Origin of the sequence: Jatrophihabitans sp., assembly GCF_046262535.1 — a bacterium.
GTDB lineage: Bacteria > Actinomycetota > Actinomycetes > Mycobacteriales > Jatrophihabitantaceae > Jatrophihabitans.
This window is the reverse complement of sequence record NZ_JBHEMO010000003.1, coordinates 1-57671: the sequence shown is the minus strand read 5'-3', so window position 1 is coordinate 57671 and position 57671 is coordinate 1. Positions and strand designations below refer to the sequence as shown.

The following is a 57671-nucleotide window of genomic DNA, read 5'->3' as shown; positions in this document are numbered from 1 at the left end:
GCGCTCGACGATCGTCGTGCACTGGTCGATGCGCGACTGCGGCACCGCCGGGTTGGACAGCCCGCGCGCCGACTGCGCGGCGTAGGACAGCGCCATCACCGCGGCGCGGGCCAGTTGGTCGCGGGCCTCTTCGTCGCTGATGTCGAGCAGCGCCCGGTAGCCCCAGACGGGGGAGAGCATGGCCAGCGCGGCCTGGACGTCGACCCGCACGTCGCCGGTGTGCACCGGGATCGGGAACGGCTCAGCGGGGGGCAGACCCGGGCCGAACTTCCCGTCCACGAGCAGGGCCCAGACGTTGCCGAAGGTGACGTGCCCGGCGAGGTCCTCGATGTCGACGCCGCGGTAGCGCAGGGCGCCGCCGTCCTTGTCCGGCTCGGCGATCTCGGTCTCGAACGCAATGACGCCTTCCAGGCCGGGGCTGTAGTCGGTAGTCATGAGCCCATTCTGCTCATATGCCCGGCCGGCGACTGTAGGGAGGTGCGAAGATTGTGAGGATGACGGATCCGGCCGGGCTGCGCGCGATGTACACGCGCGGAACCCTCGACGAAGCTGATGTCGCTGATACCTGGGTCGCCCAGTTGCGGCTGTGGTTCGACACCGCCGCCGCCGATCCGGCCGTGCTCGAGCCGAACGCCATCCAGCTCGCCACGGCGGGCGCGGACGGGCAACCCACGGTGCGGACCGTCCTGGCCAAAGGCATCGACGAGCGCGGCATCGTCTTCTACACGAACTACGAGTCGGCCAAGGCCCGCGATCTGGGCGAGAACCCGCGCGCCTCGGCCGTCTTCGTCTGGCTGGCGCATCAGCGGCAGGTACGGCTGACCGGGCCCGTGAGCAAGGTCGACCGGGCCGCCACCGAGGCCTACTTCGCCGGCCGGCCGCGCGAGTCGCAGCTCGGCGCCTGGGCGTCGCCCCAGTCTCGCGTGGTGGCATCCCGGGCCGCGCTCGACGAGCTCGCCGCCGCGGTCGAGGCCCGGTTCACAACTGGCGACATCCCGGCCCCGCCGAACTGGGGTGGCTACCGGCTGGCGCCCGTCGAGGTCGAGTTCTGGCAGGGGCGCCCGGGCCGGCTGCACGACCGCATCCGCTACCGGCCGGTCGGCGACGCGTGGGTCCGCGAGCGGCTCGCCCCGTGACGGAGACACCGCCGCCGCCAGAGGTCGACCGCGCCCCCGTTCCCGAAGTTGTCCGTGCTTCGCCACCTGATGACGTGGCCAAGCGCGGACAAGTCGGGAGGGCGGGAACCTTTCTGCGCCGGCACGCGGTGGACACCCGGCCGGTCGCCATTCCGGCCTACAAGCGGCTGCTGATCGGCCAGGGCACCTCGTTCGTCGGCTCGATGCTCACCCAGGTCGCCGTCCCGGTGCAGATCTACGCCATCTCGCAGTCGTCCCTCTACGTCGGCCTCGTCGGACTCGCCGGCCTGGTGCCCATCGTGGTCTTCGGTCTCTACGGCGGCGCGATCGCCGACGCAATGGACCGCCGCACGCTGTACATGTGGTCGTCGACGGGGACGTGGGCGGTGACGCTCGCGCTGCTGTTCCAGACGCTTGCCGGCCTCAACAGCATCGGTTTGATCCTGGCGCTGGTGTCCGTCCAGTCGGCGTTCTTCGCGATCGCATCGTCGGCGCGGGGCGCGATCATCCCGCGCATCGTCGACGCCGAACTCGTCCCGGCGGCGAACACCCTCAACTTCACCGTCGGCAACATCGGCCAGGTGATCGGCCCGCTGTTCGCCGGCTTCCTCGTCACCCGGCACAACGGCTTCGCCTACGCGTACTCCCTGGACGCCGTGCTGTTCACGGCCGCGCTGTACTCGGCCTTCCGGCTGCCGTCGATCGCGCCGGACGGCAGCGCGCCGAAGCTCGGGCTGCGGTCGGTCGGCGAGGGGTTGCGGTTCATCGCGACAAGCCCGGTGCTGGTCATGTCGTTCCTCGTCGACATCGCGGCGATGGTGCTCGCGATGCCGCGCGCGCTGTTCCCGGCGGTGGCCGACGCGCACTTCCACGGGGCGGTCGGGCCGCTCTACGCCGCGATCGCGATCGGTTCGGTCGTCGCCGGCTTGACCAGCGGCTGGATCGGCCGCGTCCACCGCCAGGGCGTCGCGCTGGTGGTGGCGATCGTCTGCTGGGGCGGCGCGGTGGCTCTGTCCGGAATGGCGCGCCAGCTGTGGCTGGTGGTCGGCCTGCTGGCCCTGGCGGGCGCCGCCGACCTCGTCAGTGCCGTCTACCGGCAGACGATCCTGCAGACCTACGCTCCGGACGAGATGCGCGGACGCATGCAGGGTGTGTTCATCGCGGTCGTCGCCGGCGGCCCGCGGCTGGGCGATCTGCGCGCCGGTGCCACCGCGTCGGCGACGACCACCACCATCTCGTGGGTCGGCGGCGGTCTCGCCTGCATGGTGGTCGTCGCGGTGGCCGGCGTGCTCGTCCGCCCCTTCTGGCGCTACGACACCCGCACCGCGCACGCGGTGGCGATCGCCGAGGCCTAGCGTCAACGCCATGACGTTCAGCGGGCGGGAGTACACGATCGAAGCCGGGGTCCATCGCGCGACGGTGACCGAGGTCGGCGCCGGATTGCAGCGCTTCACCGCCGGCGGCGTCGACGTCACCTGCACCTACGACGTCCACGGGCTGCCGCCGAAGGGGTGTGGCGCGACGTTGCTGCCGTGGCCCAATCGCATCCGCGACGGTCGCTACACGTTCGAGGGCACCGCGCAGCAGCTCGCGCTGACCGAGCCCAAAGCAGGTAACGCCATTCACGGACTCGCGCGCTGGGCCAGATGGACCGAGGTCTCGCACACCGCCGACCGGGTCACCCTGCGCCACGACATCGTGCCGCAGACCGGCTACCCCTTCGAGGTGCGGGTGGAGGCGACCTTCGCCGTCTCGGCCGAGCACGGGCTGACGGTCACGCTCGGCGCCCGCAATCTAGGCCGGACCCGCGCGCCGTTCGGTGCCGGCTCGCACCCCTACCTGTCGACGCGCGGTCACGCGCTCGCCGACACCACCGTGCGGGTGCCGGCCCGGGAACGGCTGATCACCGACGACAAGCAGGTACCGGTCGGCGCCCGGTCGGTGGACAACACCGAGCACGACCTGCGGCGCGGCAAGCGGCTGCGCACCACCCGCTTCGACGACGGCTTCACCGGCCTCAGCCTCGACGGCGGGCGGGGAGCGGCCGAGGTCGAGACACCGTCGGGCGGAGCGCGGCTGTGGTTCGACGAGACCTACAAGTTCCTGCAGGTGTTCACCGTCGAGAACCTCACGCCGGGACAGTCCGGCGTGGCCATCGAGCCGATGACCTGCGCGCCGGACGCATTCAACTCAGGCGCCGGGCTGATCGTCCTCGAGCTGGACGGCGCCTGGACCGGCAGCTGGGGGATCGTGCCTATCTGACGTGCTGATAGCGCTCGAGTGACACCCGGCGTTCCGTCGCGTGGTCGACGATGCGGTCCGGATAGGTCGCCGGCGGCTCGTCGAGCGTCCACGGTTCGTGCACGGCCTTGCCGGGGATCGCGCGCAGCTCCGCAACCCAGCGGCGGACGTAGTCACCGGCCGGATCGAACTTGGTGCCCTGGGTGATCGGGTTGAACACCCGGTAGTAGGGCGACGGGTCGGTGCCGGTACCGGCGGTCCACTGCCAGCCGTGCTGGTTGCTGGCCAGGTCGGCGTCGACGAGGTGCTGCATGAAATGTCGGGCGCCGTGCGTCCACTCGATGTGCAGGTCCTTGACCAGGAAGGACGCGACGATCATCCGCACCCGGTTGTGCATCCAGCCCTGCCCGATCAGCTGGCGCATGCCGGCGTCGACGATGGGAAAGCCCGTGCGCCCTTCGCGCCATGCGTCGAACGCCTTCGACGTCGGTGATGCGTAGGTCATCCTGGCCAGCTGCGGTTGGAAGTACTGGCGGGCCGAGTCCGGCCACGCGTACAAGACGGCGGCGTAGAAGTCGCGCCAGGCGAGCTCCTTGCGGAAGACCTCGTCGGCCGGCCCGAGGTCCGCGAGCAATGTCCGCGGATGGATGGCGCCCCACTTGAGGTGCACGGACATGTGTGAGGTGCTGTCGAGATCGGGGCGGTTGCGCTCGTCGGCATACCGGGTCAGCGCCCCGCGGCGGTACGCGTCCCACGCGCTCCGAGCGGCTGCCTCACCCGCTTCGGGCAACTCGAGCCCGTCGGGCAGTGGCGGGTCGGTCGGAATGTCGTCGCCGTCCACGCCGGGATGCCAGTCGACCTGGCCGGCGATGTCGGCCGCCGGCGCCCGCCACCCGTGCTGCGTCCACACCCGGTGGAACGGCGAGAACACCTTGAACGGCTGACCGTCGCCCTTGGTCACCCGACCGGGCGCGACCGCGTAGGGCGAGCTCGTGCGCACCAGTGCGACACCGCCGAGCGCACGCTCGACGGCGTCGTCGCGTCGGCGGCCGTAAGGATTGAAGTCGGCCGTGACGTGGACCGACGCAGCGTCGACCTCGCGCGCCAACCGCGGCACCTCGGTGGCCGGATCCCCGGAACGGATGGTCAACCGGCCCCCGTGTTCGCGCAGGGCAGCGTCCAGCGAGCGCAGTGTCCGGTAGAGGAAGGCGACGCGCGGCGCCCCCGCTGGCGCCAGCAGTGCCGGGTCGAGCACGAAGAGCGCCAGCACCGGGCCGACCTTCGCCGCTTCGTGCAGGGCGGGGTGGTCGGCGAGTCGCAGATCGCGGCGGAACCAGAGGACGGACGTCACGTCCGGCAGTCTGCCCGTGACTCTCCCAAGTGAAGCGGGCACGATGGCCGCATGAGTGAAAGCGACAATGATCTGTACGGCGACAGCGTCTACGAGTCCGGCGACCCGGTGGGCGACACCGACGACCTCGATCCGATCGAGGCGTTGACCGGGGACGACCCGGACGAGGTCATGCAGACCAGTTACGACCCACCCGACCGCGAGCCGTACAACTTCAAGCGCATCCCCACTCCGTTCGAGGAACGCGAGGGCGAGTCCCTCGACCAGAAGCTGAGCGAAGAGGAACCCGACATCACCGAGGCCGACATCGACGCCGGTGACGAGGACCCGCGGGCCGGTCGGCTCGTCGCCCCCGACGAGGGCGCACACGCCGACCTCGAGAAGGACGAGATCGCCGAGGACGTCGGCCCCGCCGGGTACGCGTCCAGCGCCGAAGAAGCGGCGATGCACATCGTCGAGGAATAGCCCGGTGCAGCTGACCAAGCACAAGCACTCCTGCGTCCGCTTCGACCACGGCGAGCGGACCCTGGTCATAGACCCGGGCGGGTTCAGTGATGTCGCGGCGGCGCTCGACGGTGCTGACGCGGTGTTGATCACTCATGAGCACATGGATCACATCGCGCTCGAACCGGTGCGCGCGGCGCTGAGTGCGGATTCCCGGCTTCAGCTGTGGGCGCCGGCGTCGGTCGCGGCGGTTCTCGCGGAGCTCGGGGAGCAGGTTGTCGCCGTCGGCGCGCAGGAGTCGTTCGAGGCGGCCGGTTTCGCTGTGCAGACGTTCGGTGGCCAGCACGCCCTCATCCATCCGCTGATCCCGATCGTCGCCAACGTCGCGTACCTGGTCGACGGCGCGGTCTACCACCCGGGCGATTCGTTCGTCGTTCCGCCCGTCCCCGTCTCGACGCTGTTGCTGCCGGCGAACGCACCGTGGTCGAAGATGTCGGAGATCATCGACTTCACCGTCGCGATGCGCGCATCCCGGGCGTATCCGATCCACGACGCGCTGGTCAACGACGCGTACGGCGCGATCCTGCAGCGCAACCTGGTGCCGATAGCCGAGCGGTTCGGCGTCGAGTTCAGCTCATGGGAGGCGTCGGTCACCGTGTGAGTGCCCGCGCGGACGGTGGCGCGGGGGTTCGGCCGGCAAGGACGACGCCCAGCGTCTCGGCGTCGATGTTGCCGCCGGTCTGGACAACGGCGACCGATTTCGATGACTCGCGATCGGGGTCGCTCATCAGAGCGGCGAGGGCAAGGGCGCCGGCCGGCTCGGGCACGTTGTGCGTCGTGCGGAACAGCAGGCGCATCGCCTCGGCCGCGGCGTCCTCGCTGACGGTCAGGATTCGCTCCGCACCGGCGACGATGCGCCGGATTGCCTCAGGATCGGGCGAACGCGTGGCGACGCCGTCGACGAAGGTGTCGGCCGACTCGGTGGCGACGACTGTCCCGGCAGCGAACGAGCGTGCGGTGGCGTCGGCGCGTTCCGCGACCACCCCGACAATCCGGGTCGGCAGCCCGAGCAGGTCACGCACGCCGATCAGCGCAGAGCACCCCGAGCCCATCCCGATGGGCACGTAGACCGTGTCGAGCGGCGGCGCGCTCTCGAACAGCTCGAGAGCGTAGGTTGCGACCCCGAGCACGAGGTCGGGGTGGAACGGCGGCACCATCTCCAGTCCCGGGTCGGCGCCGGCCAGCTCGCCGGCGTGCTCCCGGGCGACCTGGAAGTCCGAGCCGTGCTCGACCACCTCGGCCCCGAGGGATCGCATCGCCGCGTTCTTGTCCGGGCTGTTCCCGTGCGGCACGACGATGACGACGCGCAGGCCCGCCGCCCGTCCGGCGAAGGCGAGGCTCTGGCCGTGGTTGCCGGTGGTCGCCGACACGACTCCGGTGACCTCGGGCCGCCGGGCGAGCAACCGGTCGACGAAGACGAGGCCGCCCCGCACCTTGAACGCTCCGACCGGCGTGTGGTTCTCGTGTTTCACCCAGACGTCCACGCCGGTCGCATCGGCGAGAAGGGGCCACTGGTAGGTGGGCGTAGCCGGCATCGTGCGGCGGACGAGCGTGGTGGCGGCCTCGAGTTCAGCCCGGGTGAAGGACATGCTCCGAGTCTCGCCCCCCGCGTCGAGTGCGCCCAACGATTTGGGCGGGCCAAACCCGAAGAACCGGTCTGATGAACGGGGCCGCAACGACTTGCAGTGCAACTAGTTGCATAGGTAGGGTCTGGCTCGTGGCGCTGGAGCACGCGATCCTGGTGTCGCTCGCCGAGCGGGCGAGCACCGGATACGACCTGGCCCGCCGCTTCGACAAGTCCATCGGCCAGTTCTGGACGGCCACCCACCAGCAGGTCTACAAGGTGCTGGCCCGGATGGAGTCGGCCGGATGGATAGCGTCCACCCACGTCGCGCAGGACGGCCGTCCCGACAAGAAGGTGTACGACCTCACCGCCGCCGGGCGCGACGAGCTGCGCGACTGGATCGCGCAGCCGGCCGAGCCGGAAGCCGCACGATCCGACCTCGCCGTGAAGATCCGCGGTGCGTCCTACGGCGACGCGAAGGCCGTGGCCGACGAGGTGCGCCGCCACCGGGCGGCGCACGCCGAGCGGCTCGAGTTCTATCTCAACAACGAGAAGCGCGAGTTCCCCGACCCGTCCGCACTGCGCGGCCACCGGCTGCACCAGTGGCTCGTGCTGCGCGGCGGCATCTCTCTCGAACGCGGCCTCATCGACTGGTACGACGAGGTCGCGGCCGCCTTGAGCCCGAAGGGCAGACGATGACCGAGACAAGCCGCTATCCGCATCTGCTCGCGCCACTCGATCTCGGCTTCACCACGCTGCCGAACCGGGTGCTGATGGGCTCGATGCACGTCGGCCTCGAGGACCGGCCCAAGAACCTGTCGCGGCTGGCCGAGTTCTACGCCGAGCGGGCCCGCGGCGGCGTCGGCCTCATCGTCACCGGCGGCTTCGCGCCGAACCGCACGGGCTGGCTGCTGCCCATGGCCGGCAAGCTCACGAGCGGGCGCGAGGTCGGCCGTCACCGCGAGATCACCGCCGCGGTACACGACAACGGCGGCCGGATCGCCCTGCAGGTCCTGCACGCCGGCCGCTACGCCTACCACCCGTTCAGCGCCAGCGCGTCGCGCAGCAAGTCGCCGATCACCCCCTTCGGCGCCCGGGCGATGAGCAGCCGCGAGATCCGCACGACCGTCGACGACTTCGCGCGCTCGGCCGTGCTTGCCCGCGAAGCCGGCTACGACGGCGTCGAGATCATGGGCTCCGAGGGATACCTGATCAATCAGTTCCTCACCGCGCGGGTGAACAAGCGCCGCGACGAGTGGGGTGGCACGCCGGAGAAGCGGCGCCGGTTCGCCGTCGAGATCGTCCGCAAGACCCGCGAGGCCGTGGGTCCGGACTTCATCGTCGTCTATCGCATGTCTCTGCTCGACCTGGTCGACAAGGGGCAGAGCTGGGACGAGGTCGTCGCGCTCGGCAAGGACGTCGAGGCGGCCGGCGCCACGCTGATCAACACCGGCATCGGCTGGCACGAGGCGCGGGTGCCCACGATCGTCACGTCCGTCCCGCGCGCCGCCTTCAGCTGGGTCACCGGCAAGCTGCGCCCCGAGGTGGGCATCCCGGTCATCGCGTCCAACCGCATCAACATGCCGGAGACGGCCGAGGAGATCCTGGCCCGCGGCGACGCCGACATGGTGTCGATGGCCCGCCCGTTCCTCGCTGACCCCGAGTGGGTGCGCAAGGCGGCCGACGACCGCAGCGACGAGATCAACACCTGCATCGCCTGCAACCAGGCCTGCCTCGACCACACCTTCCAGCACAAGATCGCGAGCTGCCTGGTCAATCCCCGCGCGGCGCACGAGACCGAGCTCAAGCTGCTGCCCACGCGCCGGGCGAAGCGCATCGCCGTGGTCGGCGCCGGTCCGGCCGGGCTGGCCGCGGCCACCGCCGCGGCCGAGTGCGGACACGACGTCGAGCTGTTCGAGGCCGATGCCGAGATCGGTGGCCAGTTCCAACTCGCCCGGCGCATCCCCGGTAAGGAGGAGTTCGCCGAGACGCTGCGCTACTTCACCCGGCGCCTCGAGCTGACCGGCGTGAAGGTCCACCTCGGCTCGGCCGTCACTGCGGCCGAGCTGGTCGAGGGCGGGTGGGACGAGATCGTGCTCGCCACGGGCGTCACGCCGCGAACCGTCGCCCTTCCCGGCGCCGACCGTCGCAACGTCCACAGCTACGCCGACGTCATCCTCGGCAAGGTCCGGTTGGGCGCGCGGGTTGCGGTCATCGGCGCCGGCGGTATCGGTTTCGACGTCAGCGAGTTCCTCACCTCGACCAGCGAGCGCGGGGTGGCCCAGGATCGCGATGAGTGGCTCGCCGAGTGGGGCGTGGCCGACCCCGCCACCGCCCGCGGCGGCCTCGTGCCCGCGACACCGGTGCGGCCACCGCGTCAGGTCTACCTGTTGCAGCGCAAGTCGACGAAGGTTGGCGCCGGGCTCGGCAAGACGAGCGGGTGGGTTCACCGCAGCGCGCTGCAGGCCCGCGACGTCGAGTTCATCCGCGGAGTCACCTACGACCAGATCGACGACGACGGCCTGCACATCACCATCGGCGAGAAGAACCCGCGGCTGCGCGTCCTCCCCGTCGATGACGTGGTCATCTGCGCCGGCCAGGAACCGCGCCGCGAGCTCGTGACCGAGCTCGCGGCGGCTGGGGTCAAACCGCATCTGATCGGTGGCGCCGACGTCGCGACCGAGCTCGACGCCAAGCGGGCGATCGACCAGGGCACTCGGCTCGCTGCTCGCCTCTGATCCGTCCACAACTGGGGACAAGACCTGTGGACGAGCGGTGCAAAACCCTCGCCTTCGGGGGATAACCCGGCTCGAACTGTGGACGACGCAAAGAAGTTCGACGGACTTCGGAACAGCTCTTGTGCGGCGTTGGGGAAGGCAGTAGACATAGCCCATCGCAGCGCAGAGAACCTGATTCGAGGGAGACCTCGGAAGCCGGATCGGCCGGGAAACCGGAAGGTTCGGTAGGGGGATCGAAGCGGGCGAGACGGTTCGGCAAGCCGGTCGGTCTTCGGATTCGGCGGGGCGGTCGGGTCGGGTCGGACAGGCCAGTCGGTCCTCGGATCGACCAGGCGGGAAGACGAACGTGGGGCCCTGTCATCTCATACATGACAGGGCCCCACACCTATGTTCAGCGTTGTGCCTCCCCAGTGTGCCGGGTGACAGCGCCGGAGCCGGTAGCGACACGGACCGAATGCCGCCTGCGTCACACCCGCCGAGACGACCCGTCAGGCGGCCAAGGCCCGGTCGGCCAGGCGTTGCACCTGCGCCTTGCCGTTCTGCGCCTGCTCGACCAGACGCGCCATCTGCCCGAGCTGCGAATCGGAGCCGATCCGGGTGGCCCGCACCACGAGCCGACCGCCGACGTTCACCGTCGCGCCGATCACCGGATCGCCCGGCGACACCTCGACCGGCACGGACTCGCCGGTGACCAACGAGGTGTCGACCGCCGAGCTCCCGTCGACCACCTCGCCGTCGGTCGCGACCTTCTCGCCGGGACGGACGACGAACCGATCACCCACGCCCAGCTGACCGACGGGAATTCGTACCTCGCGGCCGTCGCGGAGGACGCCGACGTCCTTCGCGCCGAGGTCGAGCAGCGCGCGTAGCGCCGCACCCGACCGGCGCTTGGCGCGGGCCTCGGCATAGCGACCGGCCAGCAGGAACACGGTGACCGCGGATGCCACCTCGAGGTACAGCGCGTCGCCGTCGGATGCCGTGAAGCTGAACCGCATCCGCATGCCGGTCTCACCGGCGGTTCCGGCGAACAAGGCCCACGGCGACCAGAGGTAGGCCGCGCGAGCACGCCGAGCGAGATGAGGGTGTCCATCGTCGTCGCTCGATGGCGCAGGTTCGTCCACGCCGCCCGGTGGAACAGCAGGGCGCCCCACACGACGACGGGCGTCGCCAGCACCAGCGCGACCCACTGCCAGTAGCGGAACTGCAGCGACGGCGTCATGGAGACGACGAGGACCGGCAGCGCCAGCCCGGCGCTGACCAGCAGCCGGGTGCGCAGGGACCCGGTGTCGTCGGTGCTCGCCGGCGCGTCGACGGACGCGGTGTAGCCCACCTTCTCGACCGTCCCGAGAAGTTGCTCGACGGTCACCGAGTCGGGGTGCGTGACGCGGGCCTTCTCCGTCGCGTAGTTGACGGTCGCGGTCACGCCCGCCAATCGGTTGAGCTTCTTCTCGATCCGGGCGGCACAGGACGCGCACGTCATCCCGCCGATGGCGAGCTCCACGACGTGCGCGGCCGGGTCGGCGGTCTTCTCGGTCATGCCAACCGGTAGTCCCCGGCCTCGTCCAGAGCGGAGGCCACCCGTTCGTCGCTGACGGGCATGGTGCTCGTCACGCGGACGGTGGACGTGCCGCCGGCGTCGAGGTCGACTACCACATCGCTGACGCCGTCAAGGGCGCCGATCTCCTGGCGCACCGCGTTCACGCAGTGCTCGCATGTCATACCGGTGACCGAATAGGTGTGCACGCTCATCGGATCTCCTTGCCTGACGGATACCTATGGGGGGTATGCGGACAGCATACCCCGATTCGAGACTCCGCCTCGGGGGTAGGCCCTGTCGGGAACGACATCGGCAACGAAGGAGCAGGCATGAGCAGCGAGGGCAAGATCACCGAAGCCGGCGAGGGCCTGTCGGACGAAGAGATGGTCGAACAGGTCGCCGAGCAGACCTCGAGCGACATTCGCGAGGCGGATGTGTTCAAGCGCGAGGCCGACGGCACCACGACTGACACCGAGGCGGCCAAAGCGTCGGGCGACGAGTGGTCTGACGGCTGACCGGCGCGGTGGGCGGTTCTCGGGGCAACGCGTGGACGAGCGCGTTGCTCGGTGGCGTCGCCGGCACCGCGGTCATGAGCGCGGCGCTGGCCGCCGAGACGGCTGTGCGCGCCGACTCCGACGGTCCCGTCGACTATGACGCCAGTGATCACGTCGTCATCGCGGCCTGCCGGGCCGTCGGGCGGCGACCACCGCGAAGCCGTCGCGCGAAGTGGGCCGTCTTCACCGCCGTGCATTGGGGATACGGCAGTGCAGTGGCGCTGGCCTACGAGCCGGTGCGCCGGGCTGCGGGCAACGAACTCGTCGCCGGGGCGGTGTTCTACGCCGGCTGCCAGACCATGGCGCTCGTCCTCTTCCCGACCCTCGGCGGCACACCGCCACCGTGGCGGTGGAAGCGCGAATTGCTCGTTTCGTCCTTCTCCGTGCATGCGCTCTACGCCGCGACGGTCGTCGTGGTGTCCCGCGCCGGGCGCCGCGTCTCGTAGGCTCCTCCGATGCTGACCTACCCGCAGGGTGCGCGCGCCCGCGTGCACGCGGCCGCGAACCCGATGCGCCTGGTCCGCATCCCGCGCGACCTGGAACCGATCACCGGTCGCAGCGATCGGGAGGTCGACCCGACCTCGGCCGGCATGACCGCGGACGGCGTCGAACGGATCTGGACGGCGGCCGAGCGGCTGTTCCGCCGCGGCATGAACCCGGCGATCACGCTGTGCGTGCGCCGCAACGGCCAGGTCGTGCTCGACCGTTCGCTCGGCTGGGCTCGTGGGGCCGGCCCGGGCGAGGGGCCGCACGCCGAGCGGGTGCTCGCCACTCCCGACACCCCGTTCTGCACCTTCAGCTCGTCCAAGGCCGTCACCGCCACCGTGGTCCATCAGCTCGCCGAGCGCGGCATCATCCATCTCGGTGACCGGATCACCGACTACCTCCCGGAGTTCGCCGGAGGTGGCCGTGACGCGATCACCATCGCCCAGGTGCTTTCGCATCGCGCCGGAATCCCGCAGCTGCCGCGCGACATGATGGACCTCGAACGGCTCGAGGACCCCGAGCGCATCCTCGAGGCGATCCCCAAGCTGCGCACTGTCCACCGGCCCGGCGCGGCGGTGGCCTATCACACGATCTCGGGTGGCTTCGTCCTCGGCGAGGTCGTCCGGCGCGCCACTGGCGACGACATCCGGACCGTGCTCGCCCACGGAATCCTCGGCCCGCTCGGCTTCCGCTGGACGAACTTCGGCGTCGCGCCGGAGGACGTCGCGCAGGTCGGGCTCGCGTACCCGACCGGCCCGCGCATGGTGGCGCCGGTCTCGGGACTGCTCACCCGCGCGCTCGGGATGCCGTTCGACGAGCTGACCGAGCTGTCGAACGACCCGCGCCTGCTCACCGGCATCGTCCCGGCCGGCAACGTCGTGTCGACCGCCTTCGAGATGTCGCGGTTCATGGACCTGCTGCGCGCCGGCGGCACGCTGGACGGGGTGTCGGTGCTCAAGCCGCGCACGATCCGGCGGGCGACGGCCGAGACGTCCTACCACGAGTTCGACCGCACCCTCGGCTTCCCGATCCGCTACTCGCAGGGCTACATGCTCGGTGCCAAGACGCTGAGCCTGTACGGCCCGGACACCGATGAGGCGTTCGGGCACCTCGGGTTCACGAACGTGTCCATGTGGGCGGACCCGCGTCGTGAGCTCGCGGTCGGGCTGATCACCAGCGGCAAGCCCGTCGTCGGTCCCCACCTGGACGCGCTGTGGCGGCTGTTTCGGCGGATCGGCGTCGAGTCGCCGAAGGTGAAGCAGCCCGCGCTCTACCAAGCGTGATCAAGAGATCGGAACGGTCGATATTCGACGAATCCGATCTGTTGATCAGGTGCATCACGCGGGGTCGATCACGCGGGGTTGATCAGGAGGGGTCGGGGAGGGTGAACTCGGTGCCGGTCATGACCGCGCCGAGATGCCGGCCGGGACGCAGCCACGACGCCAGGTTGCCGTTGGAGCGCACCTCGACGGTCACCAGTGCCGGGCGGGAGCGGGCCTTGCCGGTCAGCACGGCCGAGCGCACGGAACCGTCCGGCCACGCCTGAACGACCCGCCCGGTCGTCTTGACCGGCAGCTTCGGCGCGATGGGCCGGGCCGTCACCCGCACCGTCCACCCGTCGCCTTCGGCCGTCATGGCGAGTTCGGTCGGTTCGCCGGTGAAGCGGGCCAGAACCTTCGGCAGTGACCAGTTCTGCCGGCCGCCCACGACGCTGTCGCGGGAGTCGACCGCCATGAACGGGATCGTCACCGCCACGTCGCGCCCGGTGCGAAGAGCGACGCCGCCGAACACCTCGTGATAGGTCCCCACCGGCGTGCTCGCATAGGAGATCAGCCCTCCGATGACGACGGGCGCCTTCGCGCCGCGCGCCACCTCGCGACCGGCGACGGCCAGCGCACGTGGACCGCCGCGCGCCAGCCAGACGATCCCGGTGCTCGTGCAGTTCCACGGCGCCGGTGGCGCAACGGCCGGCAGGTCGGGCGACGTCGCCGGCGCGAAGGTGGACTCGGGCACGCCGGGCACGGCGAGCAGGTCGGCCGGCGTCATCGGACCACGATCGGCAGCCGCAGGGCGCCCGGCGCCGCTTCCGGCACCGCCGGCCGTGTGGGCGCCACAGGCGTCAGCCGCTCGTAGCCTGCCCCGAGAGCCGGACGCGGGTCGGGGTCAGCCCTGTTCGGCCAGAACGCCATGGCCCGCTCAGCCTGCGCGGTGATGGTCAGCGAAGGATTGACGCCGAGGTTGGCCGACACTGCCGACCCGTCGGCCACGTGCAGGCCGGGATGACCGTAGACGCGCTGGTACGGATCGATGACGCCCTCCTCGGGGGTGGCGCCGATGACGGCGCCGCCGATGTAGTGCGCAGTGGACGGAATGTTGAACGCGTCGGCGTACATGCCGAACGCATCGCCGTCGATCTTCTTCGCGAAGCTGCGCGCGACATCGTGCGCGAGCGGGATCCAGTCGGGGTTCGGTTCACCGGTGCCCTGCTTGGTCTTGAGCCGGTAGCCGAACAGACCACGCTTGCCGAACGAGGTCAGCGAGTTGTCCAGTGACTGCATCACGAGCAGGATCACCGAGCGCTCGGACGCGCGGTGGACGCGCAGGCTGCGCAGGAACCGCATCGGGTGGAACAGCACGATGAGCAGGAAGCGCAGCAGCCGCATCCGGCCGCCGTCGACGAGCGGCGCGGTCAGCGGGAACAGCGCGTTCTGCCCCTTGCCGTACCGGCAGACCTCGATGTGCGTGTTGGGTTCCGGATGGATGGACGACGTGATGGCGACGCCCTGGGCGAAGTCGTAGCGGCTGCGGCTCGACATCGACAGGACGGCCTCGGAGTTCGTCCGGCTCAGCTCACCGAGCCGGTCGGAGATGTTGGGCAGCGAACCGCTGTCCTTGAGCTGGTGCAGCAGCTTCTGCGTGCCGAGGGCGGCGGCCGCGAACACGACCTGCTCGGCAGTGAAGCGCCGCGGCTTCTTGCGCAGCCAGCGGTCGGACCGGACCGTCGACACCTCGTAGCCGCCGCCGGCGAGCGGACGGACGTCGGTCACCGTCGTCAGCGCGTGGACCTGGGCGCCGCCCTGCTCGGCCAGGTAGAGGTAGTTCGTCGTGGTCGAGTTCTTCGCGTTGTGCGGGCAGCCGACGAAACACCCGGCGCAGTGGATGCACCCGGTGCGGCGCGGGCCGGAGCCACCGAAGTACGGGTCCTCGACCTCGACCCCGGGCTCGCCGAAGAAAACGCCGACGTTCGTGGTGTGGAACGTGTCGCGCACGCCGAGCTCGTCGGCGACCTGGCGCAGGACGTCGTCGGCCGGCGTCATCCGCGGGTTCTCCGCCACCCCGAGCATCCGCTTCGCCTGGTCGTAGTAGGGCGCCAGCTCGCTTCGCCAATCAGTGATGTGCGACCAGTGCGGGTCGTCCCAGAAGTTGTCGAGCGGCTCGTAGAGCGTATTGCCGTAGATCAGCGAGCCGCCTCCGACGCCGGCCGCGCTGAAGAGCGTCACGTTGCCCAGCAGGCTGATCCGCTGCGTCCCGGTCAGCCCGAGGCGAGGTGCCCAGATCGAGTCCCGCAGTTTCCAATTCGTCTTCGGGAAGTCGTCCGAGTGCCACCGGCGGCCGGCCTCGAGGACGCCGACGCGGTAGCCCTTCTCGGTGAGGCGCAGGGCGCTGACACTGCCGCCGAATCCCGAGCCGATGACGATGACGTCGTAGTCGAAATCGGACACCAATGCTCCTGCCAGTGGACGGAGCGCTAGCCTAACGGACTGTTGACAGCGCGCCAATAAGGAGCAGGGACGTGACGGCACCGACGCAGCGCATCCCGGCCGAGTTCCGGTACTGGGACCGGCTGCAGGAGCCCGTGGTGCAGCGCGCGCGTAAGGCCTGGCGCGCCGTCTGGCGGTTCGACCCGCAGCCCGACGACGCCTACGTCCAGAGATTCGCTGCCGCGTACTACGACACCGACCCGGTGGCCGAGGCCTTCGTTGCCGACGTCTACGACGCCCGAGGAGCGAAGGCCGGCCGGGAGATGCTCGACCGGGCGATCGAGCACGGCATCGACTCGGTTCCCGACGCACCGGATTCCATGCGCCGCCTCTTCGCCGAGTTCGAGATGCCGCCGCCCTGGCTCGACCGCGACCTCGCCGACCGCGGCGCCCGCGTGTTCCGCAGATGGGGCACATCCGTGTTCAAGTTCGCCACAGCGTCGACGCTGGAGATGTACACCGAGAGCTCCATCGCCAAGCCGCTCGCGCTGTCCGGTGGCTACACCGGCGAACGGGCGCACCACCGGCAGATGGAAACCGTCCGCTTCTGGATCGACATCTCCGAACCGGGCGGCCTCGACCCGGGTGGCCCGGGACGGGCGACGGCCATGCGCGTCCGAATCATGCACGTCTTCATCCGCCGCCGGCTGATGGACCACGCCGAGTGGAACCTCGACGCATGGGGTGCGCCGATCAGCGTTGCCGACGCGGCCCTGACGCTCATGGGCGGCAGCGTCGTCCCCGGCCTGTCGCTCTGGTCAGCCGGACACCAGACGACAATCGCCGAGATCGAGGCACTGCTGCACTTCTGGCGCTACGTCGGCCACCTGCTCGGCGTGCAGCCCGACTGGTACCCGCGCGACTTCCGCGAGTCCGTCCAGCTGATGTTCGCCGCCTTCGTCAAACGCGCCTACGCCGCCGGCGCGGACGGCGACGAGCTGATCGAGTCCTACCTGCCGGCGTTCGCGCCGAAGCCCGGCTCGCCGTGGCCGAAGCGGGTGCGCGACGAGGTCGAGTACCGCGCGCTCGTCGGCTACACCCGGTTCTGGATGCTGCCGCAGAGTTACAACTCCCACACGATGCCGCGGGCGTGGCCGTGGGTGCTGCTGCCGTTGCTGCAGGCACCCTTCCTGCTGGTGTTGGAGACGCTGCGCCGACTCCTCCCGCCGCTCGACCGGCTGGCCGATCGCAACCAGCGCCGCCGCCGCGAGTCCTGGTACCGCAACCAGATGGGGGAGGAGCAGGCCGAATTCATGCCGGCCGAAGCGCTGCGCCGATGAGCCGTCGCGCCGCTCCGGACCGGCAGGCCCGCGCCGCACGGGTCGACCTGACCGGCCGCACCGTCATCGTTTCCGGAGCCAGCCCGGGCTCACTCGGCTTCGCGACGGCACAGGCGCTGGCCGACTGGGGCGCCCGCGTGGTCGTCACGACGCGCACGGCCACCGACGCGACCGTCGGGCAGCTCACCACCGCCGGACGCACGGTCGTCGGTCATCCGCTCGACCTCACCGACGCCGCGTCGGTGGCGCGGTTCGCCGACTGGTTCGCCGACACGCAGGGCAACGCACTCGACGTCCTCGTCAACAACGCCGGCGTCCATCTCGACCTGCGTTCGAAGTGGACGCAGCCCCGGCTGACCCCGGACGGCTACGAGATCCACTGGCGGACGAACTATCTAGGGACGATGCACCTGACCGCCCGGCTGCTGCCCGCACTCGTTGCCGCCGGCGCCGCTACCGGGGATGCGCGCATCGTCACCGTGGTGTCGAAGCTGCACGTACGTGGCCGCAACGAGTTCCTGTTCAAGGCGCTCGAGCCGTACCACTCGTGGGATGCGTACGGCCTGTCCAAGCTCGCGCTCGTGCACGCGTCCCATCAGCTGGCCACTCGTGAGGCCGAATCCGGAGTTCGCGCCTACACGCTGCATCCCGGCTCGGTGTTCAGCCACATCGCCGACAAGGGGCTCGAGGAGTCGCGGCTGCTCGGCGGGCTGCGCAAGGTGTTCGCACCGATCGAGTCGCGGATGTTGCTGTCGCCCGAGCAGGGAGCGCAGACGACTTTGCACTGCGCGACCGCCGCTGAGCTGCCGAGTGGCTACTACCGCGCCTGCGCGCCCGCCGACCCGAGCGCTGAGGCCCACGACACCGCCGTCGGTGCCCGGCTGTGGGACGAGACGCGGACGTGGATCGAGACGCTCGGCTGAGCCATCAGCGTGGCTCGCCGCGAACCGCCCGCCCGGGATACGCATCGGTCTGCAGCACGGCGTCGCGCACGACGAAGGTGCCGTCAACCAGCAGATGCCGCACGCCGACCGACGGCACGCACGAGTCGAGGTAGGTCGCGACATCGCTAATCGCACCGGGATCGAGGACGACGACGTCGGCGTCGGCGCCCGGCGCAAGATGACCCTTGCCGGCGGCTGAGGACGTCACGTCGTCCAGCACGCGAGCCGGCAGGTACGAGCAGCGCCGGAACGCCTCGAGCCAGGTCCACGACTGTGTCTCTCGCACCATCAGGCGCAGCGTCTTGGCGAAAGTGCCGGCCGTGCGCGGATGCGTGGACGCACCGGGCGGCAGCGGCCACTCGCGGGTGTCCACCGCCCCGTCGGGCCACACCAGCGGCATGGCGTCACTCGCCACGATCGCGTCCGGATACGCCAGCGCCCGGTGCAACAACGCGCCATCGGCCGCGTCCTGCTCGTCGAGGAAGTCGAAGATGCAGGCCGCGCCGGGATCGCTCGCCCGCACCTCGCGCAACCGCCCGGCGTCGGCGATCCGCTCGCCCGTCCGCACCAGCAGGATGTCCGTCGGCCGCAGCCCCCAGACCCCCAACCGGCCGGGATCGAGGAAGTACGCCCCGATGGCCGTGCTACCGGCACCGTAGGGGTAGGCCTCGACCGTCACGCGGGCGCCGCCGGCTCGCGCGCGCGCGAGCGAGCCGAGGACCCGGTCGACGTGCCGGCGCGAGGTGCTGTTGACGTGGCAGTGGTGCATCGCCGCGCCGGTCTCAGCGGCCGCCCGGACGATTTCCTCGGCTCCGTCGATCGGCACGGTCGGGTCGGCTTCGACCAGCTCGCGCACGTGCGTGTAGGTGGGCGCTCCCGCCCCTGCGGCGAGGCGGGCAACTGCCAGGAACTCAGTCGGGTTCGAGCGGGGTGCATACCCGATCAGCACGCCGATACCGAGCGCGCCGCCGGCCAGCTCGTCCTCGAGCAGCCGAAGCCAACCCGCCAGCTCGGCCGGGCTGGACGACCGCTGCCATCGGGGATCGCCGAGGACGGCGAGGCTGCCGGTGATGGACGCGTCGGGCTGCACGCCGGTGAGGACGACGGCGCGCGCCGATGCCCACGAGGCCGAGAAGCCGTAGTTCAGCGGCCGCCCTTCCTCGGCCGCCCTCGCGTACGCGCGGCCGAGCGGCATCATCCCGGCCTCGAGGTCGAGCGCCGTGGTGACGCCGTCCATCGCTTGCAGTCGCTGACCGGCGATCGAGTGCACGTGGCTGTGCAGGTCGACCAGGCCGGGGCCGACGACGAGGCCCCGCACGTCGACGACCGTGGCGTCACCGATGTCGGCGTCGATGTCGGGTGCGACGGCGGCGATCCGGCCGGCGGAGATGAGGACGTCGGCGGTCCCGTCGAAGCCGGTGCCCGGATCGACGACCCGTCCCCCGCGCAGGAGGACCTCGCTCATGCCCTCACTCCGTTCGGGCCTGCACAGCCGCAAGCGTCGCTCTCATGAAGCCACGAGGTCGACCCACACCCGCTTGCCGCCGCGCCGGTCCTCGGCCCCCCAGCCCGCCGCGACCGCAGCCACGAGCGCCATGCCGCGGCCGGTCAACCGGTCCAAGGACGGCTCCTTGACGACCGGATGGATCGCCGACCCGTCGGCCAGCGCGATCCGGACCCCGTCGGAGCGGCCGATGACCTCGAGTTCGAAGGGGCCGCTCCCCGACGCATGGCGGTACGCGTTCGCGACCAGCTCGCTGACGACCAGCTGCGCGTCGTCGCTCAGCTCGGCCAGGTCCCACACGTCCAGAAGCGCCGCGACAACACGCCGGGCGGCCCGTGGGCCACCGGGTTCGGCCGGAAGATCGACGGCCGCCCGCCATTGCCCCATAATTTCTCTCCTGTCGGGTACTTACTACCCGGCGGGAGGCGGAATCCTCCGGTTCGCACTGACCCTGAGCGATTCCACCCATTTGGGACAGAGGTGTTCAAGCGGCGTAGCGTGCGCCGAGGATCGCCGAAACGACGAGGCCGAAGCCAACGGCAGACGGGGGTGGATCCGCAGATGTGCGTGGCTGCGAGCCGCCGCTATCCCGCCGACCCGGCCGCACCCGCCGCCGCCCGTCACTTCGGTGCCGCGGCGGTGATATCGGCACTCACGCCGGCCGGGTGGAACCTCGCCGACGACGTCACCCTGCTCATCAGCGAGCTGGTGACCAGTGCAGTGATCGCCGACGCCAGTGCTGTCGAGGTGCTCGTCGACCTGCACCGTGACCGCCTGGATGTGACCGTGACCGACGACCGCCCCGTTGCGGCTGCGGAAGCGGATGGGGGCGACGTCGTCCCCGACCCGGTCGCCGGGGACCCCGCCGATGCTGGTGGCCGCATCGTCGCGGCGATCAGCACGAACCGCGGTGTCCGTGCCGCCTCCAACGGGCGGACGGCCACCTGGGCCCGGCTGCCCTGCGACCCGCGGTTCACCGCGGGCATCAAGTGCGAGCAGGCCGGTACAGGTTGATCGGCCGTCCGGTCGCGCCGTACTCGAGGTCGAGCTCGAGCACGCCACGCCGGTGCAACTCGCTGAGGTAGCGCTGGGCCGTCGGCCGGCTGACGCCAACCGTGCTGGCGATGTCGGTCGCCGCGACCGGTCCGGAACTCTCCTGGACGGCCCGGAGAATCTTGGCCATCGTCGGCGGCAGCAGGCGTGGTTTGTTGCTGCCGTCGCGCGATCCGCGCAGCATGTCGTACAACGAGTCGACGGTGGCCTGGTCGGCCTCATCGCCGCCGGCCGCACCGGCGACCTCCAGCCGCCACCGCCGGTAGCTTTCGAGCTTGTCCTTGAGCTGGCCGAAGCCGAACGGCTTGACCAAGTAGTACATGGCCCCGATGCTCATCGCCGCGCGGACGGACTCGAGGTCACGCGCGGCGGTGATGAAGATGCAGTCCGGGGCGTTGCCGGCGCCGGTGAGCGAGCGCAGAAGACTGAGTCCGTCCTCATCCGGGAGGTAGATGTCGAGGATCAGCAGGTCGGGCTGGTCCTCCCCGATCTTGGCCCGCGCCTCGGCGGCGGTGTGGGCTTGCCCGACACAGACGAACCCCTCGATCCGTTCGACGCTGGTGGCGTGGATGCGCGCGACGCGGAAATCGTCGTCCACCACCAGAGTGCGGATCGGCAGCTGCGATGCGTCCATCACGAATACCGTTTCGCTACGGCGGCCGCCCGGCTGTCCCGCCGCTCCGGCAAGGGCATCCGAACTTCGAAGCGGGCGCCTTCTGCCGATGTGGCAGTGACCGTCCCGCCGGCCCGGTGCACGAGCCGCTGGACGAGGGCGAGCCCGAGGCCACGCCGCGACGGCCCGCGCGGAAACTTGGTCGAGTAACCGTCCTCGAAGATCTGACCGATGGCGTCGGCCGGAATCCCAGGCCCGTTGTCCGACACCACGATCACGATCTCCTCCTCGTCTTCGAGGTGGACGCTGATCCGGCGGGGGGCGCTCGCGCCGGCCGTCGCGTCGATCGCGTTGTCGATCAGGTTGCCGACGATCGTCATGATGTTCTGCGCTGCGCTGTCAGGCACATCGAGATGCGAGGTCGGGGAGATCTCGAGCTGGATCTCGCTCTCGGCCGCGACGGACACTTTGGCGAGCAGGAGCGCGGCTACGACCGGCGGCGAAATCCGGGCCCGGAGGTCCTCCGCCGACACCATGTGGTTCTCGGCGATCGTCTCGACGAAACGGCTGGCCTCTTCGTAGTCGCCGAGATCCATGAGGCCGGCGATCACGTGAAGTCGATTGGAGAATTCGTGCTCCTGGGCCCGAAGCGCGGTGGCCAGGCCCGTCATCGCGTGCAACTCCCGCACGAGCGACTCGAGTTCGGTGCGATCGCGCAGCGTGACGACGCTGCCCACGTCGCGTCCGGCGACCACCACCGAATTGCGGTTCACGACCAGTAGCGAATCGTCGGTCAGCACGGCTTGGTCCGGCCCCTCGGCGGAGCCGTTCAATACATCGCGCAGCCGGCCGGGCGGCACGACCTGGTCCACCGAGCGCCCGATGACCGTTCCGTTGAGCCGCATGAGGCGACGCGCTTCGTCGTTGATCAAGGTAATCCGGTTCTTGGCGTCGAAGCCGATGACGCCTTCCCGGATCCCGTGCAGCATGGCCTCGCGGTCCTGCAGGAGCGAGCCGATCTCGGCTGGCGCCAGACCGAATGTCGCCCGGCGCAGCCCGCGCGTCATGAGCAGTGCGACGAGGACGCCGATGCCGAGGGCCAAGCCGGAGTAGAGCGCGATGGCCGTGATCTGTTCCCTGATCGCGCCGGCCATCCGCGCCTCCACGATGCCGACCGAGACCTGGCCGATGACCGCGCCCGACGCGTCGAAGATCGGTGCCTTGCCGTTCGCTGATCGCTTCAGACTGCCGTGGTCGATGCCCACGTGGTTCCGGCCGTCCAATGCGGCGACCGGTTCCTCCAGCTTCTTGCCGATGAGCGAGCGATTCGGATGCGAGAACCGGATGCCGGCCCGATCGGTGACGACGACGTAGGAGACGCCCGAACGGTGGGCAACGCGCTCGGCGATCGGGTCGATGACCTGCCGTGGATCACCTGCCGCGACCGCGCTCTGGATCTGCGGCATCTCGGCGACCACATCGGCAACCGACACCGCCCGGTCCTCGTACTGTCGATCGAACGTGCGCTTGGTCAGTTGCACATCCAACACACCGCCGATGACGACGGTGGCCAGAAGGATGACGAGGACGGCAAGCAGGATCCGTGATGCGAGGGTCTTGAGCCGCCACATCGGTGCCCACCTCCAACTGCCGCAACGCACTCGGCAGAGCGGTTGCCCGGCATGTAAGCACGCTACGCGTCGCCGGGGGAAGCGGCGCCGAGCACAACGCACACAACCTGTCGAAACGTTCGCGTGACGAGCAATTCACCGCCTATCGCGGGCATCGCGGCGAAGTCGGAGAACGAACACAACGCTTCCGGCCCGCCAGGTCGACGCGCACCCTTCTGCAATCACGACGGCAGAGGAGTTCGACCACTCATGACCACCACCAACGCCATAGAGCTGAACGGGGTGTCGAAGAGATTCGCCACGCCCTCGGGCGGCATCTACACGGCGCTGCGCGACCTGCACCTCACCGTCGCGCCGGGCGAGTTCTGCGCCATCGTCGGACCCACCGGTTGTGGCAAGTCGACCACGCTGACGCTCGTCTCCGGGCTCGAACGCGCCAGCACGGGGACCGTCGAGGTCGACGTCGTTCCCGTCACCGGTATCACGCCCGGTGTCGGGTTCATGTTCCAGAACGACGCGGTGTTCCCCTGGAAGAGCGTCCTCGACAACGTGGCCTGCGGGCCGCGATTTCGGGGCGCCGGGAAGCGCGCCGCGATCGAGGCGGCGCGCGACTGGCTTCGCCGGGTCGGCCTCGGCGGCTTCGAGGACCGTTACCCGCATCAACTGTCTGGCGGTATGCGCAAGCGGGTCGCGCTGGCCCAGAGCCTCATCAACGAGCCGCGAGTGCTGCTGATGGACGAACCGTTCTCCGCTCTCGACGTGCAGACGCGATCGATCATGGCCGACGAACTGCTTGCTCTGTGGGAGCAAACCCGTCCGGCGGTCATCTTCGTGACCCATGACCTCGAGGAGGCCATCCCCCTCGCCGACAAGGTCGTCGTATTGACCGCCGGTCCAGGTCGGATCAAGGCAACGTTCCGCATCGACCTGCCGCGTCCGCGCAAGGCGCAGGAGATCCGGTTCACCGACGAGTTCGTCTCGATCTACTCCGAGATCTGGGAGGCGTTGCGCTCCGAGGTCGAGACCGCGTATGCGCGCAGCACGACGGAGGTGTCGGCATGACGCAGGCCCGCCCCAAGACCGAGCACGATGTGACCGCGCCACTCGACGCGGCGATCGAGGACGACGACCGGGCGCGCGTCCGGCAGGTGCGGCGCGGTCGGGTGCGGCGCCGCATCCTTCTCAACCTGGCCCGGTTCGCGCTGCTGGTCCTCGCTCTGGGGTCGTGGGAGATCGGCGTCCGGACGAAGCACATCGACAAGTTCTTCTGGGGCCAGCCGTCAGGGGTCTGGAAGCAACTGAAGGTCTGGGTCACGGACGGCACAGCACAGGGATCGCTCGCCGAGCAGATCATGGTGACTCTGCAGGAGGCCGTGTACGGGTTCCTCATCGGCGTGGCCCTCGGAGTGCTGCTCGGCATCGCCCTCGGCCGCAACCGATTCCTGTCGGACCTGCTGTCGCCCTTCATCAAGGCGGCGAACTCTATCCCGCGCATCGTGCTCGGGTCGCTGTTCTCCATCGCCTTCGGTTTCGGGCTGACGTCCAAGGTCGTGCTGGCGGTGGTGCTCGTATTCTTCGGGGTCTTCTTCAACGCCTTCCAAGGCACACGCGAAGTCGACCGCAACCTGCTGTCCAACGCTCGCATCCTCGGTGCCTCCCGATGGCAGACGGTGCGTCACGTCGTCCTCCCGTCCGCATTCACGTGGATCCTCGCCAGCCTGCACGTCAGCTTCGGCTTCGCGCTGATCGGAGCCGTGGTGGGCGAGTTGCTCGGTGCGGACAAGGGCATGGGGCTGCTCATTCGCAATGCGCAGAACAACTTCTCACCCAACGGTGTCCTCGCCGGAATGGTCGTGATCGGCGTCATCGCCCTGGTCGCGGAGGCACTCATCACCGCGCTGGAGAAGCGGCTGCTGCGCTGGCGGCCGCCGCAGATGGCTGGTGACGCCGGTATCTGACCACCTCTGACGAATTCGTCACGTTGCACTCACAAACAAGGAAGGCATTTCTCATGACCAGACGAACGATCACGGCGGCGGTCTCGCTCATCGCCGCGACGGCACTTGCCGTCACCGGTTGCAGCAGCAAGGCCTCGCAGAGCAAGGGAGCGAGCGGGAGCGCCGCCAAGGCGGTTTCCGCCGGCGCGCCCAAACTGACCATCATGGTCGGCGGGCTGTCGAAGCAGATCTACCTACCGTTCATGCTCACCAAGCAGCTCGGCTACTACGCCAAGGCCGGTGTCAACGTCAATCTCATCGACGAGCCGGCCGGCGGCGACGCGACCAAGAACATGATCGCCGGACAGGTTCAAGGCGTGGGTGGCTTCTACGACCACAACATCGCGCTGCAGGCGCTGGGGAAGTCGTCGGAGTCGGTCGTCTCGATGCTGCAGATTCCCGGCGAGGTCGAGGTCTGCCGCAGCGACCTCAAGGGCAAGATCAAGAGCCCGGCGGACTGGTCGGGCAAGCGACTGGGCATCACCGACGTCGGCTCGTCCACCGACTTCCTGACGCAGTACCTCGCGACCAAGAACGGCGTTTCACCGGCCAAGACGGTCCGCCGTGGCGTCGGCGCCGGATCGACCTTCATCGCCGCCATGAAGCAGAAGGCGATCGACTGCGGAATGACGACCGAGCCAACGGTGTCACAGGTTCTCGGCGACAACACCGGCTTCATCCTGCTGGACATGCGGACCGCGGCCGGGTCGCGGCAGGCGCTGGGGGGGACGTACCCGGCCACCTCGTTGTACATGACCACTGCCTACGTCGACGCGCACAAGGACGTGGTGCAGAAGCTGGTCAACGCCTACGTCTCGACGCTCAAGTGGATCCAGTCGCACACCGGCGCACAGATCGCCGACATGATGCCGGCCGACTACTACGCCGGTGTGGGGAAGTCGACGTATGCGAAGGCGCTTGACTCGGAGAAGGGCATCTTCAACCCGAACGGCCTCATGCCGACTGACGGCCCCAAGACCTGCCTGGCCGTTCAGGACGCGTTCAACGACACCGTCAAGGGCAAGAAGATCGACCTGGCGAAGACCTACACCAACGAGTTCGTCCAGGCAGCTGTGCCACTGGCCTGATAGCGGCTCGGCTCAGCACGCGACAGGGCCGGCTCGGGGCAACCCGAGCCGGCCCGTCTGCATCACCTGCCGGCCGCGACAGCCGTCACGTCCGAACGGCCGACTCCTCGCTGATCACCGCCGCCGCCGGAACGGAGCGGACCACGACTGACCCAATGCGTTTGGGCAGCGCGGCCGCGGCGAGGATACCGACTGCCGACAGCCCCGCCCCGACCCACAACGCGGTGGAGAAGTGATCGACGAACGTCCGCGTCGAGGTGTAGACGCCGGGCGATGAGAAGACCGACGCGAGCACGGCAATGCCGAACACGCCGCCGATCTCGCGGACCGAACTGTTCGTCCCGGAGGCGATCCCCATCTCCGCCGGCGCGACGGAGCCGACCACGGCGTTGGCCACTGACGGGAAGCACAGCGAGATTCCGACTCCGGCGACACCGAGCGCGGCGGCCAGCCACGTGTAGCTCATCCCCGGCTCGGCGATGACCGCGATCCAACCCAGGCCGCCCGCCTGCAGCGCGAGCCCGGTCAGCATGAGCGGCCGGGTGCCGATTCGGTCGGCCAGGATGCCGGCGATGGGCGAGACAACCATTGGAGCGCCTGTCCAGGGCAGCGTGCGCAGGCCGGCCGCGAGCGGTGAATAGCCGAGCGCGGTCTGCAGGAACTGCATCATCAGGAACAGCACGCCGAACAGGGACGCGTACATCAGGAAGCTGACGGCGTTGGCCGCGTTGAAGGCGCGCGAGCGGAAGAGCTCGGCGGAGAGCATAGGCGTCGCTGTGCGGCGTTCCCAGAGCAAGAACGCGGTTACGAGCGCACCGCCGGCGAGCAGCGCGGTGATCGTCTCGCCACTGCCCCACCCCACGCGGTTCGAGCGGATCATGCCCCAGGTGATGCCGAAGAAGCCGGCGGCGGACAGGGTCAGGCCCGTCAGGTCCAGCCGCGAGCGCGGCCCGAAGCTCTCGGTCAGCCGTGAGAGGGACAGCGGGACGAGCGCGAGCCCCACCGGCACGTTGAGCCAGAAGATCCAATGCCAGCTGATGCCGCTGACGATTGCACCGCCGACCACGGGACCGGCCGCGACGGCCAAGCCGGTGATGCCGCCCCACAGGCCGATGGCCGCGCCACGATTCTCGGCCGGGAAGGCCTCGCTGATCAGGGTCAAGGTGATCGGCATGACCGCGGCGGCCGCCGCACCTTGGACGCCGCGGGCGGCGATGAGCATGCCGACACTCGTCGACAGCGCCGCCGCGGCCGACGCGACCGTGAAGCCGGCCAGCCCTATCGCGTAGACGCGGCGCCGGCCGAACCGGTCACCGACGGCGGCTCCGGTCAGCAGCGCGATGGCGAAGGCGAGGTTGTACGCGTTGACCGTCCACTCCAGGTCGTCGAGGCTCGCGTGCAGGCTCCCGCGCAGCGCGGGCAGCGAGTTGGCGACGACGAGCGTGTCGAGCGCGGTCATGAAGACGCCGAGCGAGGCGAGGACGACCGTCCAGCTCGCGTGCGTGGGCTTGCCGGTTTCCATTTCGAGGTTCTCCGTCCGGGCGAGGAAGTCCGTTCGAAGGGATAGACCCGCGGCCCGTCGGGAACTGGTCGGCTCGGCACCGATCAGTTCCGGTCCCGATCGGTGTCAGTAGTGAGGGGGACGATCACGAGAGAGGTGACCATGTCGGCAGAACTCCTACTGCAGGCCCGGGCGGGGGACCGCCAGGCGTTCGCTGCCCTCGTCGAGCCACACCGCGGCGAACTGCAGGTGCACTGCTACCGCATGCTCGGCTCGCTTCAGGACGCCGAGGACGCGGTGCAAGAGACGTTGCTGTCGGCATGGCTGGGGCTGGAGGGTTTCGAGGGCCGGTCGTCGATCCGCACATGGCTCTACCGGATCGCCACGAACCGGTGCCTGAACCTGTTGCGGTCCTCGAGCCGCCGTCCCGTCCCGGCCGAGCCGGCGACGTCGGGACGTCCGGAGCCGACCCACCTGGGCGAGGTGTTGTGGTTGCAGCCCTACCCCGACGCACTGCTCGATTCCGTGCCCGACCAGACGCCGGGGCCCGAGGCCCGCTACGAGTCCCGCGAGGCGATCTCGCTCGCCTTCGTGACGGCGGTGCAGCTGTTGCCGCCGAACCAGCGGGCCGTCCTCCTGCTGCGCGACGTGCTCGGCTACCGGGCGAGTGAGGCCGCCGAGCTGCTCGGGCTCACCGAGGGCGCGGTCACCAACGCGCTCAGGCGGGCGCGGGCGTCGATGGATTCCGCTCGATCGGCGGGGCCGCCGCCGCCGGCGCCGCGCAGCGATGAGGAACAGGCGCTGCTCGACCGCTTCCTCGTGGCCTTCACCGAGCTCGATGTCGATGCTCTCGTCGCGCTGATGACCGACGACGTCTGGGTGCGGATGCCCCCGCTTCCGTTCGAGTACCAGGGGCGAGCGGCAGCGCACCGGTTCTTCACCGCCGTCTCGGGCGACGTACGCCGCTTCGACCGGATGGTGCCGATCCGGGCCAACGGCCAGCCGGCGTGGGGTGAATACCTGCGCGATGCGGTCAGCGGACGGCTGCGTCTGGCCGGCGTGCTGGTCATCGGCCTGGCCGGCGACCAGATCTGCGACCTGGCGCGATTCGAAACCTCGGTCGCGCCGTACTTCGGCCTGCCCCGCACGCTCGATTAGGACGCCTCCGCACGCCGGCCAAATCGTGTCCGACCGCTGAGATACCGTGGCCGGATGAGCGATGCTTCTCCCGCTCCGGCCAACACGAAGCTCGATGCCGCCGTCCTCAAGGTGGCCGGTGTCGTGGTGCTCGGGGCGATCATGTCCATCCTCGACATCACGGTCGTGAGCGTCGCGCTACCGACGTTCCAGACGGTGTTCCACACCAGCTACGCCAACGTGGCGTGGACGATGACGGGGTACACCCTGGCGCTGGCCACAGTGATTCCGCTCAGCGGCTGGGCGGCCGACCGGTACGGCGCCCGGCGGATGTACATGACTGCGCTCGTCTTGTTCGTCCTCGGCTCGGCGCTGTGCAGCACGGCGTGGAACATCGGCTCGCTGATCACCTTCCGGGGGCTGCAGGGGCTGGGCGGCGGCATGCTGATGCCGGTCGGCATGGCGATCATGACGCGGGCGGCCGGCCCGGAGCGGATCGGCCGCGTGATGGCCGTTCTCGGCGTCCCCATGCTGCTCGGGCCGATCACCGGGCCGATCCTCGGTGGCTGGCTCATTCAGGCGGCGAGCTGGCACTGGATCTTCCTGATCAACGTGCCGATCGGTGCCGCAGCCCTCCTCTACGCCTTCCTGGCCCTGCCGAAGGACTCGCCGCAGCCGTCGGAGGCGTTCGACTTCCTCGGCATGTTGCTGCTCTCGCCGGGCTTGGCCCTGTTCCTGTTCGGGGTCTCGTCGATTCCGGGCGAGGGGACGGTCGCGGCCGCCCGCGTGCTCATCCCGGGGGCCATCGGCGCGGTGCTGGTCGGCCTTTTCGTGCGGCATGCCTTCCGGCCCGAGCACCCGTTGATCGATCTGCGGCTGTTCAAGAACCGCCAGCTGACGATCTCGACGATCGCGATGTTCCTCTTCGCGATCGCGTTCTTCGGCGCCGGTCTGCTGATCCCGAGCTATTTCCTGCAGGTGCGCGGTCAGTCGACGCTGCACGCCGGGCTGTTGGTGGCGCCCCAGGGCATCGGCGCGATGATCACCATGCCGCTTGCCGGCTTCCTCGCCGACAAGATCGCGATCAAGAGGATCGTCGTCCCCGGCCTGGCGTTGATCGGCTGCGGCATGGCGGTGCTCACCCAGGTCGGCCCGCACACCTCGTACCTGCTGATCATGGGTGTGCTGTTCACCATGGGGCTGGGCATGGGCGGCACCATGATGCCGCTGTTCACGGCGGCGCTGCAGACGCTGAGCGGGCCGACCATCGCCCGAGGTTCGACGCTGATGAACATCATGCAGCAGATCGCCAGCTCTATCGGCGCCGCCGTGATGTCGGTGATCCTGACCAACCAGGTGCGCGACTCGACGTTCGCCGGACCGGCCATCGCATCGCGACACAGCAAGTCGATCGCGGACAAGCTGAGCCCCGCGCAGTTGGCCAAGGGCTTCTCCGATGCTGCGGATGGTTTCGCCACGACCTTCACCGTGGCGCTCGTGCTCATTTTCTTGACCGTCGTCCCGGCGCTGTTCCTGCCTCGGCGCAAGGTGGAGGGGCCGGCCGTCGCCGCCGCCAGCGAGCCCAGTTCGGTCCCCGTCACCATGCACTGACCCAGCCGGCCGAGAGCGACGTCTCGCCGCTGCCGCCGCCCGTTGCTAGAACGCGCTTCGTCCTGGGTAAAGGGCAGGGCAATTGCTGCTCCTGGCCCGTGAGCGCGCGCTGCTGCCAGGCGTGGTCTCGACGACCAGGAGGTGGCGGGTGCTCCGGCTTGACGTCAATCTGTTCGACTACGCGATCCTCACGGTGTATTTCGCGCTCGTCGTGCTCATCGGGCTCCTGGCGCGTCGGGCCATCGCCACCAGCGAGGACTTCCTGCTGTCCGGGCGTTCCCTGCCGGCCTGGGTCACCGGGCTCGCGTTCGTGTCGGCGAACCTGGGCGCCATCGAGATCCTCGGCATGGCCGCCAACGGCGCGCAGTACGGCATCTCGACGGTGCACTTCTACTGGATCGGCGCCGTCCCGGCGATGATCTTCCTCGGTCTCGTGATGATGCCGTTCTACTACCGGTCCAAGGTGCGCAGCGTCCCCGAGTTCCTCCTCCGCCGGTTCAACTCGGCGACTCACCTGTTCAACGCCATCTCCTTCGCCCTCGCGGCGGTCCTGATCGCCGGGGTGAACCTGTACGCGCTCGCGCTGGTCATCAAGGCACTGATCGGCTGGCCGATCTGGCTGTCGGTGATCTTGTCGGCGGCGTTCGTCCTCGTCTACATCACGCTCGGAGGCCTGTCGGCGGCCATCTACAACGAGGTGCTGCAGTTCTTCGTCATCATCGCGGGCCTCATTCCGTTGGTGATCATCGGGCTGAAGGACGTCGGCGGCTGGGACGGGCTGAAGGCGAAGGTGCACAACGAGGCGCTGTTCAACAGCTGGTCGGGCACCCACGTCGGGACCTGGAACAACCCGCTCGGTGACTGGATCGGGATCGTGATGGGTCTCGGCTTCGTACTGTCGTTCGGGTACTGGACGACGAATTTCGCCGAGGTGCAGCGCGCACTGTCGGCCAAGGACCTCTCGGCCGCGCAGCGCACGCCCCTGATCGGGTCATTTCCGAAGATCTTCATCCCGGCGTTGACGATCATACCCGGCCTGATCGCCATCGCGGTCATCCCCAAGATGGGCAAGGGCGGCGGGGACTACAACAACGCGATACCGCTGCTGATGAACAAGTACCTGCCCAACGGAACGCTGGGCATCGCACTGGCCGGGCTGCTCGCCGCGTTCATGGCCGGCATGGCCGCCAACGTGAGCTCGTTCAACACCGTGTTCACCTACGACATCTGGCAGACCTACGTCCGCAAGGGCCGCAGCGACTCGTACTACTTGCGCGTGGGACGCCTGGTCACGATCGCCGGCATCCTGATCGGGATCGCCACAGCGTTCATCGCCTCGGGCTACAGCAACATCATGAACTACATCCAGTTGCTGTTCTCGTACTTCAACGCACCGCTGTTCGCGACGTTCATCATCGCGATGTTCTGGAAGCGTGCCTCGCCGTGGGCCGGAGTGGCCGGGCTCGCCGCGGGCACCGCAGGCGCCGCCGTCATGCACTTCGCCGGCTACCACATCGGCTACTTCTATCCCGGCGGCAACGTGCTGGCCCACGCGAAAGTCAACGTGCAGATGGTGAACTTCTACGGCGCGATAGTGGCCTTCGTGGCCGACGCGGTGGTGACTGTGGTGGTCAGCCTGCTGACCAGGCCGAAGCCGGTGGAAGAGCTCGCCGGCCTGGTCTACGGCGTGCCCGATCCCGACGCGCCCGACCCGAAGTCGTTGCCGAAGCCCGCCTGGTGGGCTTCGCCGAAGCTGCTCGGCGGCGTGTCCGCGGGCATCGTCGTCGTCCTCTCCGTCGTCTTCAACTAGGAAGCGATCATGTCGACCGAATCCAACGCTCCCAAATCGGCCGCGGCCAGGCTGTTCGACATCCGCCTGCTGATCGGCGGGCTGTTCGTGCTCTACGGCCTCATGCTCGGCATCGCCGGCTTCTTCACCTCGGACTCGGCCCGGGCGAAGGCGGCGCACGTCAACATCAACCTCTGGCTCGGCCTCGGGATGCTCGTGCTCGGCCTGCTGTTCCTGCTCTGGTGGAAATTGAACCCGCTCAAGGTCGAGCCGGACGCGAATTTCGAGGCCGGGGAGAACGGTACCGATGTCCCCCTGTGACGGCGGCGTGATCGTCGTCGGCGTGGACGGGTCGCAAGGAAGCCAAGACGCGTTGCCCAGGCCCACACCGACATTCCTCGCCGTACGCGATCGTCGAGATAGTAGAGAGAAGCTGATGGCCGGGCGGCTCAGACGCCGTCGGGCAGGTTAAGCGGTCAGTGCTCGACATCGACGAGAAGAACCTCGGGTGACCGCGTCAGCCTGCTTACGAGCCGTCCGTATCGAAGGTGGCAAGCACCCCGTCGCCGGTCGAACTGCGCGGCCACGACGTCAGCGGCATCGCGGTGAACATCGCGGCTCGGGTAACCGACATACGTCGCCAGGGGAGGTGCTGGTGTCGCGGACCGTCCGCGACCTCGTCGTCGGCTCAGGCCTCGAGTTCAGCGATCGCGGAGACCACGAGCTGAAGGGTGTGCCCGAGCGGTGGCAGTTGTTCGCGGCGACATGACCGTCCCCGCGAGCGCGGCCCCCGACTGTTACTAAATCTGCCGTCGGGGCTGACCGGGCATGCCGCTATGGCGGCTGATTGACCATGCCGCACGACGCGCGCTTCTGCGAAGTTGGAATCGACAGGCCGGGCGCCGGCGCGCAGATCGCCGATTGGTCGCGCCGCTAGATTTCGCGATCTTGTGCAAACACGCCCGTAGCGGCCCGCGTGTCTGCACAAGATCATCGTGAGCGAACCCTATCGCTCGGCGCGCGCGTGTGGTCGCCGCGCCGAAATAGATCGGGGGTAAGCAGAAGCTTTTCGCGCAGGAGCGCGACCACGGCGAAGAAGCGTGGGGAGGGCTCGGACGACGGTGGACGGCGAGGCGGCGCGATCGCGATCCGCTTGAGGCGGCCCGTGTCCCGCAAGAATGCGGTTGTGCGTGGCATGATCGATTGCCGCTATCGCCGTGCGTACTAACCGCGGACGAGACTCCAGACCGGCGCCGTTCCGACGACCTCCATTTCGATGCCGGCGTCGGCGTGCAGCTGTCTCAGCTTGCCCCTCCACCACGCCTGCCATAGATCCTCGTTCACCGGACGGAACGGCGTTGCTCGCCCGCCTGCAGACGCGACCGGGTCAGAGCTGGACCTGAGGGCGCCGGACCCGAGATCTGGGAGCTACCGGGCAATACGCGTCGCCGCCACCAGAAAGTGCGCACTGGAGGGTTGCTTCGACGAGCCGGGCGCTTTACATTGACTTCACGCGACCACTGGGGATGGGAGCGAACGTCCGCCGCTGAACCTCTCGGTTCTGCCATTCCCCGGAGAAAGCAATGCTGGCTTCTCGACGCGTAGCCCTTGCCTGCCCGAACACGCATCCCACCGTCGCCGCCGGCCGAGGCAAGTTCTCGGGCCCTACGGCGTGCCTCCCAGTGTTGGGCCGGGGGTCTGCCCTAATCACCGCCATGCTCCGACCCGAAAATCAAGACGACACGCCGCGCCGGCGCTTCGGGTCGTCATGAACTCGCCGGAAGCAGGGCGGTCGGTCGTCGTTCGGCACGGGCGTCGTCCGAAGGCGTGGTGGCGCGCCCCGCTCGTTCTCGCCGCGCTGGCCGCCGTGGTCGCCGCGGGTGCGACCTCGACGCAGCCGCGGCCCCGGATCACTCCAGCGTCCTCGGCCGCACTGGTCAATCCGTCACTAGAGGCGGACGCCAACGGCGACTCCGTACCGGACTGCTGGCAGAAACAGTCGTCCGGGAGGACCCGCAACACCTACACGCGAATCACTGCAGCGCACAGCGGCGCGTACGCCGAACAGGTGAGCATCAGTCGCTACTGGTCGGGGGCGCAGGGCCTGGTGGTCGAGATGAGCACCGCCTGCGGACTGGCGGCCGCGCCGGGCCACACGTACGTGGTCAGCGGGTGGTATCAGGCCCAGGGAACCTTCAACCTCGCTACCTACTACCGGAATGCGGCCGGATCGTGGCTGGCATGGCAGAGCGGACCAGTGCTTTCACCGGCCGACGGCTGGACGCTGGCGACGATGGTCACCCCGCCCCTTCCGGCCGGCGCAACGGCGCTCAGCTTCGGAATCGTGTTGCGCTCCGCCGGGTCGCTGATCACCGACGATTACGCCTTCGCCGACAGCGGGACCGGTGCCACCCCGACTCCGACCCCGACCTCGACCTCGACGACACCCGGTTCGCCGACGACGACGCCCGCGCCCTCATCCTCGTCCACGACCACCTCCTCCGCGCCTCCACCGACCTCGGGGTATTTCCCCACCCTCGTGGGGCCCGGGAACGTGAGTGCCCTACCGACCGGGACGGCCTGCGCGCAGGCCGTGCACCGCTCGACGTGGGAACCGCGACCCGACAACTACAAGCGCAACCACACGTTGGTCGACGCCGCCGGCGTGCACGCCTCGTTCGCATCCCGGCCGCGGTCGGGCCTCGGCACGTACGATCCCCGGTGGGACTCGTGGTTGCTTCCGCGCGTCGACGGCCAATTCACCGGTACAACCGACGAGATCATCCAGTGGGCAGCCTGCAAGTGGGGTTTGTCCGACAACTACCTGCGCGCGGAAGCCGACACCGAGTCGACGTGGTACCAGTACGAGACCTATCCGGCTGGACGCTGCGTCGACATGTCCGGGTGTGGGGACTGGTTCAGCACCGAGCCCTACGCCGCCCGCTCCACCTTCTGCGCGGGGCTCGCCACCGCAGGCGGCTACGACTACCAGCGCGACTACGGCGATGCGCTCTGCCCGAAAACCTTCTCTATCGTCGGAGTGATGTCGTGGTGGAACCCGGCATGGGGATTCAACTGGGCCGGCAACCAGAACGGCACCTTTCCCTACACCCGGGACTCGACGGCGATGGCATTGGACTACATGGCCTCGCAGATCCGCGGCTGTTACGAGGGCTGGCAGTGGGAACTCGGAACCGGCTACGCCGCCGGCGACCTCTGGGGGTGCGCGGGCGCCTGGTACTCAGGCGGCTGGCACGACGCCGGCGCGAGCACCTACATCGCGCAGGTCCAATCGAATCAGACTGCCCAACGATGGCTGACCACGGCATTTCTCACGGACAAGCCGCCCTGCACTGCGCTGTACGGCTGCCCCGGACCGGACCCGCTGCCCAACTGACGGCGGGGGCGGCAGCCGGCTAACGCCAACGCCCGGACCCACCACCTCGGCGGGGGTCCCTCGGACCCCAGGTGCCGGTTGCCGACGGCCGCCCGAGCGACGCATCGACCAGCCCGAATCGCGTGGCGAGCGAGGCAGCCTCGAGACGGGAGTGGACGCCGAGTTTGCTGAGTACGGACTGGACGTGGCTGCGCACCGTGGTCTGGCTGACGCCCAGCCGACGAGCCATCGCCGCGGTGTCCAAACCTGCGGCCAAGTGGGCGAGACACTCGAGTTCTCGGCGGGTGAGGTAGGCGGCCAGACGTAGGAGGTCGGGTTGTGCGGCGGCCGCGGGTCGTGCGGGCGCGATGGCGCCCTGGACGACCACTTCCCCGGCCAAGACCCTCTGCACCGCGTCGAGCAGCACGCCGAGGCCCCATGACTTGTGTACATAACCGGCGGCGCCGGCCGCCAGCGCGCGGCGCAAGGTTTCAGCGTCGGCGTCCGCGGTGAGCAGGACGATCTTGGTGGCCGGGCTGATCCGGGCCAGACGCTCGATGACGTCGACGGCCTCGCCATCCGGATAACGGTTGTCGGTAACGCACGCTTCGGGCCGGAACGCCGAGACACCCTGCACCATGCCGTCGCGGGTGCTTGCCGTGAAGCGGACGCGGTGCCCTCTCTGCCGCAGGACCGTCGCCAGAGCGTCCACGAACAGCGTGTGGCCATCGGCCACCACGACGTCCAGTGGTTCGCTCATCACTCCCCCGGTTCATCACCTGCCCCCGCGCCGACCACGACGCCTTGTTTCAACTCATCGGACGGCGTGAATACCCCGGCCGCGAATCCAACAACCATGCTTGGCACGGAGGGGACGGGCGGCATGCCCGTCGTCCGGGATTCGGTGCACTGCGTGCCATCGGGCCGACCGCCGCCGGCGGGCAGGTAACCGAGAAGGCGCAGGTGCTCAATGATCTGCTCGGCCGCCCGATCTGGGGACTCGATACGGGTATCGACGCGCAGGTCAGCGTCTCGGGGGACCTCGTAGGGATCGGAGATGCCGGTGAACTGGGGCAGGATTCCGTCCCGCGCCTTGGCGTACAGGCCCTTGATGTCGCGTCGTTCGCATTCCTCGAGCGGGGTTTCGACGTGGACGAGGATGAAGCCGCCGCCTTCCTGCACCATTTCGCGCACCTCTTGCCGCGCCCGGTCATACGGCGCGATGGCCGCGCATACGGCGATGCCGCCGTGCTTGGTCACCTCAGCAGCGACGAAACCGATCCGCAGCACGTTCGCGTCGCGCTCGGCTCGCGAAAACCCCAGGCCGCCACTCAGGTGGCGGCGCACCAGGTCGCCGTCGAGCGCTGTGACGTACCTGCCCTCCTGCGCCCGTAGCTTGGCGGTCAGCACGTCCGCGATGGTCGACTTGCCGCTGCCCGACAAGCCGGTCAAGAACACGGTGAACCCTCGCCGCAATCGTGGCGGGAAGCGGCGTCGCAGTTCAGTGGCGACCGAGGGCGGTGTGAACCAACTGGGCAGTTGCTCGCCCCGATGCAGCCGCGCCCGCAGCTCTGTCCCGGATATGGAGAATGTCCGCCCGTTCGGCGGAGCCGCGTCTTCGGTGACGTAGCCGTCGCAGTCCGGTGCGTAGACCATGCGCTTGAACGGAACCATCTCGATCCCCACCTCGTCCTGGTGGCGCCGAAGCAATTCTTGCGCGGCATAGGGACCGTAGAAGGACCGCCCGGCACCATCGGTTCCCGGCCCGGCGTGGTCGCGTCCGACCACGAAATGTGTGGCGCCGTAATTTGCCCGGATGAGCGCATGCCACAGGGCTTCACGCGGACCGGCCATGCGCATTGCCAGCGGGAGCAGTGCGAGCATCGCGGTGTCGTCCGGATACTCGCGCAGGATCGCCTCGTAGCAACGCACCCGAGTCTCGACGTCGACGTCGCCGGGCTTGCCCATGCCCACAACCGGGTGGATCAGCACCGTGGCGCCCGCGTCGCGCGCGGCGCGCAACGTCAGCTGCTGGTGCGCCCGGTGCATCGGGTTGCGGGTTTGGAACGCGACCACGCGTCGCCAGCCGCGCCGACCGAACTCGGCGCGCACCTGCGCGGGCGTCAGCCTGAGGGCAGCGAAGTCCGCGTGCGGCGGCAGCTGGAGAACCTCCAGCCTGCCGCTGACGTAGTTGCGATTCGTGTGACGCAACAGATGGGTCACGCCCGGATGGGCGAGGTCGGTGGTACCGAAGACCGACTGCGCCTCGGACAACAGGTCCGGCTGCCAAGCCTCGGTGATGTGCAGAGCAGCGAGCGGTATTCCCGCGGCGTCGCGGAGGCACAGATGTCCCTGCCGCGCTTCGGCGAGAACGTCATCGGGCACGTCCAGGGTGACCGGGATCGGCCACAGGCCACCGTCGGCCAGCCGCATGGCTTGGCAGACCGACCGGTAGTCGCGGCGGTTGAGGAAGCCGTCCAACGGCGCGAATCCGCCGCACGCCAACATCTCCAGGTCGCACAGTTGACGGCTCGTGAGATACCAGCTGGGCCAGCGGATCATCTCTCGCCGCAGTTGCGCCGCCCGCTCCGCCTCGACGATCAGCGTGTCCGCCGGGGTGTGCGCCCGGTTCTCGAGAACCGGGCGCCCTCGGTCAGGACACATGCCGCTCGATGGTCCGGCCGCGGCCCGCTCGGGCGAACAGCAGGCCACCGACGATCAGCGCCAGCGCGAGCGCCAAGCCGGCGGCGATACCGACGCCGGTCGCCGCCGGGGCACCGCTCGGCGAGTGAGCCTCGACCGCAGCCACACCTGGGGGTTGGACGAAGAGCTGGATTCCGGCGGCCGGACACCCCGCCGAGCCACCTTCTACCGTCAGCAGGTGCGCACCGCTGATCGAGTCGGGGATCGTTACCCGGACGGCGAAATTGCCGGCACTGCCCGTTGTGGCCGTGCCCAAGGTCGCGGTCGGGGAGTGGAGCACGAGGGTCACTGTCCGGTTGGCGTCGAAGCCCGAGCCGGTGACCAGGATTTCCTGTCCCGGCGAAGGGGCTGTCGTGCTCACCGACAGCTGCGCGCACATCCCGGGCGGATAGCCGCCCTGCTTGGCGGCGGCAGGTGCCGCGAGCCCCACCGCGAGCACGGCCAGCATGGTGAGCACCACGAAGCCCACCACGACGGGACGTTTCGCCGACGTGCCTCCGGCCTGCGGTCGGACGGTGTTCATGATGTTGACCATTGCTCCTCCTCGGCCCTGCCGTTCATCGCGGTGGGTTCTTGTCTCCGCTGACTCGTCTCCTGCGCGGTGGCGGACCGGACGAATGATGCGTAGAGCTCATCGGCTCGTCGCCACAGCCCTGTGAAGCTCGCCTGCCACTGCTGGCGCAGTCGCTCGATCTCGGCATCCCGGCGGGGCGACGGCATCCAGGCATGCCCGGTTTCGGATGGCGGGTCCGGTGGCCGCGATGCCAATTCACGATCGAGCGCGGCGCGGGACAGCAGACCGGACTCGAAGCCGAGCAGAGCCGGCGACAGAGAGTCGCGCAGAGCTACGAGGCGCAGGCATTCGGCCACGTTCGCCTCGGTGTGCTCGAAGCGCCGCAGAGACATGCCGAACCGGTCGTTCAGCCGCCCGATCACCGTGCCGAAGTCGCCTGTGACCTCGGCGAAGTCCGCCACCACCAACCGATCGCGGAAGGGGAGCAGGCAGGCGTGGAAGCGGACATACGCACCGAGCGCGTCGCGGAGCGCCACGTCGGGTTCGCGGGCAACCTGGGACAGTACGACCGCCTGCGGATTCCGGATGACCAACAAGGCGGGCACCCCGCGTCGCGCGGCCGCGATGAGCTGCGCCGGAGCATGCAGATGGTGTGCGAGCCGTACGGGGTGGGGCTGCGCGAGCTGCAACGCGTACACGGCGAAGGTGGACGCCGAGCGGGTGTAGCCGTCGATGACCAACTCGGTGGTCGGCCCGATGACCTCGGGGCTCGGTCCCGGGTACTTGTGGCGGGCGAACGGCAAGTAGATCGCGGGCCGCTCGGAGACCCGCGACCGCACGCGGTGTCGAACCCGGCGATAGACCGTCGGGTGCGCGGGCCGGTCCGTGGTCATGCCGCGGACTCCGCGCGGGCGCAATGGGCAGCGTCGCTGTGGTGCCCCGCCGGCAGGAGCAGACGGCCGTAGATCTCCAAGTACGCCTGCTGCTGATGGTCCCAGGCGAGGCTGTTCTCGACTCGTGACCGGCCGTGTGAGCCCATCGTCCTGCGGCGCCGCGGGTCGTCCAACAGCGCGGCGAGGGCACCGGCCATGGCCGCCACATCCGCGGGCTCGACGTACGTCGCGGCCTCCCCGGCGAGCGTGCGGGTCTCGGCCACGTCGAATGCCACGATCGGCAGCGCGAACGCCATGTACTCCATCGCCTTCACCGGCGAGACGATGTCCTCGAGATTGGACTCCAGTCCGATGTCGGCACTGCTCAAGTAGCGGAAGACGTCCTCCTCATGCAGCCAGCCGGGGAAGCTCACGAACGGCGCGATACCCAGGCGGTCGGCCAGCTGTTCTGCGTCCGCGCGGCTTTCCCCGTCCCCGATGAAGGCGAAGTGGCAGTCGGTCCTTCCGAGGACGTGGACGAAGTGCGCCACAGCGTGGAGTGCCAGACTGAGCTGGTCCTGCGGGCCCATGACGCCGAGCCAGCAACACAGGTGCGCGCGCCCGGCGCGCAGACCCACGTCGGCCGGTCGAGGTGCGGTGTGAGACAGGACCGGGCCGTTTCCCACGATGCTCACGGCGTCGGCCGCGGCCCGGCCTCGGCGGCGCACCGTCGCGGCGAGGGTCGCGTTGACCGTCATCACGTGATCGACGGACCGATAGCTCGCCCGCTCGAGCATTCGCAGCAGCCAGTAGATCGCGCCCCGCCGCTGGAAGCGCAGCTCGTAGATCTCAGGGGACAGATCGCGTTGGTCGAGGACGACCCGCTTGCCGAACAGGCGCAGGGGCGCGGCGAGGGCGAAATAGATGTCCGGGGTGCCGCTGATCTGGATCGCGTCGAGGCCACCGTCTCGAAGCAATCGGACGGTGAGCCAGCCGGCTGCCGCCCACGAATACGCATATTCACGCAGGAAGCCGGCGAAGGACCGGGCGTCCGCCGGAGCCGGGTACTCGAGCAGCCGGACGCCGTCCGGTACCGAATTGGCCGGGTCGCGGCGGCAGATGACTGCGACCCGGTAACCGGCGCAATCGAGGGCGGCCACCTGCTTGCGGAGCCGGTGGTCGCGCGCGATGGAGACGTTCTCGACGATCAGCAGGATCCGCGGTGGTTCCGCCGAGACGCCGCTGTCCCCCGTCCCGCGCATCACGGCGTCGCCACCAACAGCACGCCGTATCCGGCGATCATGCCGGTGAGTCCCACCTGGAAGGGCTGTTCACCAGCACGCCGGAAAATGCGCCGTCCGACGGTGAGGTAGCAGCCCGCTGCACAGACGGGCAGCGCGGCCCAGAGCCCGGGGTTGACCGGCGGCCGCGTGGTCGTCAGCACGACGGCCAGTTGCAGGATCGCCATCGCGCCGTAGGCGAAAGCGATGTGGCGGCGAATCTCCGCCTTGTCCGCACATCGGCTCGCGACGATGACGGTGAGCAGGCCGCCTCCGAGGTTGGACAGGCCGTGAACCAGACCAAGCGCGACGAGAAGGGGGCGCAGGCGCCTCCGTACCGAGCGGGCCAGCGAATCGCGCAGCCGGCTCACACGTGACATTGCGGTGAGCAGGAGCGTCGCGCCCACCGCGACCCGCATCTGGTGCACCGTGCCGAAGACCACCGCGGCCGTGGTGGCGAGTACGACCGCCGGGCAGGTGAAGAGCAGGAACTGCCGGCGGATCGGTTCGAGCGTCAGCCCGCCCGCATCGGCCACCTGCAGAGCGCTGACCGCGATCGAGCACGGCAGCAGATACGCCAGCACCGCGTTGAACGGCAGTCCGAGAAGTAGCAATGTGGGGGTGCCGAAGAGCAACAACCCGACGCCGAAGACCGATTGGGCGGCGGCGAAGGCGACGACCAACCCGATCAGCAACGGCACCAGCAGCTCAGTCGACATCGTCGCCGTCCGGGAGGGTGTCGAGCCGGATCTGACCGTCACCGATCTCGAACGCGGTCAGGGATCCGCGGCCAACGGGGATGCGCCAGGTCTCGTCGTCCACTCCGTGCAGCTTGGCGACGGCCAGCCGGATCATCACCGCGTGGGTCACGGCGGCCACGGTCTCGCCCGGGTGCCGCTCACCGATGAGTCTCAGCGACGAGATCATCCGGTCCGCCGCGTCGCTCAGCCGCTCGCCCACCGGACACACCGCGCGCGAAGGACGACGGCGATAGCTCTCGAAGGCAGCCGGATCCGCCCGCGCGGCCTCATCGGCCGTCATGCCCTCCCAGACGCCGTAGTCGACGTTGTTGAGGCCGTGCAGGATTCGCAGGTCGGGCACCCGCGCCTCGTCGGCCACGATCTGCGCGGTGGCGATCGTGCGCCGCATGGGCCCGGTGTAGACCGCGGTGAGCCCGGCGCGGGACAGTCGGCGGGCCGCGTCGACGGCGTCCTGGTAGCCCTGGGCATCGAGGGGGACGTCACGGCGTCCGCGGTAGCGATTCTGCACGTTCATCGTCGTCGTGCCGTGCCTGATGACGAACAGCCGGCAGGTCAGCACGCCGCCCGACACGACCGGGTGGGTCGGCACTTGGAGTTGTTCAGTCATGAGAATCTCCCTCACGTGCGGACGGGTTCCAGAACGGCGGTTACCGCGCTTGCTGCGTCGCACGACATTTCGGTGTCCGGCTCCGGCTCCGGCGGCTCGGCGCGGTCGGGCTTCTCGGGCGGCAAACGACGTCGTCGACCCACGTCGTCCAGCACACAACCGATGACCTCCGCCGCGAAGCGCTCGATCTGGCGGACTGCGGCATCGACGTGGCGGCGGGTCGACCGGCGCGCATCCACGACCACGAGAACGGCGTCCACACTCTCGGCCAGGGCGTCGGCGTCGGCGCCCAGCAGCAGCGGCGGCGCGTCCACGATGACGAAGTCGCCCTGCCGGCGCAGCTGCTGGATCGCCGAGCCGTAGGTCGGTATGTGCACTCCGACCGTGAACTCGCTTTCGAGTTGACTGCTCGGCAACACCCGCAAACCGTCGACGGCGGTGTACCGGGCGAGCTGCGTCATCTCGCCGCGGACCTCCATCGGCGAAACACCCTCGTCACGTAGCTGGAAGAGCTGCTGCGCCGACGTCGACGAGGGGTCGGCGCACAGCAACACGGTCCGCTGAGCGGCCTCGGCCATGGCGATGGCGAGATTGGCCGCGACGAGGCCCTTGTCCTCGTGCGCAGGAGAGGTCACGAGCAGCGTCTTCGCTCCCCGGTGCGTCGCGGTGCGGACCACGCGCGTGCGCAGATCGCGGTATGCCTGCGCCGCGGGAGATCTGGGCGCTCGCAGCATCACCAGGGGCGACTTGGTGTCCCGCCTGCGCCGCCGCACGGCCGGCAGCTGAGCAAGAAGGGGAGCACCGATGCGGGTCTCCAGATCGCTGACACCTCGAAGCCGGTCGTCGAGACGGTCTCGCAGCAGCGCGACCCCGAGGCCGACCATCAGGCCGATCGCGACGCCGACGGCGAGATCGAGCACGTGATTCGGGCCGGCCGGCCCCCGCGGGCGCGCTGGAGGAGTGATGATCGTCGGCTTCAGCACGACAGCCGCGGTACCGCCGTTGATCGCCTTCGAAGGGACCTGTTGCGAGCCGGAGTACTCGACGTAGGCCGAAGTCAGCGCTTGGGCGCGACGCTGTGCGGTGCCCGGATCTCCGGCGACATAGCTGATCTCCAACACGTGCGTGTTGAGTCGGATCGTCGCGGTCATCCCCGCTGCGAGGGTGCGCGACGAGATGCCGAGGCGACCGGCCGCGAGCTTCATCACTGCTCCGGACGACGCGATCGCCTTCTCGGTCGCCATGTCCAGCGCCTGCGTACCCGCCGCCGCCGGGCCCACCGAATGCACGAGCACCTCGGCGGAGGACGCATAGGTCGGTGACCGCGACCACGACAGCAGGCCGGCACCGGCCGCGCCGGCCACCGTGAACAGCACGATCCATCCGAGCCGCACAACGAGGAAATGTCTCGGCTGCGTACGGGATGCGATTCGCAGGAGCTGACGCTCGGCGCGGCGCGCGCTTCGGGTAGTCCGCCGCCGCGTGCGGGTGGCGCGCGACCCCTTCGGCTTGTCATGTGCCACGTGGGACCTCCGAGAATGTGCCGGCCGCGGCGGCCGGGACGAGCGGTGGACCGGAGCTTCCGGACGCCTTCGTGACGGTGAGCAACGCCAGTAGGACGAACAATTCGTCGGCCGCCCCGCGATAGGTGAGATGCGGATCGAAGACCATCAGGACCGACATCACCGTCACCGAGACAACGACGGCCACGCCCACGACGCCGCCCATGTCGATGCGCGTACGGGCAGCCGTCCACGCCGACTTGAGGGCGACAGCCGCGACGTAGCAGAAACCGAGCAACAGAGGGATGCCGCCGCCCCACAGCAGCCACGTGTAGCCGCTCTCGATCCACACATAACCGGTGCCTTGTGCCGGCACGGGCACCCGGGCGGCGGGCTGGACGCCGAAGAGGAAGTTGCCGTCCGAGAACAACCGGGGCCAGAAGTAGGACTGGAGGTTGGCCAGGCGTCCGGTCCAGCTCACCGGAAGCCCCGAGCTCGACTGGAAGCCGCTGAGCCGGTTCTCGATCACGGGCCGCATCGCGAAGAAGGCGATCCCGGCGGCCGGGAGGAACCACCCCAGCAGGCGCGAGTTCGACGTCACCACGGCGAGACAGACCACGCCCAGCACCAGCCCGATCGCGCTGGAGAACTCGCCGGCCGACAGCGCGCCGACCACGAACAGGATCGCAATCATTCCGAGCGCGAATCGGGGCCGCATGCCGCGCACCCACAGAGCGCCGACGATGGCCAGGTTGTAGACCATGAGATCGGCGGTGGCGGCCGGAATGCCTGTGGTGGAGCTGCCCCGAAGGTTCTGCAGCAGGTTGGTGTAGCCGAACGGCGCGTAGTAGGTGCTGAGCAGATGAGGTACGCCGAAGAGGTTGAGCGACTGCAGGATGGCGATGACCGCCACCAGACACGCGGCGCCCACCGAGAGACACAAGACCAGCGCGACCTGTCGGTTTGTGGTGATGCTCGCCCGGACGATGGCGTAGATCCCGAGGAACTTCCACAAGACCAGCGCGTACAAGATGTCGTCCTGCGTAATCGGGCGATGCCGGGCCGCCATGCACAGCAGCGGCAAGATCGAGTTGCAGGCCGCCATCAGCACCAAGCCCGCTTCCAAACGACTCAGCCGCGGTCGCAGCCGGAAACCGGTCCGGTGGCGAAGCCCGGCGCGAAGGATCAGCGCCGCTCCGACCAGTAGGACCAGCGCCTCGCTCGGTCGGATGAGGGGCAGCAAGTGTCCCCGGTCGATGCCTGCGATCAATGGACTGACGGCGACGACGAGGTAGGCGCCGAATTCGGGGCGAAGCGCGACGACCGCGACGACACAGATGACGACGCAAGCCGCGCCGGCCAGCGCGGGCCGGACAGTGCTCACCGCACCGAGGGCTCCGGTCAGCAGCAGCAAGCCGCCTGCACCGAGGCAACGAGCAGTCCGGGCGACAGCGGCGCCCCACCGCCGATCGGGCGTCACCGCGAACGGACGCCGGGCCGAGACCAGGGAGGCGCTAGACATGCGGTGCCGCCAGAGTGCGCGCGCGGGACCGCAACTGCCCGAGTCCGCCCATGAGCCAAGTCAGTTCCGGGGCGCGCAGCCGCCGCTGCACCGCCAGGTAGACGACCGCACCAGCGGCGGTCGCGCAGGCCAGCGCCAACTCGGCCCCGACCGCACCCGAGACCCAGTGGGAGGCGGCCCGCGCGACGACCCAGGCCGGTAGCGCCATCGCCGCGGCGCCGAACACCACTCTGCCCACCGAGCGGCGAAGACCCGAGCCGTTGATCAGACTGTGCCGAACGAGTTGTCCGGCCGAGAGGACGACCGACGCCGAGAAGGCGAGGCCGAGGCCGATCATTACTGCTGCTCCATGCAGCATCAGCGTCAGACTGGCCAGTCCCAGGCAGGACGCCGCCTGGATGCACATGGCTCGCAGAGGAGCCGTCACGTCCAGCCGCGAGTAGGACGCGTAGGTCGCGATCAGGAAGACCGTTTGGGCCACGACCGCGATGGCGAGGGCAACCAGCGCACCAGCAACCATCGTCACCCCGACCGGGCTGCCCATGCGACCGAAGGCCAGCGCGCGGGCGACCGGCCACGCGAGGACTGCGCAGCCGACGGCGGCGGGCACCGCGACGAAGACGCCGAGCGACATCCCCCTCGTGACAACATCCCGGAAGCCGGCGACGTCTTCGACCGCGTGCATCGCCGCCAGACGAGGCAGCAGCGACAGCGCTACTGGCGTCGCGCCCAGCGCGATCGCCAGGAAGTAGCAGTTCAGGGCGATCTGGAACGCCGTGACGCCACCGGGTACGCGGTTGGCAAGCGCCAGCAGCGTCGCCACCTGTAATGCGACCAGCCCGGCCTGCGCCAGGGATGGCAAGGCCCGCCGAAGGATGGCTCTCACCTCGCGGTCGTGCCATTCGACGCGCGGTACGAGCGTCACGCCGGCCCGCTTGGCGCCCCACCACTGGGCCGCCGCGTGCACGAGAACCGCCGCTGTGCTGCCCAGGCCCAGCAGCACCAACAACCCGGTGGGGACGTCTTCTACCCGGGCACCCGCCGGGTACACCGATGCTGCAGTGACGAGAACCGCAACGATGCCGAGGTTCTCCAGCGCCGGGGCCGCGGCCGCGAGGGCGAAGCGGCGATGCGCGTTCATGGCGGCAGTCGCCGTGCCGATCACTGCGTAGAGGAACAGCTGCGGCAAGAACATCGCGATGAGCAAACGGCCGACCTGCTCCTCCGCCGCCCCGACGCCGTCGGCGCCTCCGACCGATCCCAGCCGAAGCACCATCGGTCCGCACATGAGTGCAATCGGAGCCACTACCAGCAGCGCCAGCAGCGTCGTCCCCAGCACGCCGCCCGCTATCCGCTCACAAGCGCGACCGTCGTGCGAGTTGATGTGCAGAACCAAGGCGGGCACGAGCAAGGAGGACAGGAGGGAACCACCGAGGAAACCGAAGAAGATGAGGTTCGGCAGAGAGTTCGTGAACTGGTAGGTGTTGCCGAAGAACGTTGGTCCGAGCACAGCGCCGATGGCGGCGATCTTCGCGAGGCCGGTGATCCGGCTGACCAGCGTCCACGCCGCGACCGCGATCGAATCTGTCGCTGCTGCGACGGCAGCGCGCGTCGTCACGGCCGCCTCGGTCACCGCGAGATCCCTCGCGGGCGACGCGGTCACAGGGCGTCGTCTCGTCGCAGCAAGGCCGGCACGGTCTTCGCGAGGATGACCAGGTCGAACCAAAACGATTGTCGCCGCACGTAGGCGAGGTCCAACTCGAGGCCGCGCCCCATAGGCAGCCGACTGCGGCCACTCACCTGCCACAGTCCGGTGATGCCGGGGGCGACCGCGAACCGGCCGTGCGTCACCCCGCCGAACAGCGCGGCCTCCCAGGGCAGCGCAGGGCGAGGCCCGACGAGCGACATGTCACCGCGGACGACGTTCACCAATTGCGGAAGCTCGTCCAGGCTGGTCCGGCGCAGGAAGGCCCCCAACCGCGTCACCCTCGGGTCGGTCTCCAGCTTGAAAAGTCCGCGCGCGCCTCCGGTCGGTGGCTGGTCCGACGACAAGAGTTCAGCCACATAGCGGCGATGGATCTCGTCGGGGCACTCGTGGAACATCGTCCGGAACTTGTAGATGACGAACGGACGGCCGTCGAGGCCCAGGCGGACCTGCCGGAACAGGGCGGCGCCAGGCGACGTGGCGCGAACGAGGAGACCTATTGCGACGAGCAGCGGGCTCAGTACCACGAGGCAGACGGTGGCGACGGCGAAGTCGAAGACCCGTTTGTCCAACCTCCGCAGGGCAGCCGCGCGGCGCCGCACGCGGCGACCGGCGAGCACCAAGTCAGCAGCCGTCACGATGCATCGCCCTCGCGCCCGCTCATCGCTGGTGCCCTCGACGTGTGGCGTCTGCGCATGGACGACGCGGCCGCCTTCACCCGATCGTCGATGGCCGTCAGGTCCCCGACTCGGCCACGCACCTCGGCCGGGTTGCCGAAGGCCACGCTGTCGGCCGGAATGTCCAGCACGACCACCGCGCCCGCGCCGATCAGCGCTCTTTCGCCGATGTGCACGTACGGCAGGATGGTGACGTTGACCCCTATCTGCGCGCCCGCGCCGATGTTCGGCCCGGCCATCAGCCGGGCGGAGACGGGCTGGCCGGGGTAGAGGTCGTTCGCGATCGTGACCCCGGGGGCGAGGAAGGCACCGTCTTCGATCTCGGTGTACTGGGCGATGTAACAGTTCGAGTGGATCTTGACGCCGTCACCGATGTGGCACCCGTAGTCGATCACCGTGTTGCTCCAGATCGACACGTCGTCACCGATGACGCAGCCCTCGCGGATGACGACGTTGTGCCCGGTCTGCAGGCGGGCCCCGATGTGCGAGCCGAGGTACAGCGCGCTGCCACTGCGGATGTGTGCGCCCGGGCCGAGGGTGAGGTCGCCGGACTCGCCTCGCGACGGCCGGTACCCGATGCACGCCGTGGGGTCGGCGTGCAGATCGGATCCCACGACGACCTCAGGCATGAGTTGCCTCCGCGAAGTGAGCGATCGATGGAAGCGCGCTATCGGGCCCGGCCACCAGCTGCATGGCGGCGCACACGCGCGATACCTGTGCGGTGCTCATGTGGGGGAACATCGGCAGGGACAGGACTTCGCCGGCGGCTCGCTCGGCGACCGGCAGCGGGTCGCGCGCGAACCGGGCGTACGGCTCGGCGAGGTGGCACGGCGTCGGGTAATGGATGGCGGACTCGATCCCGTGGGTCGCGAGCAGCCGACGGGCTCGCTCCCGGTCAGCGACGCGGGCTACGGCAAGGTGATGCACGCCGCTCGCCCCCTCGGCTTCGTGGACGAGTGGGACGCCGGCCGCGCCGAATGCACTCCGGTAGCGTCCGGCGATCTGGCGGCGCATCGCGTTCCAGGCATCGAGGTGCGGCAGCTTGGCTGCGAGCACGACGGCCTGCAACGCGTCGAGCCGGCTGTTGGTGCCCATGAAGGCATGGTCGTAATGGGTGCCGGCTCGGCGGCCGTGGTCGCGAAGGGAGCGGAGGCGCTGGTCGAGTTCCCGGTCGGAGGTCACGACGGCTCCGGCGTCGCCGAAGGCGCCGAGGTTCTTACCCGGGTAGAAGCTGAAGCAGCCGGCCCGCGCGAGTGAGCCGGCACGCTTCCCTCTCCACCTCGCGCCGTGGGCCTGCGCGGCGTCCTCGATCAGGACCAGGTTGTTGCGAGCCGCTACTGCGGCGAGGGCGTCCATGTCCGCCGGCTGTCCGTAGAGATGGACGGCGATGACGGCGCAGGTGCGCCGGGTGAGCGCTCGTTCGACCGCGTCGGCGGTGAGCAACAGGGTGTCCGCGCTGACGTCGGCGAAGCGCGGAACCGCGCCGGCCAGGACGACCGCCTCGGCCGTCGCGACGAAGGTGTTGGTTGGCAGCACCACCTCGTCGCCCGGGCCGATGCCGAGCGCGCGCAGAGTCAGGTGGATCGCGTCGGTGCCGTTCGCCACGCCGACGGCGAAATCGGTGCCGCAGTAGGCGGCCCAGTCGGATTCGAACTGCTCGACCGCTTCTCCCCCGACGTAGCGATTCCGCTCCAGGAGCCCGGACCACGACTCGAGGACGGCGTGGCGAACCACCCGGGTGACGGCCGAGAGGTCGAGGAACGGGACCGTCGTGTCCACGGCGGCGGGCGCGATCATGCCCCGACCGCGGCCGGTTCCCGCACACCGCTCGACGGCGTGACCGGCTCACTGGCGCGCAACCACGGCCGGGCGCCCACCGAGCGAACGCTTCGCGTCAGGTGCTGGGCCTTTGAGTCAGGGGCGAGCTCGTCGAGCAGCACCGGTCGGCACAGCTGGAGGGAGAGTTGCGCGCATTCGAGCACCTCGACGACGGCCAGTCCGCAGGCTCCGTCGGTGTTCGGAGTCCGGCCGGTCGCGATGCATTGAGCGAAATGCTCGTCTTGCAGGCTCAACGGTTCATCCGACGCCACGTACGGCGACATGATGTCGCCGTAGCGGTACGACATCGGGGGCTGGGTGAAGTCATCGGCCGCTGACGGTGGCCGCACGCCTCGGTCCAGGACCCGGATGCGCTCTTCCGCGGCCAGATCGTCGTAGACCGCCATCTTTTCGCTGCCCACCGCCGTCACCCGGCGCACCTTGCACGGATCGAGCCAGCTGATGTGGATGTTGGCCGAAAGGCGTTCGTCGTCGTAGAAGAGGCGTAGGTAGGCAACGTCCTCGAACCGCGGGTGCGCATGCCGAGAAGCCCAGGCCTGCACGGCCCGCGGTGTCTCACCAAGGACGTGGTTGATGATCGACACGTCGTGCGGAGCCAGGTCCAGGATGACATTCACGTCGCTCTGGTACAGGCCGAGGTTGAGGCGCGCGCTGTCCAGGTAATAGACCTCGCCCAGCGATCGGGTATGCACGAGTTCGCGCAACTTCCACACCGCGGGGTTGTACTCGAAGGTGTGGCCGACCATGAGCGTCACTCCCGCGCTCGCCGCCGCGTCGATCAACTGCCGGGCGCCCCCGGTGGTCGGCGCGAGAGGTTTCTCGACCAGCACGTGCTTGCCCGCTCGGATCGCTTCCAGTGCGACCGGCACGTGCGCGGTAGGGGGCGTCGCCACGACGATGGCGTCGACGTGCGGCAGCGCCTCGGCCAGGCTCGCGAAGCATCGCGCAGCCGGATAGGTCCGCGCGAGGGCGCGCAGTCGATCTTCCTGCGCGTCGACGAGGACAACGTCAGCGACGCCTTCGGTCGACTGCAGAACACGGACGTGCTTCGAACCCCAATATCCGCAGCCGACGACGCCGACTCTCAGTCCGGATTCGATGGCCATGATCCCCACGCCCCCGTCGGCCGAGCTGGTCACCGACCGCTGCACGTCGCAGCGGCCTAGAAGGTGACGGCAGCTAACCTCGCGCGATGACGCCGCGCATCATGCGTCTGAGCTACTCCGATGTCGTCGCTTTGGACGAGAAGAGCTGAGCCGGCGGACTAGTGCTTGGCCCGGATTTGATTTCGCAAGGCGGCGGCCTCCAAGGTGGAGTGCACGCCCAACTTGGCGATGACGTTCTGGACGTGACTGCGAACCGTGTTCAACGACACCTGCAACCGCGCCGCGGTGTCAGCGCGGCTCATCCCGTCGGCCAGGCAGTCCAACACCTCACGCTCACGCATGGTCAACGTGGCGAGGGCATCTGGCGCGGGGGCGTTGGATCGAGCGACCAGAGCCGGCAACACCGCGCCGAGCAGCATTGGGTCGAACCACACCTCACCCACGTAGACGGCGCGAATCGCCCGCACCAATTGATGTGGATCGATCGTCTTCGGCAGCCATGCGCGCGCGCCGACGAGCACTGCTTCGACGACCTCATCCGGGTCCTCGTTCGCCGTCAACATCATGATGCGGGTGGCGGGCGCCAGATCATGGGCGCGCTCGGCGATCTCCAAACCGCTGCCGTCGGTCAGCAGCAGGTCGACGAGAGCAACGTCCGGCTGCTGCGCCGGCAACCGCTCGATCGCGTCGGCGACACTGTACGCGACGCCCACGGGCCCGATGTCGGCTTCGATCAACAATCTTTCCCGGAGCGCGTCGGCGAACACCGCGTGGTCGTCGACCACCAGGACCGAGATCGGCATGGTTTCACACCTTGCTCCGCGGCGGCCGCCCGCACAACAGCCGGATGCCCTCGGTCGGACGAGGTCCTCCGGATGCACTAGAAGAGTTACGCGCTCTGCGTGAGTTGGCTGGCATTTTCTGCTCCTACAGTTCGGCTACGGTCGCTGTGCCCTTCCTGGTGCAGGCCGGACGAGGGGGCGCAACGGTGGTTGGCGCTGGCTGCGAACACCGGCGCGGCGGGATCCTGGGCCGCGCCGTGTTGGTCGCCGTCCTCGTGGTCGCCGTGCCCTCGGTTTTGACGGCCTCGAGGGCAGCGACGCCTCAGACGACGGTCACGCTCGACTTCGACGGCAACACCGTCAGCCAGTACAACCTCGGCTACCTGCAGGCGCTCAAGCCGCACAACGCCGCCGGCACGTTCTTGATCAATTCGGGCACGGTGGGCGCGTCTGCGGGATTCATGACCTGGACCCAGCTGGGGACCCTCGCGGCCGCGGGGAATGACATCGGCGGCAAGACCGTGAACGCGACGAACCTCACCACCGACGCCAACGCGTCGACGCAGGTCTGCGACGACCGGACCGCCCTCCAGCAGCACGGGTTCACGCCTGTGGCGTTCGCCTACCCGGGAGGCGCCACCAACACGAGTGTCAAGACGATCGTCAAGAACTGCGGGTACGGCAACGGCCGCACCGCGGGTTCGCTCTCGCCGAGCGGGCCCGTGTACGCGGAGACGATTCCACCGGCGGACTGGTTCGGCCTGCGCGCCTACGCGCCCAGCGCGGTCACCTTGGCCAACATGCAGTCCCTCGTGACCGGCGCCGCGTCGCACAACGGCGGCTGGACGCAAATCGTCGTCGGCAAGATCTGTTCGCAGTCGCTGGACCCAGCGAACTACAGCACGTGCACGACCGGCAGCGGGCACATCGAGCTGGCCGACCTGAACGCCTTCCTTGATTGGTTGGCCAATGCCGGCCAATCGGGTGGTGCGCCGGCCGGAACCGTCCTCAACACGGTGCGCGGCCTGGTGACCGGGGCTGATACCTCAGCGCCGACCAGTTCGGTCGGCTGCAACGGAACCGCCTGCTCCTCGGCTCCGTATCCCGGCGTGGTCAGCGTCTCGCTGAGCGCGACGGACGTGGGGGCGGGAGTGGCAAGCATCCGTTACACCACTGATGGCTCCGACCCGACGCCGGCAAGTCAGGCGTACACCGGCCCGTTCAACGTCAACGGCGCGAGTTCCTCGACCACCGTGAAGTACCGCGGGTACGACTACGCCGGAAATGCAGAGGCGACGAAGAGCCAGACGGTTCAGGCGCCTGCGGATACCGCCGCACCCACCACCACCATCTCTTGCAATTCGGCCGCGTGCGCGAGTACGGGTTATGCGGGGTCGGTGACTGTCGCCCTCTCGGCCACCGACACCGGTGGATCCGGCGTCAGCTCGACGTATTTCACGACCGACGGAACAACACCCACCACTGGCAGCCCGGCTTACACCACACCGTTCCAGCTGACCGGTCCCATGACCTACACCGTGCAGTACTTCTCGGTGGACCAGGCGGGCAACGCGGAGACGGTGCAGGCTCAGCAGATCCGAGTCACTGCGGTCAAGACGGCCGTTTCGCTCACCTTCGACAACGGCGCCATCAGCCAGTACACCCTGGGCTACCAGAAGGCCCTTCTGCCGCATAACGCGCCCGCCACGTTCTTCGTCAATTCCGGAACCGTCGGCGTGGCCACCAACATCATGACGTGGGCGCAGCTGCGCGGGCTGAAGGCGGCCGGCTACGACATCGGCGGCAAGACCGTCAACGCGACGAACTTGACCACCGACCGCGACCCGTCGGGGCAGGTGTGTGACGACCGGGCGACGCTACTTCAACAGGGACTCACTCCGGTCGCGTTCGCCTATCCCGGCGGCGCGTACAACGCATCCGTCCAAGCGGTTGTGAAGGCGTGCGGCTACGGCAATGCGAGGGCGGCCGGATCCGTCTCACCGTCCGGGCCGACCTATGCCGAGACCGTCCCGCCCAAGGATTGGATGGCGACCCGTGCCTACGCGCCGCCGGGCCAGGTCACGCTGACAGCGATGCAATCGCTCATCACCGGCGCTGCGGCGCACAACGGCGGGTGGACGCAGATCGTGATCGGCCGGGTGTGCTCGCAGTCGCAGGACCCGGGCAACTACACCGTGTGCTCGTCATCGTCGGGATGGATCGAGCTCGCCGACCTGAACGCGTTCCTCGACTGGATGCAGGCCGCCGGGCAGGCGAACGGTGCGCCGGCCGGATCCGCGTTGGACAGCGTGCAGGGAGTAGTGACCGGCGCCGACCTCAGTGCCCCCACCACGACCAGTGCGTGCAACGGCGCCCCCTGCTCGAGCAGCACTTACACCTCGACCGTGCGGGTCACGCTCGCGGCCACGGATGTCGGGTCCTCCGTAGCGGCAACCCGCTACACCACCAACGGCTCGGATCCCACTTCGTCCAGCGCCCTGTACACGGCGCCTATCCCGATCACGTCCACCACGACTGTCAAGTTCCGGTCCTGGGACAACGCCGGAAATGCCGAGCCGACGAACACGCAGGTGATCTCTGCGAATCTCGCGCCCGACACCGCCGCCCCCACCACAACCATCGCCTGTGCCGGCGCCCCGTGTGCGCCGCCGGGCTACGAGGGCTCGGTCTCCGTATCGCTGACGGCAACCGACTCCGACGGCTGGGGGGTGGACCAGACGTACTACACCGTCGACGGCAGCGCCCCCTCGACGTCCAGCACGGCGTACACCAAGCCATTCACGCTGAAGACGCCAGGCACATACACGGTGCAGTTCATGTCCACCGACCTGGCCGGCAACGTCGAGCAGGCGCGATCCCAAGAGGTGATCGTCCTGCCACCGAAGGTCACCGTCTCGCTGACGTTCGACGATGGCACCCAGGCACAGTACGACCTCGGATTCCGCCAGGCGTTGGAGCCGCACCACTTGGTCGGAACCTTCTATGACGTCAGCGGCGAGAACGACGTCGATCCCGAGCACATGACCTGGACCGAGCTGACCGCACTCAACAACGCGGGCAACGAGGTCGGCGGCCACACCCTGCATCACGTCGACCTGACCTCCGTCGACACCGCGACCGCCACCACGGAGGTCTGTGACGACCGGCAGAACCTGCTCGATCACGGTTTCTTCCCGACGACCTTCGCCTACCCGACCGGTGCGTACAACACCTCGGTCGAGGGAATCGTGCGCAACTGCGGGTACTCGGCGGCCCGCAGAACGGGCGGTCTCGATGTCGCGGGTGACGGAGCAGGACCGGTCTACGCCGAATCCGTTCCACCGGCCGACCAATACGCGACGCGGACGGTCTACAACGCGCCGACCGGCGACCCGGCGACCGTCGCGCCGATCAGCCTGCAGCACCTTCAGTCAGCCGTCACCGCTGCGGCACAGAACGGCGGAGGCTGGGTGCCCCTCGTGTTCCACCTGGTGTGTTCGAAGACGCTCGACCCGTCCCACTACACCGACTGCATCAACAGTTGGGGGCCGATCGAGCTCGACACCTTCAACGCCTTCCTCGACTGGCTGCAGCTCAGCGGCCAACCGGGCGGGGCCCCGCCGAAGACGTCGGTGGCGACCGTCGCGCGGGTGCTCAGCGGTCCCGACACCCAAGCACCGGTCACCACGCTGAACTGCGACGGCGCGCCGTGCGGATCAAGCGCTTACAGCGGCTCGACGACCGTGACCCTCAACGCGACGGATCCCGGCGGTTCCGGCGTCCAAAGCACGCACTACACCGAGGACGGCACCACCCCGACCACATCCAGTCCGACCTACACGAGCCCGATCACGATCGACCGAACCACCACGTTCAAGTTCTTCTCCGTCGACACGAGCGGCAACGTCGAGCCCGCCCAGACCCAGCAGGTCCTCGTCCAGCCGGCCACCGACCAGACCGCGCCGACCACGACGGCCTCCTGCAACGCCGCAGCCTGCGGGTCAGCGCCCTACCGCGACCCCGTCAGCGTGACCTTGACCGCGACGGACAACCCGGGCGGTTCCGGGGTGGCGAGCACCCACTACACCACCGACGGGAGCGACCCGTCACTGTCGAGTCCCACTTACTCCGGCGCTTTCGTCGTGTCGACGACGACGACCGTGAAGTACCGGTCCTGGGATGCCGCCGGCAACGTGGAGGCCACGAGCACCCAGCTGATCTCTGTCGATTCGGCGCCGCCCACCTCGACGATTCAGTGCAACGCCACGGCATGCGCGGACAGCGCGTACTCCGGCTCCGTCTCGGTCTCCCTGTCCGCTGTCGACAACAGCGGCGGCTCGGGCGTGGCTGCGCTCCGCTACACCACCGACGGGAGCGACCCGTCGACGTCCGCTCCGCTGTATTCCGGACCGTTCACGCTCACCAGCAGCACGACGGTCAAGTACCGGGCGTGGGATGTCGCGGGCAACGTCGAGGCGACGAAAACGCAGCTGGTGCAGGTTGGCGCCGACGGCGCCCCGGTCGCGCGCCTGGCCGTGAGCCCGGCCTCCGGCGCGGTGCCCTTCGACGTGACGGCCGACGCGTCGGCCTCCAGCGACGGCGATGCGACACCCATCGCCTCGTACGCCTTCGACTTCGGGGACGGGTCGCCCGTGGTGACGCAGGCCGGGCCGCAGGCGACGCATACCTACACGACCAGCGGCACCTTCACGGTCAAGGTCACGGTCTCGGACACGGCCAAACTCTCCGGCTCGGCCAGTCAGTCCGTAAGCGCCGCGGCGAACTTGCTGAAGAACCCCGGCTTCGAACAGAACGTGTCCGGCTGGACGACCAACGCCTCAGCGGTCTCCCTCGCCCGAGTGTCCGGCGGTCACTCCGGTGGCTGGGCGGCTCGGGTCACCAACACCGGGAAGAATGCCGCCACCTGCCTGCTCGACGATTCGCCCAATGCGGTCGGCTCAACCGTCGCCGGCACGTACGTCGCGTCGCTGTGGGTCAAGGGCGCGGTGCCGGGTGCCACTCTTACGCTCAAGTTGTCCGAGCGGTCCGGGAAATCGGTGATCGGTTCCTCGACGGCCACGCTGGCGTTGTCGACGTCCTGGCAGCTCGTCTCCGTCTCCTACCGACCGGTGTCGGCCGGTTCGGCGCTGGACTTCAACGCCTCTGTCGCCAATGTCGCTGCCGGCGCCGTCGCGTTCTACGCCGACGACGCCGCGATCGCGAGGACCTGATCCCGCGACCGCAACCGCGCGGTGAATCGTCGTCTCGGCCCGGTCGATCGGTCGGTCGACAAAACGGCCTTTTCCGCGTTTTCGTCGCGGATTACGTTTGATCGAACTCTCGTTTCGGTCGGTTTGCGATGGACGCCGCCGATACGGCCTTTTCGCCTGTTCGAGGTAATTGTATCGGCGGCCTGACGAATTTGCGCCGTCCGCATTTATTTAACCGACCCCTTACAGGTTGCGACTTACTCTGGGCTGGTCGAACTAGCGGCGTACGTGGGTTGACTTGGATCGCCATGGACACTACGAGAACGTCATCAATTGACGATCTATCTTGCCGCGCTAAATGCGCGTTGGTCGCCCTCAGCGGCACACGACTGCGCGTCGCCGAAAACGACGCGACGCGCTGTCGGGGTAACGGCGTTCGCGGTCCGCACCAGCGCGCGGACACCACATGAAGGGGCAGCGGCTAGGCGCCGTTACTCCCGATCTCGGGCGCACTGCGACGATGCGGCCGGCCGCTCACGTGGACGACTCTCGTCGCCACCTCGATCATGACGTTCTTCACGAATTGAGCACCATTGCGCTACTCGCGTCGCTGTTGAATTCGTCGACGGAATTAGGCCCGGAGAGCAGGCGCAGAGCCAAACAGATAATCACCGAGGTGGGCTGGCTGGAAAAGCTGGTCCGGTCATATGAGTCGGCCGCGCGAGATATTGACGACCCGGAAGTCCAGGTCCGCGAGGTCGTTCAACTTGAATCGCTCGTCCAGAGCATTGTTACGACAGCACGGGCTCATATCGATACGGATATAACCATCACCACAACGGCGGTGGGAGTCGTCGCCGACCGCATCGCCCTCGGGCGCGCACTACGTAATTTGATCTGGAACGCGCTCGACGCAGCGGGGCCGACGGGCCATCTCACCGTGCGGGTGACGGAACGGATCGGCATGGCGGCAGTGGACATCGAAGATGACGGACCCGGCTTCGGCAATCGGGAGACCACCGGCACGTGCCTCGGGTTGGAGATCGTGCGTCAAGTGGTCGCGGCGTATGCGGGACAGATCGAGATCGGCCGTTCCCCATTGGGCGGGTGCCGGGTGCGAATGACACTGCCGGCGGTAGCTGCCTCTAGTGCCGAAGACGACGGAATCGACACCTTCGACACCGCCGCGACGGGG

General features: G+C 69.0%; 49 protein-coding genes and 2 pseudogenes (1 of these 51 running past the window's edge). 24 read left to right on the top strand and 27 right to left on the bottom strand.

The window, feature by feature from the left end:
- A protein-coding gene (locus ABR571_RS00420) for a citrate synthase 2 (RefSeq protein ID WP_409451206.1) crosses the window boundary here: on the bottom strand, positions 1 to 435 show its beginning. Its footprint begins 672 nt before the window's first position; the window shows 435 of its 1107 coding nt (coding positions 1-435); it begins with the start codon at positions 433 to 435; its stop codon lies beyond the left edge, outside the window.
- A gap of 59 nt (positions 436 to 494) precedes the next feature.
- On the opposite strand from ABR571_RS00420, the gene pdxH reads away from it, so the two are divergent.
- From pdxH to ABR571_RS00405, 3 genes are all read left to right on the top strand, one after another.
- A complete protein-coding gene (pdxH, locus tag ABR571_RS00415) occupies positions 495 to 1136 on the top strand; it encodes a pyridoxamine 5'-phosphate oxidase (RefSeq protein ID WP_409451205.1) in 642 nt (213 codons plus the stop codon).
- A 128-nt stretch (positions 1137 to 1264) separates the two neighbouring features.
- Positions 1265 to 2491 carry an MFS transporter gene (locus ABR571_RS00410; RefSeq protein WP_409451204.1) on the top strand — a complete coding sequence of 409 codons (1227 nt, stop codon included), beginning with the start codon at positions 1265 to 1267 and terminating at the stop codon, positions 2489 to 2491.
- Positions 2492 to 2501: 10 nt separating this feature from the next.
- On the top strand, positions 2502 to 3398 hold the full coding sequence (locus ABR571_RS00405) for an aldose 1-epimerase family protein (protein ID WP_409451203.1): 897 nt from the start codon (positions 2502 to 2504) through the stop codon (positions 3396 to 3398).
- Here the strand turns inward: ABR571_RS00405 and ABR571_RS00400 are convergent.
- Positions 3391 to 4728, bottom strand: coding sequence for a cryptochrome/photolyase family protein (locus tag ABR571_RS00400; RefSeq protein ID WP_409451202.1), 1338 nt, complete (start codon positions 4726 to 4728; stop codon positions 3391 to 3393). The two genes, ABR571_RS00405 and ABR571_RS00400, sit on opposite strands and share 8 nt — an antisense overlap.
- A 51-nt stretch (positions 4729 to 4779) precedes the next feature.
- Between ABR571_RS00400 and ABR571_RS00395 the strand changes: the two genes are divergently transcribed.
- Positions 4780 to 5193 carry a DUF5709 domain-containing protein gene (locus tag ABR571_RS00395; protein ID WP_409451201.1) on the top strand — a complete coding sequence of 138 codons (414 nt, stop codon included), beginning with the start codon at positions 4780 to 4782 and terminating at the stop codon, positions 5191 to 5193.
- 4 nt (positions 5194 to 5197) lie between these two features.
- Complete coding sequence (locus ABR571_RS00390; protein ID WP_409451200.1) at positions 5198 to 5833, top strand: MBL fold metallo-hydrolase; 636 nt, start codon at positions 5198 to 5200, stop codon at positions 5831 to 5833.
- On the opposite strand, the gene ABR571_RS00385 is transcribed toward ABR571_RS00390, so the two are convergent.
- Positions 5823 to 6821 carry a threonine dehydratase gene (locus ABR571_RS00385; RefSeq protein WP_409451199.1) on the bottom strand — a complete coding sequence of 333 codons (999 nt, stop codon included), beginning with the start codon at positions 6819 to 6821 and terminating at the stop codon, positions 5823 to 5825. The two genes, ABR571_RS00390 and ABR571_RS00385, sit on opposite strands and share 11 nt — an antisense overlap.
- Before the next feature lie 128 nt (positions 6822 to 6949).
- Here ABR571_RS00385 and ABR571_RS00380 point away from each other — a divergent pair, with 128 nt between their 5' ends.
- Both ABR571_RS00380 and ABR571_RS00375 read left to right on the top strand, forming a co-directional pair.
- Positions 6950 to 7495, top strand: a complete 546-nt coding sequence (locus ABR571_RS00380) for a PadR family transcriptional regulator (RefSeq protein ID WP_409451198.1) — start codon at positions 6950 to 6952, stop codon at positions 7493 to 7495.
- The gene (locus ABR571_RS00375) at positions 7492 to 9534 is read left to right on the top strand and encodes an FAD-dependent oxidoreductase (protein ID WP_409451197.1); all 2043 of its coding nucleotides are present in this window, start codon (positions 7492 to 7494) and stop codon (positions 9532 to 9534) included. The genes ABR571_RS00380 and ABR571_RS00375 overlap by 4 nt, the downstream gene beginning before the upstream one ends.
- A gap of 494 nt (positions 9535 to 10028) precedes the next feature.
- On the opposite strand, the pseudogene ABR571_RS00370 reads toward ABR571_RS00375, so the two are convergent.
- Both ABR571_RS00370 and ABR571_RS00365 read right to left on the bottom strand, forming a co-directional pair.
- Positions 10029 to 11071, bottom strand: a pseudogene (locus tag ABR571_RS00370) (heavy metal translocating P-type ATPase); the annotation flags it as partial.
- The gene (locus ABR571_RS00365) at positions 11068 to 11283 is read right to left on the bottom strand and encodes a heavy-metal-associated domain-containing protein (RefSeq protein ID WP_409451196.1); all 216 of its coding nucleotides are present in this window, start codon (positions 11281 to 11283) and stop codon (positions 11068 to 11070) included. The gene ABR571_RS00365 and the pseudogene ABR571_RS00370, both read right to left, overlap by 4 nt.
- Before the next feature lie 117 nt (positions 11284 to 11400).
- Between ABR571_RS00365 and ABR571_RS00360 the strand changes: the two genes are divergently transcribed.
- The 3 genes from ABR571_RS00360 to ABR571_RS00350 are packed head-to-tail and all read left to right on the top strand — an operon-like array spanning position 11401 to position 13394.
- Positions 11401 to 11586 (top strand): hypothetical protein, encoded by a 186-nt coding sequence (locus tag ABR571_RS00360; protein ID WP_409451195.1) that lies wholly within the window; start codon positions 11401 to 11403, stop codon positions 11584 to 11586.
- 8 nt (positions 11587 to 11594) lie between these two features.
- Positions 11595 to 12071 carry a hypothetical protein gene (locus ABR571_RS00355; protein ID WP_409451194.1) on the top strand — a complete coding sequence of 159 codons (477 nt, stop codon included), beginning with the start codon at positions 11595 to 11597 and terminating at the stop codon, positions 12069 to 12071.
- A gap of 9 nt (positions 12072 to 12080) precedes the next feature.
- A complete protein-coding gene (locus ABR571_RS00350) occupies positions 12081 to 13394 on the top strand; it encodes a serine hydrolase domain-containing protein (protein ID WP_409451193.1) in 1314 nt (437 codons plus the stop codon).
- Between the two features lie 82 nt (positions 13395 to 13476).
- On the opposite strand, the gene ABR571_RS00345 is transcribed toward ABR571_RS00350, so the two are convergent.
- Positions 13477 to 14157: an acetoacetate decarboxylase family protein gene (locus tag ABR571_RS00345; protein WP_409451192.1), complete on the bottom strand. Its 681-nt coding sequence runs from the start codon at positions 14155 to 14157 to the stop codon at positions 13477 to 13479.
- Positions 14154 to 15833 carry a GMC oxidoreductase gene (locus tag ABR571_RS00340; protein ID WP_409451191.1) on the bottom strand — a complete coding sequence of 560 codons (1680 nt, stop codon included), beginning with the start codon at positions 15831 to 15833 and terminating at the stop codon, positions 14154 to 14156. Before ABR571_RS00340 ends, ABR571_RS00345 begins: the two co-directional genes overlap by 4 nt.
- 71 nt (positions 15834 to 15904) lie before the next feature.
- Between ABR571_RS00340 and ABR571_RS00335 the strand changes: the two genes are divergently transcribed.
- Together ABR571_RS00335 and ABR571_RS00330 are read left to right on the top strand one after the other, a co-directional pair.
- Complete coding sequence (locus tag ABR571_RS00335; protein ID WP_409451190.1) at positions 15905 to 17152, top strand: oxygenase MpaB family protein; 1248 nt, start codon at positions 15905 to 15907, stop codon at positions 17150 to 17152.
- Complete coding sequence (locus ABR571_RS00330) at positions 17149 to 18075, top strand: SDR family NAD(P)-dependent oxidoreductase (RefSeq protein ID WP_409451189.1); 927 nt, start codon at positions 17149 to 17151, stop codon at positions 18073 to 18075. Before ABR571_RS00335 ends, ABR571_RS00330 begins: the two co-directional genes overlap by 4 nt.
- A gap of 4 nt (positions 18076 to 18079) precedes the next feature.
- Here ABR571_RS00330 and ABR571_RS00325 read toward each other — a convergent pair whose 3' ends face one another.
- On the bottom strand, positions 18080 to 19588 hold the full coding sequence (locus ABR571_RS00325; protein WP_409451236.1) for an amidohydrolase family protein: 1509 nt from the start codon (positions 19586 to 19588) through the stop codon (positions 18080 to 18082).
- 15 nt (positions 19589 to 19603) lie between these two features.
- Positions 19604 to 19987, bottom strand: coding sequence for an ATP-binding protein (locus ABR571_RS00320; protein ID WP_409451188.1), 384 nt, complete (start codon positions 19985 to 19987; stop codon positions 19604 to 19606).
- 174 nt (positions 19988 to 20161) lie between these two features.
- Here ABR571_RS00320 and ABR571_RS00315 point away from each other — a divergent pair, with 174 nt between their 5' ends.
- A complete protein-coding gene (locus ABR571_RS00315; RefSeq protein WP_409451187.1) occupies positions 20162 to 20614 on the top strand; it encodes a hypothetical protein in 453 nt (150 codons plus the stop codon).
- Here ABR571_RS00315 and ABR571_RS00310 read toward each other — a convergent pair.
- Together ABR571_RS00310 and ABR571_RS00305 are read right to left on the bottom strand one after the other, a co-directional pair.
- Complete coding sequence (locus ABR571_RS00310; RefSeq protein WP_409451186.1) at positions 20586 to 21287, bottom strand: response regulator; 702 nt, start codon at positions 21285 to 21287, stop codon at positions 20586 to 20588. The two genes, ABR571_RS00315 and ABR571_RS00310, sit on opposite strands and share 29 nt — an antisense overlap.
- Positions 21287 to 22897, bottom strand: coding sequence for an ATP-binding protein (locus ABR571_RS00305; protein ID WP_409451185.1), 1611 nt, complete (start codon positions 22895 to 22897; stop codon positions 21287 to 21289). The genes ABR571_RS00310 and ABR571_RS00305 overlap by 1 nt, the downstream gene beginning before the upstream one ends.
- 249 nt (positions 22898 to 23146) lie before the next feature.
- Between ABR571_RS00305 and ABR571_RS00300 the strand changes: the two genes are divergently transcribed.
- Genes ABR571_RS00300 through ABR571_RS00290 form a run of 3 tightly spaced genes read left to right on the top strand, consistent with a single transcriptional unit; the run spans position 23147 to position 25982 of the window.
- Positions 23147 to 23959 (top strand): ABC transporter ATP-binding protein, encoded by an 813-nt coding sequence (locus ABR571_RS00300; protein ID WP_409451184.1) that lies wholly within the window; start codon positions 23147 to 23149, stop codon positions 23957 to 23959.
- A complete protein-coding gene (locus ABR571_RS00295; protein ID WP_409451183.1) occupies positions 23956 to 24855 on the top strand; it encodes an ABC transporter permease in 900 nt (299 codons plus the stop codon). Before ABR571_RS00300 ends, ABR571_RS00295 begins: the two co-directional genes overlap by 4 nt.
- Before the next feature lie 53 nt (positions 24856 to 24908).
- Entirely contained in the window at positions 24909 to 25982 is a 1074-nt protein-coding gene (locus ABR571_RS00290; protein ID WP_409451182.1) for an ABC transporter substrate-binding protein, read from the top strand.
- 85 nt (positions 25983 to 26067) lie between these two features.
- Here ABR571_RS00290 and ABR571_RS00285 read toward each other — a convergent pair whose 3' ends face one another.
- Positions 26068 to 27504, bottom strand: coding sequence for a DHA2 family efflux MFS transporter permease subunit (locus ABR571_RS00285; protein ID WP_409451181.1), 1437 nt, complete (start codon positions 27502 to 27504; stop codon positions 26068 to 26070).
- Between the two features lie 141 nt (positions 27505 to 27645).
- On the opposite strand from ABR571_RS00285, the gene ABR571_RS00280 reads away from it, so the two are divergent.
- The 6 genes and pseudogenes from ABR571_RS00280 to ABR571_RS00255 all read left to right on the top strand — a co-directional run bounded on the left by ABR571_RS00280 (position 27646) and on the right by ABR571_RS00255 (position 35417).
- Positions 27646 to 28641, top strand: a complete 996-nt coding sequence (locus ABR571_RS00280; RefSeq protein ID WP_409451180.1) for a sigma-70 family RNA polymerase sigma factor — start codon at positions 27646 to 27648, stop codon at positions 28639 to 28641.
- Positions 28642 to 28695: 54 nt separating this feature from the next.
- The gene (locus ABR571_RS00275) at positions 28696 to 30231 is read left to right on the top strand and encodes a DHA2 family efflux MFS transporter permease subunit (protein WP_409451179.1); all 1536 of its coding nucleotides are present in this window, start codon (positions 28696 to 28698) and stop codon (positions 30229 to 30231) included.
- 148 nt (positions 30232 to 30379) lie between these two features.
- On the top strand, positions 30380 to 32041 hold the full coding sequence (locus ABR571_RS00270; protein ID WP_409451178.1) for a sodium:solute symporter family protein: 1662 nt from the start codon (positions 30380 to 30382) through the stop codon (positions 32039 to 32041).
- A 9-nt stretch (positions 32042 to 32050) separates the two neighbouring features.
- Positions 32051 to 32341, top strand: coding sequence for a hypothetical protein (locus ABR571_RS00265; RefSeq protein WP_409451177.1), 291 nt, complete (start codon positions 32051 to 32053; stop codon positions 32339 to 32341).
- Positions 32342 to 32589: 248 nt separating this feature from the next.
- Positions 32590 to 32789 (top strand): annotated as a pseudogene (locus tag ABR571_RS00260) (adenylate/guanylate cyclase domain-containing protein); the annotation flags it as partial.
- A 999-nt stretch (positions 32790 to 33788) separates the two neighbouring features.
- On the top strand, positions 33789 to 35417 hold the full coding sequence (locus ABR571_RS00255; protein WP_409451176.1) for a hypothetical protein: 1629 nt from the start codon (positions 33789 to 33791) through the stop codon (positions 35415 to 35417).
- Between the two features lie 19 nt (positions 35418 to 35436).
- Here ABR571_RS00255 and ABR571_RS00250 read toward each other — a convergent pair whose 3' ends face one another.
- From ABR571_RS00250 to ABR571_RS00180, 15 genes are all read right to left on the bottom strand, one after another.
- Positions 35437 to 36156, bottom strand: coding sequence for a response regulator transcription factor (locus ABR571_RS00250; RefSeq protein WP_409451175.1), 720 nt, complete (start codon positions 36154 to 36156; stop codon positions 35437 to 35439).
- A complete protein-coding gene (locus ABR571_RS00245; protein ID WP_409451174.1) occupies positions 36156 to 38060 on the bottom strand; it encodes a bifunctional sulfate adenylyltransferase/adenylylsulfate kinase in 1905 nt (634 codons plus the stop codon). Before ABR571_RS00245 ends, ABR571_RS00250 begins: the two co-directional genes overlap by 1 nt.
- A complete protein-coding gene (locus ABR571_RS00240; protein WP_409451173.1) occupies positions 38050 to 38634 on the bottom strand; it encodes a hypothetical protein in 585 nt (194 codons plus the stop codon). Before ABR571_RS00240 ends, ABR571_RS00245 begins: the two co-directional genes overlap by 11 nt.
- Entirely contained in the window at positions 38619 to 39506 is an 888-nt protein-coding gene (locus tag ABR571_RS00235; RefSeq protein ID WP_409451172.1) for a hypothetical protein, read from the bottom strand. Before ABR571_RS00235 ends, ABR571_RS00240 begins: the two co-directional genes overlap by 16 nt.
- On the bottom strand, positions 39503 to 40747 hold the full coding sequence (locus ABR571_RS00230; protein ID WP_409451171.1) for a glycosyltransferase: 1245 nt from the start codon (positions 40745 to 40747) through the stop codon (positions 39503 to 39505). Before ABR571_RS00230 ends, ABR571_RS00235 begins: the two co-directional genes overlap by 4 nt.
- Positions 40747 to 41484, bottom strand: coding sequence for a hypothetical protein (locus ABR571_RS00225; RefSeq protein WP_409451170.1), 738 nt, complete (start codon positions 41482 to 41484; stop codon positions 40747 to 40749). The genes ABR571_RS00230 and ABR571_RS00225 overlap by 1 nt, the downstream gene beginning before the upstream one ends.
- Positions 41474 to 42133 carry a histidine phosphatase family protein gene (locus tag ABR571_RS00220; RefSeq protein ID WP_409451169.1) on the bottom strand — a complete coding sequence of 220 codons (660 nt, stop codon included), beginning with the start codon at positions 42131 to 42133 and terminating at the stop codon, positions 41474 to 41476. Before ABR571_RS00220 ends, ABR571_RS00225 begins: the two co-directional genes overlap by 11 nt.
- An 11-nt stretch (positions 42134 to 42144) precedes the next feature.
- A complete protein-coding gene (locus ABR571_RS00215) occupies positions 42145 to 43509 on the bottom strand; it encodes a hypothetical protein (RefSeq protein ID WP_409451168.1) in 1365 nt (454 codons plus the stop codon).
- A 136-nt stretch (positions 43510 to 43645) separates the two neighbouring features.
- On the bottom strand, positions 43646 to 45157 hold the full coding sequence (locus tag ABR571_RS00210; RefSeq protein WP_409451167.1) for a hypothetical protein: 1512 nt from the start codon (positions 45155 to 45157) through the stop codon (positions 43646 to 43648).
- Entirely contained in the window at positions 45150 to 46790 is a 1641-nt protein-coding gene (gene murJ / locus ABR571_RS00205) for a murein biosynthesis integral membrane protein MurJ (protein ID WP_409451166.1), read from the bottom strand. The genes ABR571_RS00210 and murJ overlap by 8 nt, the downstream gene beginning before the upstream one ends.
- Positions 46791 to 46816: 26 nt before the next feature.
- On the bottom strand, positions 46817 to 47500 hold the full coding sequence (locus ABR571_RS00200) for a sugar transferase (protein ID WP_409451165.1): 684 nt from the start codon (positions 47498 to 47500) through the stop codon (positions 46817 to 46819).
- Positions 47497 to 48168 carry a DapH/DapD/GlmU-related protein gene (locus ABR571_RS00195; protein WP_409451164.1) on the bottom strand — a complete coding sequence of 224 codons (672 nt, stop codon included), beginning with the start codon at positions 48166 to 48168 and terminating at the stop codon, positions 47497 to 47499. Before ABR571_RS00195 ends, ABR571_RS00200 begins: the two co-directional genes overlap by 4 nt.
- The gene (locus ABR571_RS00190; protein ID WP_409451163.1) at positions 48161 to 49336 is read right to left on the bottom strand and encodes a DegT/DnrJ/EryC1/StrS family aminotransferase; all 1176 of its coding nucleotides are present in this window, start codon (positions 49334 to 49336) and stop codon (positions 48161 to 48163) included. The genes ABR571_RS00195 and ABR571_RS00190 overlap by 8 nt, the downstream gene beginning before the upstream one ends.
- On the bottom strand, positions 49333 to 50517 hold the full coding sequence (locus ABR571_RS00185; RefSeq protein ID WP_409451162.1) for a Gfo/Idh/MocA family protein: 1185 nt from the start codon (positions 50515 to 50517) through the stop codon (positions 49333 to 49335). Before ABR571_RS00185 ends, ABR571_RS00190 begins: the two co-directional genes overlap by 4 nt.
- 125 nt (positions 50518 to 50642) lie before the next feature.
- Positions 50643 to 51269: a response regulator gene (locus ABR571_RS00180; RefSeq protein ID WP_409451161.1), complete on the bottom strand. Its 627-nt coding sequence runs from the start codon at positions 51267 to 51269 to the stop codon at positions 50643 to 50645.
- A gap of 254 nt (positions 51270 to 51523) precedes the next feature.
- Here ABR571_RS00180 and ABR571_RS00175 point away from each other — a divergent pair, with 254 nt between their 5' ends.
- Both ABR571_RS00175 and ABR571_RS00170 read left to right on the top strand, forming a co-directional pair.
- Positions 51524 to 56497: a chitobiase/beta-hexosaminidase C-terminal domain-containing protein gene (locus tag ABR571_RS00175; RefSeq protein WP_409451160.1), complete on the top strand. Its 4974-nt coding sequence runs from the start codon at positions 51524 to 51526 to the stop codon at positions 56495 to 56497.
- A gap of 445 nt (positions 56498 to 56942) precedes the next feature.
- Positions 56943 to 57671, top strand: a 729-nt coding sequence (locus ABR571_RS00170; protein WP_409451159.1) for a sensor histidine kinase, incomplete at its 3' end; no start/stop codon positions are given.

What these genes read in the sequence shown, in the direction of transcription:
- pdxH (WP_409451205.1), top strand. Translation starts at nt 495, where the DNA reads ATGACGGATCCGGCCGGGCTGCGCGCGATGTACACGCGCGGAACCCTC.
- ABR571_RS00405 (WP_409451203.1), top strand. Translation starts at nt 2,502, where the DNA reads ATGACGTTCAGCGGGCGGGAGTACACGATCGAAGCCGGGGTCCATCGC.
- ABR571_RS00395 (WP_409451201.1), top strand. Translation starts at nt 4,780, where the DNA reads ATGAGTGAAAGCGACAATGATCTGTACGGCGACAGCGTCTACGAGTCC.
- ABR571_RS00385 (WP_409451199.1), bottom strand. Translation starts at nt 6,821, where the DNA reads ATGTCCTTCACCCGGGCTGAACTCGAGGCCGCCACCACGCTCGTCCGC.
- ABR571_RS00375 (WP_409451197.1), top strand. Translation starts at nt 7,492, where the DNA reads ATGACCGAGACAAGCCGCTATCCGCATCTGCTCGCGCCACTCGATCTC.
- ABR571_RS00365 (WP_409451196.1), bottom strand. Translation starts at nt 11,283, where the DNA reads ATGAGCGTGCACACCTATTCGGTCACCGGTATGACATGCGAGCACTGC.
- ABR571_RS00360 (WP_409451195.1), top strand. Translation starts at nt 11,401, where the DNA reads ATGAGCAGCGAGGGCAAGATCACCGAAGCCGGCGAGGGCCTGTCGGAC.
- ABR571_RS00350 (WP_409451193.1), top strand. Translation starts at nt 12,081, where the DNA reads ATGCTGACCTACCCGCAGGGTGCGCGCGCCCGCGTGCACGCGGCCGCG.
- ABR571_RS00345 (WP_409451192.1), bottom strand. Translation starts at nt 14,157, where the DNA reads ATGACGCCGGCCGACCTGCTCGCCGTGCCCGGCGTGCCCGAGTCCACC.
- ABR571_RS00330 (WP_409451189.1), top strand. Translation starts at nt 17,149, where the DNA reads ATGAGCCGTCGCGCCGCTCCGGACCGGCAGGCCCGCGCCGCACGGGTC.
- ABR571_RS00320 (WP_409451188.1), bottom strand. Translation starts at nt 19,987, where the DNA reads ATGGGGCAATGGCGGGCGGCCGTCGATCTTCCGGCCGAACCCGGTGGC.
- ABR571_RS00315 (WP_409451187.1), top strand. Translation starts at nt 20,162, where the DNA reads ATGTGCGTGGCTGCGAGCCGCCGCTATCCCGCCGACCCGGCCGCACCC.
- ABR571_RS00310 (WP_409451186.1), bottom strand. Translation starts at nt 21,287, where the DNA reads ATGGACGCATCGCAGCTGCCGATCCGCACTCTGGTGGTGGACGACGAT.
- ABR571_RS00305 (WP_409451185.1), bottom strand. Translation starts at nt 22,897, where the DNA reads ATGTGGCGGCTCAAGACCCTCGCATCACGGATCCTGCTTGCCGTCCTC.
- ABR571_RS00300 (WP_409451184.1), top strand. Translation starts at nt 23,147, where the DNA reads ATGACCACCACCAACGCCATAGAGCTGAACGGGGTGTCGAAGAGATTC.
- ABR571_RS00295 (WP_409451183.1), top strand. Translation starts at nt 23,956, where the DNA reads ATGACGCAGGCCCGCCCCAAGACCGAGCACGATGTGACCGCGCCACTC.
- ABR571_RS00290 (WP_409451182.1), top strand. Translation starts at nt 24,909, where the DNA reads ATGACCAGACGAACGATCACGGCGGCGGTCTCGCTCATCGCCGCGACG.
- ABR571_RS00285 (WP_409451181.1), bottom strand. Translation starts at nt 27,504, where the DNA reads ATGGAAACCGGCAAGCCCACGCACGCGAGCTGGACGGTCGTCCTCGCC.
- ABR571_RS00280 (WP_409451180.1), top strand. Translation starts at nt 27,646, where the DNA reads ATGTCGGCAGAACTCCTACTGCAGGCCCGGGCGGGGGACCGCCAGGCG.
- ABR571_RS00275 (WP_409451179.1), top strand. Translation starts at nt 28,696, where the DNA reads ATGAGCGATGCTTCTCCCGCTCCGGCCAACACGAAGCTCGATGCCGCC.
- ABR571_RS00265 (WP_409451177.1), top strand. Translation starts at nt 32,051, where the DNA reads ATGTCGACCGAATCCAACGCTCCCAAATCGGCCGCGGCCAGGCTGTTC.
- ABR571_RS00255 (WP_409451176.1), top strand. Translation starts at nt 33,789, where the DNA reads ATGAACTCGCCGGAAGCAGGGCGGTCGGTCGTCGTTCGGCACGGGCGT.
- ABR571_RS00250 (WP_409451175.1), bottom strand. Translation starts at nt 36,156, where the DNA reads ATGAGCGAACCACTGGACGTCGTGGTGGCCGATGGCCACACGCTGTTC.
- ABR571_RS00245 (WP_409451174.1), bottom strand. Translation starts at nt 38,060, where the DNA reads ATGTGTCCTGACCGAGGGCGCCCGGTTCTCGAGAACCGGGCGCACACC.
- ABR571_RS00240 (WP_409451173.1), bottom strand. Translation starts at nt 38,634, where the DNA reads ATGGTCAACATCATGAACACCGTCCGACCGCAGGCCGGAGGCACGTCG.
- ABR571_RS00235 (WP_409451172.1), bottom strand. Translation starts at nt 39,506, where the DNA reads ATGACCACGGACCGGCCCGCGCACCCGACGGTCTATCGCCGGGTTCGA.
- ABR571_RS00230 (WP_409451171.1), bottom strand. Translation starts at nt 40,747, where the DNA reads ATGCGCGGGACGGGGGACAGCGGCGTCTCGGCGGAACCACCGCGGATC.
- ABR571_RS00225 (WP_409451170.1), bottom strand. Translation starts at nt 41,484, where the DNA reads ATGTCGACTGAGCTGCTGGTGCCGTTGCTGATCGGGTTGGTCGTCGCC.
- ABR571_RS00220 (WP_409451169.1), bottom strand. Translation starts at nt 42,133, where the DNA reads ATGACTGAACAACTCCAAGTGCCGACCCACCCGGTCGTGTCGGGCGGC.
- ABR571_RS00210 (WP_409451167.1), bottom strand. Translation starts at nt 45,157, where the DNA reads ATGTCTAGCGCCTCCCTGGTCTCGGCCCGGCGTCCGTTCGCGGTGACG.
- ABR571_RS00195 (WP_409451164.1), bottom strand. Translation starts at nt 48,168, where the DNA reads ATGCCTGAGGTCGTCGTGGGATCCGATCTGCACGCCGACCCCACGGCG.
- ABR571_RS00190 (WP_409451163.1), bottom strand. Translation starts at nt 49,336, where the DNA reads ATGATCGCGCCCGCCGCCGTGGACACGACGGTCCCGTTCCTCGACCTC.